Below are 56331 nucleotides of genomic sequence, written 5' to 3' on the forward strand. Positions count from 1 at the left end.
AACGTTGGGACAGTGACGCTCTCATTCATCCATTCATGCGAGCCGCTACTGAAGCGGCAAGGTACTACGCTACCTTAAGAGGGTCATAGTTACCCCCGCCGTTGACGGGTCCTTCGTCCCGTTGTACCGGGTGTTCAGATACCCGCACTGGGCAGGATTCAGTGACCGTACGAGTCCTTGCGGATTTGCGGTCACCTGTGTTGTTATTAGACAGTTGGAGCGTCCGAGTCGCTGCGACCTGCTCCATTCCGGAGCAGGCATCCCTTATTGCGAACGTACGGGACTAACTTGCCGAATTCCCTAACGTCGGTTGTCCCCGACAGGCCTTGGCTTTCGCCGCCACGGACACCTGTGTCGGATCTGGGTACGGACCGCGTGCGCCTTTTCACGGGCCCCAGGTTGGACCGAATTACTCTATCTCACCGTTCACCCGCTTCGTGCCATTACGGCTTCCACGAGCTTTGATGATTCGACCGGGCGAGTGCCCGGCTCGGTCGACCCCGAGGCGTCGGCATGATTGCACGCGGGCACTGGAATATTAACCAGTTTCCCGATTCGTCCTGCTCGAACTGCGGCAGGACTGAGGACCGGCTAACCCTCGGTTGACGAACATTGCCGAGGAACCCTTGTCCGTGTGGCCGTCGGGATTCTAACCCGACTACCGCTGCTACTGTGGCCAGGATTATCGTCACCGCTCGGTCCATACGAGTTCTCACCCGTACTTCCGCCCGAACGGAGCGCCGACCTACTGGATCGCATCATACGATGCGCCGCTAGGTCTCGGTGGTGGACTTGAGCCCCGATCATTTTCGGCGCTCCGAACCTCGGCCGGTAAGCTGTTACGCTATTCTTAGCGGGTAGCTGCTTCTAAGCTCACCTCCCGGCTGTCTATGGCTCGGAACCACCTTCGATCGCACTTAGTCCACACTTGGGGACCTCAACCAAGCTCTGGGTTGTCTCCCTCACGGTGCACAGGCTTACCCCGCACACCGGACTCCCCGCGTCGACGGCGTTCGTAGGTTCGGAGTTCGACAGGAGGGCCGACTCCTCTCGGAGTCGGTCCCTCCAATCGGTCGCTCTACCCCACGAACTACCTCGGCGGAGGTCATGCTTCGACATGTTTCGGTCGGAACCAGCTGTTGCCGGACTCGATGGGCCTTTCACCCCTACACACTGGTCACGGGAGGGTATTGTAGGACACCATCCCTAACAGGCCTCCACGCAGCTTTCGCCACGCTTCACCTTGCCATCGTGTAGATCGTCCGGATTCGGGTCGTGTCCGCTCGACTCCCCGCGCTTGAACACGGCGGCCCTCACATCAGAGATGCTGCGGCCATGTCGGTTTCCCTACGCCTTCCCCGATACTCGGGTTAGACTCGTCAAGCAGACACACTCCCTGGCTCGTTTTTCAAAACGCACGACGGAACACCGGCTCGTCTCGGGTTCTACTGCGGGGTCGCCCCCGGGTCGTTCGCCGAGACGCCTTTCGTGCCCCGTCGCTCGATCGCCAACTGAGTTCAAGCCCTATTGCACCTCCCTTCTTGGGGTGCTTTTCAGCGTTCGCTCACGCTACTTGTTCACTATCGGTCTCGAGATGTGTTTAGTCTTGGCCGTCGATGCCGGCCATATTCACGAGGGATATCCAACCCCCGATACTCTAGAGCTGACGCACACCGTACTGACCTGTGTTACGGGGTTTTCACCCTGTCTCACGCTCCGTTCCAGGAGACTTCACACAGGCGATCCGGTGATGAGAGTCAGTCGAACACCACATTGCTCGTGGGGCAAAGCCCCGTAAGCTTCGGTTTGGACTGTGTCGCGTTCACTCGCCGTTAGTAACGACATCCCGTTCGGTTTCTCTTCCTGCCGGTACTGAGATGTTTCAGTTCCCGGCGTTCCCCATTGCGCGAAGCAATTGCGGTGGGGATTCCCATTCGGAAATCTCAGGTTCTTCGCCTCCGTGCGGCTCCCCTGAGCTTATCGCAGCTTGGCACGTCCTTCATCGGCACTCGAGCCGAGCTATCCACCAGTTGGCATAGTAGCCACGGTCTTCTAATCAGAATCCATGAACCCGCTGAACGGGTCCAGTGGACGCCTGGATCGCACGTACACACAGTCTCACGGACGCGCCCGAGTGTCACGAGGCACGTCTCGACCCTTCCCACCCACGCTTGCACGGGGTGGTGCATCGGTTCGGTCGGACTCGAACATATCCCCGAGACCCACTTAAGGGACTCGGTTCGTCCGAGTCGACGGATGGACCCACTGGGATTCGAACCCAGGGCATCCTCCTTGCAAAGGAGGCACTCTCCCACTGAGCTATGGGCCCGCCTTCCGTTCTCCGCAGACTGACTGCCACGGAAGGCTCGCGTTCATGTCAGCCCTGATAGTTCATCGGTGCCCGGTCGGCACCGCGGGTCACGAGCGCGAACACAGTTACGAATGGGTCGGGCCGTCGGCCCGATCCCGGTCTGTAGGAGGTGATCCAGCCGCAGATTCCCCTACGGCTACCTTGTTACGACTTAATCCCCCTTGCGAAGCCCAGATTCGACCGGCGTTGCGCCGGCCTCATCCGGACCTCACTCGGGTGATTTGACGGGCGGTGTGTGCAAGGAGCAGGGACGTATTCACCGCGCCCTTCTGAGACGCGATTACTACCGAATCCAGCTTCATGCGGGTGGGTTTCAACCCGCAATCCGAACTACGACCGAGGTTAGGAGATTAGCGTCCCCTCTCGGGGTAGCGTCCCACTGTCTCGGCCATTGTAGCCCGCGTGTCGCCCGGCACATTCGGGGCATACTGACCTACCGTTGCCCGTTCCTTCCTCCGTCTTAGCGACGGCAGTCTCCCTAATGTACCCAGCCAGCACAAGGCTGCTGCTGGCAATTAGGGACGCGGGTCTCGCTCGTTGCCTGACTTAACAGGACGCCTCACGGTACGAGCTGACGGCGGCCATGCACCTCCTCTCAGTGGCTCAAGTAAGCCCATCAGACTGACTGTCACTGCACACTGTCGGTGCCGGTGAGATGTCCGGCGTTGAGTCCAATTAAACCGCAGGCTCCTCCGGTTGTAGTGCTCCCCCGCCAATTCCTTTAAGTTTCATCCTTGCGGACGTACTTCCCAGGCGGCTCGCTTCTCGGCTTCCCTACGGCACAGCGCTGGCTCGTAGCCAACGCCACACCTAGCGAGCATCGTTTACGGCTTGGACTACCCGGGTATCTAATCCGGTTCGAGACCCAAGCTTTCGTCCCTCACCGTCGGGTCCGTTCTCCAGAGACGCTTTCGCTACCGGCGGTCCGTCCAGGATTACAGGATTTCACTCCTACCCCGGACGTACCTCTCTGGTCTCCCGGCCCCAAGCCGACTGGTTTCCGCCGGACGTCCACTCGTTGAGCGAGTGGATTTCCCGACGGACCTGTTCGGCCGGCTACGGACGCTTTAGGCCCAATAAAAGTGGCTATCACTCGAGCTGCCGGTATTACCGCGGCGGCTGGCACCGGTCTTGCCCAGCTCTTATTCTGTGACCACCTTACGGTCACGAAAAGCGAGGACTGTATGCCCTCGCACTCGGGGTCCCCTTATCGCACTGGCGTGCAGTGTAAAGGTTTCGCGCCTGCTGCGCCCCGTAGGGCCCGGTATCTTGTCTCAGATACCGTCTCCGGGTTCTTGCTCTCACAACCCGTACCGATTATCGGCATGGTGGGCCGTTACCCCACCATCTACCTAATCGGCCGCAGTCACGTCCTCCGGCGGCGGACCGTTTCCGACTTTCTGTGTTCCAACATGAAAGTAGTATTCGGAATTAACCTCAGTTTCCCGAGGGTATTCCGGTCCAGAGGGTAGTTTGACCACGTGTTACGGAGCTATTTGCTACGGGTCTAAACCCGTACAACTAGCATGGCTGAATCGGACCCCGATAGCAATAGCCTCCGGCAGGATCAACCGGAATGTCCCGAGCACGAGGCTCGGGGGGTTTAGGCGGGAACACAAGGTTGTGTTCACCTATCGGGTTCGCGTTCGTGACACCGCGGACCGAACCGGGTGTCACCGAACTATCAGGGCTAACGTCAGATCCCGTCTTGACGGCGGACCGCAGGGGCGGAATCCTCATCTCCTTCGGACTCCATCGTACACCACTGAAGGGGATAAACCCTTCGAAGCGGCGACCGCGTGAACGAGCCGACCTCGCCCACCGAGAGTCCGGTGCGGGGACCGAGTTGAACGGCCCCCGAGTGTCGCTTTCTTTCTGCATTCCATCCGAACGCCCTGTATCACTTAAGGGCGTCGGATTACCGCTCGGGCGGTCGTTTCCAACCGACCTTCGCATTAGTACCCGAATCGGGTTCGACACATAAACCCGTCGGTATAGACGGCGTATGCGGCCCGTTCACGCCTTTCTCGTGTGTGGCCGTCACGACCGAAGTTCTATCGAGCCGGTAGTGAATGTTGCCGGAACCAAAACGACCAGTTCAAAATATCAGCCCGGCTGCGCGTGGAATTGTCAGAAACGATGCAGACAGTGTCGATCGAAGACGGCTGTTGCGCGGCTGGAGGTCGACCACTCATCCCGCGCGTGTGCGTCAGGTCCGGTCGGATGTCTGGCCGCGCGGTCGATACTCGGCGGGGCGAGCAAAAAGTCGGCCCGGTTCGTCGCCGTGCTACAACTCTTCGAGATGCTCGATGCCCTGTTTCGAGACGTTCGCCTCGGTGATCCGCTCGGGCATCCACTCGGGCTTGTCGTCGGGGGCGTCCTCGCGCCACGCCCAGCCCTCGTAGATGTGAACCTTCTGGGTGCCCTTCTCGCGCAACTCGAGGTCGGCTCGGTCGGCATCACCCTCCGAATCAGCCGGTTCGAGTCGTCTGGCAGCTTTCAGTGCCGCCTGTCGCGGCGTACGCCCCGAGAAGACGCTCGTCTCCCCGTCGTGCTCGCGCAATGCAAAGTTTCGCTTGCCGTCCGTGTCACGTGCCATGGTTTTGGTCGCTCCATGCGAACCCAGCGCAGGCCACATTATAAATATATCCCCGCTGTGACGGCTTCAACACGGTATCGGGACCGAGTACCGGACGAATCGACCACCGATAGCGGGTCGTCGTGGCGTCCGTCGGACCGTAAGGTTAAGTGTACGCTGCGTCGAAGCCCGGTCAAGACTCCGCGATGGTACGGAAAAAGAAGCTCAGTCCCAGCGGGGCAAAGGACGACAGCGGCGAATACCACAACGTCCACGTCAACCTCCACGAGGACGAACTGGCCGTCGCCGGGATGGCCATCGGCGACGAGGTGTTCGTCCGGGTGCGCGAGGACAAGATCATCATCCAGAAGGCCGATCAGGACGAGGTCGAACACGACTTCTGAGCGGCGCACACCCTCGAAAAATGCGACCGTACGACTATCTGAAGCCGATTCTGTTTCGGCTCCCGGCCGAAACCGCCCATAGCGCCATCCACGCACTTCTCGATGCCACCCAACACACTCCAGTCGAGCGCGCGCTCGCCGCCCGCTACGTCGTCAACGACGCCCGCCTCCACACGACGGCGTTCGGCTGTGAGTTCCCGAACCCGGTCGGCGTGGCAGCCGGCTTCGACAAGAACGCCGAGGTCCCGCGCGCGCTCGCGGCGCTCGGCTTCGGTCACGTCGAGATCGGCGGCGTCACGGCCAACCCCCAGAAAGGGAACCCGCGCCCGCGACTCTTCCGTCTCCCCGAAGACGGCGCGCTCGTCAATCGGATGGGGTTCAACAACCACGGCGCCGAGCGCATCGGCGACCGCCTCGCGCGTGCGCGCGTCGATGTTGTCCCTGTAGGCGTCAACCTCGGGAAATCGAAGGCGACACCGCTGGAGGAGGCTCCGGCGGACTATCGTTACTCCTACGAGCACTGTGCGACGGGCGACTACTTCGTGGTGAACGTCTCCAGTCCGAACACACCCGGCCTGCGCGACCTCCAGGGCCGCGACCATCTCGAAGACATCTTCGAGACGCTCCAGGAGGCGGGTGCGGACCCGCTGCTCGTGAAGCTCTCGCCGGACCTCACCGACGACGGGATCGAGGAGGCGCTCGCCGTCGCCGAGAGGATGAATCTCGACGGTGTCATCGCCACGAACACCACTACCGAACGGGCGACATCGCTCCGGGGCGAGCATCGCACCGAGGAGGGTGGTCTCTCGGGAAAGCCGCTCGAAGCGCGCGCGACTCAGAGGGTAAGGTTCGTCGCCGAGCGAACCGAGCTTCCCGTCGTCGGCGTCGGCGGCGTATCGAGCGCCGAGGGGGCCTACCGGAAGATTCGGGCCGGTGCGTCGCTGGTACAGCTCTACACCGGGCTCGTCTATCGGGGGCCGGCCATCGCGCGCGACATCAATCGTGGCCTGCTCGAACTGCTGGAAAAGGATGGCTTCGATTCGGTCGCGGACGCGGTCGGTACGGACCTCGACTGACCGGGTGCTATCGCAGCGCGTCGGCGCGGAACTCGAAGCCGACCACCGGAACCTCCAGTCCGTGTTCGACCAGCACTTTTGGATGGAGTTCGCCGATGACACCGACTGACTGGCCATCGAAGACGACGCTCGCGGCGCGGCCCTCGATGAACGAGGGGTGGTCGGTCGCGGGCGTGTCCAGTTCCACATCGAACGCGCGCGCGAGCGCCTCGACACGACCCTTCGCGTCCTCGTAGGAGGCGTCCGTCCGTGCGAGCACGCCGGCGACACGGCGGTGTTCGGCGACGTTCGTGTTCTCGTCGGTGTCAACATGAGCGGCCAGTCCGACTTCGGCGAGGTCCTGTGGGTAGCGCCGGTGGGTGTTGTTCTCCAAGACCATCAGCAGCGAGGGCAGCGCCCACGTGCGGACGATCTCGTACTCCCGACTGTACGGCTCGGCGATGGTCGCCGGCTCGGAAGCTCCGAGAACCCCCTCGTCCGGCGAGAGATCCATTCGACCGAAGTTCTCGCCTTCGCCGATGAGATGGAAGTTGAGCAGATCCTCGAACCCCAATCCGACGAGCGTCTCCCGAATCGCCCGCTCGTGACGCGAGCGCTCGTGCCGTCCGCCGACGGTACTCACGTCGGGATAGTGCGGTTCCAATTCATTGAACCCGTACGCGCGCCCGACGTCGTCGATGACGTCGACGGGGTGGAGTACGTCGGTCCGATAGGGCGGAATCGAGACGTGGTAGGCGAGTGCGTCGCCCTCCGTGTCGCTTTCGGCGTCGAGACCCGCCCGTTCGAGCAGGTCGATCACCTCGCGCTCGCCGATGTCGATGCCGAGCGCGCGCTCGATGTACTCGTGGGAAACGGTTTTCTCGTCGATGTCGAAGTCGGGACGGTCGAGCGTGCGATCGGGGTATTCGACGGTCACGCGCTCGATCGTCGCCCCGCGCGCGTCGAGCGCGTAGCAGATGATGTTGCACATCCGGTCGATGGTCCACTGGTCGGTGCCCGTGAGTTCGACGAACAACTCTCGACTACCCGTGTCGACCTCGGTTCGGCGACCGTTGATCACTGGCGGAAACGAGAACAGCCCGAGGTCGTCGTAGATGGCGGGATAGCGCTCGTAGCCGTCGAGCAGGGGAGCGTACGTCTCGCCGGTCGGATGCTCGGCGAGCACTTCCTGAGGAGTGAGCTCGGCATCGCTGTCGAGTGGGACGAAACTCTCCCCATCCGGGTCGATACCGCGATAGCGGATGGAGTTTCGGCTGCCATCCATCCGACTCTGGCCCTTCAGCATCGTCAGATCGTGGATGCCGATGGCCCCTTTCGCGCGCCCACGGCCCATCGTCGCGTGGAGCTTCTCCTGCAACTGAATCAGCGAGTCGAGCCCCGCCTCGTCGAGGTCCAGCCCCCGAACCACGGCCCCGGTGACGTACGGGCGCTCGTCGGGCACGCTCTCGTCGACCTCAATGGTCCAGTCGGCGTCGTTGGTCGACGGAACGTAGACACCCTCGTCGTCGCCGTATTGATAGCGCAGCGAGCGCGCGACACCCTCGACCGAGAGTCGGTCGAGCCTGTCGGCCTCGAATTCCAGTTGAAGGAGTCCGTCCTCGGTCTCGCCCTCGAATTCGAGTCCCAACTCGAAGAGATCGTCGAGCAGTTCGTCGTCGCCCTTCTCGTCGTGTCCGGTGAAGCGCCGGAGTTCGTCGGGATCGACGTCGACGACGGGCATCAGTAGACCACCTCCGCGTTCCGCAGGAAGTCGAGATCGACGAGCGTGCCGTGGACGTCTCTGATGTCCTCGAAGCCGTGCGTGAGCATCAACAGCCGTTCGAGCGCGAGCCCCCAGGCCATCACGTCACAGTCGATTCCCAGCGGTTCGAGCATCTCCGGACGGAAGAGTCCCGAATTGCCGATCTCGACGAGTTCGCCGGTGGTGGGATGAGTACCGAAGAGTTCGAAGCTCGGCTCCGTGTAGGGGTTGTAGGTCGGCTTGAACTCCAGATCCGTAATGTCGAACTGTGCGTAGAACTCGGTGAAGGTACCCATCAGGTCCCGCACCGAGAGGTCTTCGGCCATCACCAGCCCCTCGATCTGGAAGAACTCAAGCAGGTGGGTCGCGTCGAGCGTGTCGTTGCGATAGACCTTCTCGACGCTGAACAGCCGCCGTGGCGGCTCCAACTCCCCGACCGCGACCCCCGAGAGATAGCGCGCCGAAAGGGACGTAGTGTGGCCGCGCAGCGAGAGCCGCCGGGCGACGTCCGCCGACCACGGCGAGTGATAGCCGTCGCCGTTCGGGCCGACACCCTCCCGATGGGCGTGTTCGACCCCGGCGACCAGTTCGTCGGGGAGGCCGTCGATTTTCTCGGGCGCGGAGAGCGTGAACTGGTCCCAGTGGGTTCTGGCAGGGTGATCCTGTGGCATGAACAGACAGTCGTTGATCCAGAATTCGGCGTCGGCGTGTGGCCCGTCCATCTCCTCGAACCCCATCCCCACGAGCACGTCCGTCACCCGCTCTGCGGTCCGCCGGAGCGGATGGATTCGACCACCCTGGGCACGCTCGGCGTCGGCTTCGACGTTGTACGCACCGAACTCGACGTCGCGCCACTCGCCGGTGGTGAGCATCTCCGGCGTGAGGTTTCCGACGGTCTCGGTCGCCTCGACACCCTCCATCAGTGCTGTCACGCCCTCGTCGGTAAGGGTGACCTCGCGGACGGTGGTCTCCTCGCGCTCGACGAGGTTGCGGTCGGCAAGCCGGTCGAGTACCGATTCGTCGTCGACGGGGTCGCCGTCGGCGAGCGCCGCAAGCGCCAGCCGCTCGGGGTCGTTTTCAGGGTTCACGTCCGAATTGGCCGAAATCTGCCCGCTCTCGATGGCCCCATAGTTCTTTCTGGAAAAGTTCGAGAGCGCGATGTCGACCGTCGGACCGTCGAGATCCGCTTCCTCGATGATACTACCGAGGTCGCTCTCGCCACCGGCCGCGGCAACGCTCTCGTACAGTTCGACTTCTGGCAGTCCCGCTCGCTCGTATTCGTGGCCCTCCTCGGTGAGCGCAGCGTCGGTTTCGACGCGCTCGGCGATGGCGAGCAGCCCCTCGTCTGCGAGGGCGAAGGCTGCGCCGACCACCGTCGGTTCCGGCAGGTCGGTTCGGGCGGCCAGTCGTTCGATGGACGATGCCTCGTTCGCGCTCGCGGCTTCGAGCACCGCGACCTGTGGTTCGGGGAGTTTCATGCAGGCGTCTACCGCGGTCGCTCAACTAACGGTTCCGACTCGAAGCGCGACCACCGAAGAGCTAACACCGTCGAGCGAATGTGTGAGGAAAATGGCACCGAAACGCATCGCCGAGGCACAGGCCGACGAGGCCGAAATCGAAAACCAGCGGGCCGTCGTCACCGAGCGCGCGGCGATGGACCGCCAGCGCACCGACGAGATCGAGAACGTGCTCGACGCCGACCGCGAGACGCTTCTCGAACGGTGCTCGCTCGACGAGCCACCCGGTGACGTGGTCGAGGACCGCGAGGCGTGGGACGAGGCAATCGACGAACTCGCCGACACAGGAGAGCAGTCGATGGCCGACGCGATGGCCGCGAAAGTCGACACCCTCCGTGAGCGCGTCGAGCGCGGGTATCCGTCGCTGTTGCGCCTGCGCTTTCGGCCCGAGGAGCCGTTCGAGTTCGTGCCGGGTCAGTACGCCCGCATCAGCTACGAGGAGGAAGAACCGCGCGTGTATTCGATCGCGAGTTCGCCCAACCGTGACGAAATCGAACTCTGTGTTCGTCGAGTGCCGGGCGGCGAACTCACGCCCGATCTCTGCGAGAGAGCGAGCGAGGGTGACGACCTCTTTCTCCGCGGACCCTACGGCGACGAGTTCATGCTCCAGGACCCCTCCGAGCGCGACCTCGTCTTCGTCGCCACCGGCACGGGCGCGGCCCCGTTCAAGAGCATGATCGACTACACTTTCGAGGAGGGTCGCGACGAGTTCGAGGGTCGCGAGCGCGACATCTGGCTGATAGTAGGATCCTCATGGAAAGACGACCTGCCCTACCGCGAGGAGTTCCTCGAACTGGCCGACGAGAACCCGAATTTCCATCCCGTGTTCACCTGCAGCCGTGAGGAGTATCTCGGTGACTGGGACGGCGAGACCGAGTACGTCCAGCACACCCTGCTCAAATACCTCGCCCCCGGCTGCGTGGATACCGACAGCCTCCCGCCGGACGTCGCCGAGTTCGTCGGGAGCGAGACGAACACCGACATCGAGGCGCGCATCGACCCGAAAAACGCCGAGGTCTACGTCTGTGGCATCGGCGCGATGTGCGAGAGCGTCCGCGAGGTCGTCGAACCGCTCGGCGTGCCCGATCTCTACTACGAGGAAGAAAGCTACGGGTAAGCGGGCGGATCGACCGAAGTGGGCGGTCAGTCCGCCGATTCGGTTTCAACGTCGAGACCGAGATCGACGTCGAGACCGTCCAAGACCTCCTTTGCCTCCTCGCGTTTCTCCTGATGGTCGGCAAGGAACTCGCGCATTAGCTCGGCGGCCTGTTCCTTACAGCCCCCGCAGAGGCGCTCGCCGTTAGTACACTCCTCGTAGACGCGGATGGCGAACTCGTCGTCGTCCGCCGCGAGCAGGTAGTTGTAGAGTTCGTAGACGGGGCACTCGTCGGCTCGCCCACCGAGTTCGCGCTGCTTTTCGGCCGTCTCGCGCCCGCCCGTGGTCGCGGATTTCACTTTTTCATACCCCTCCTCGGGGTCGTCGAGCAGGCTGATGTGGCTCGCCGGCACCGAGGAACTCATCTTGCCACCCGTCAGGCCGGTCATGAACCGGTGATAGATCGAGGAGGGGGCGACGAACCCGTAGCCACCGTGATCGAGTTCGACCTCGCGCGCGAGCGATTCGGCGTTCTCTCGCGAGAGTTCGAAACTGTCGATGTGGCCCTCGTAGACGCGTTTTTCGCCCTCGATCGCCTCGATGAGTGCTTCGAAGGCTGCGTCGGTCGCAGTGCGATCCAGGAACCGGGTCCGCGGGCGAAGCGGCTCCTTGCCGGCGGCGCGGAGTTTCTCGATCGCGCCCGCGCGCACAGAGCCCGCGTCGTCCGCGTCGGCGAGCCAGTCGGCGGCCTCGACACAGCGGATCGGCTCCCCATCCGTGCTCGCCGAGAGCGCGTCGTACGCCTCGCCGATGAGCGCGCGCTCCGCGCTGTCAGTCTCGAAGCTCGCGTACGCTTCGCTGACCTTGAAATAGCGCATGCTGGCCGCGAGATCGCGCGAGAGCCTGACGTGGGGGTCCTGGTCCGGCCCCACCGGGATCACCGTGGGTTTCGGCTCGTCGATCTGTGGGTAGAGGATGTCCGCCATCTGGGTGATGACGCTCTGCATGTGTGAGACGTTGGTCTCGCCGTCGAAGCCGTAGAGCGCCTGCATCTCCGAGAAGTTGACGTGCGCGCCGAGCTCGAAGGCGAGATCTTGGAGCGGGCGGTTGTCCGATTGGCGATAGATCTCGCCCGCCTTGGGGTCGAACCCGAGCGCGATGAGGCTCAGCAGGTACTCGCGGGTATGGCGGGCGATCTCGTCCCACGAGAGTCCCCGAGCGCTGTGGGCCTCCATGTCGGCGATCAGCGCGTAGGCGTCGCCGCCCTGCCGTTGATGCCAGACGATCTCGTCGATGACGAGTTTGTGGCCGACGTGCGGGTCGCCGGTCGGCATCCAGCCCGAGAGCACGGCGAACTCGTCGTCGTTCGCCATCGCGCGCGCGACGCGATCGTACCCTCGATGGCCGAAGATGACCCCGCGACGCATCAGGTAGTGCGGACTCGGCACGTCGGGCAGCACGTCGTCGAACTCCTCGATGCCGAACTCCTCGAAGAGCTTACGGTAGTCGGCAACGGTCGACGATCCCCACGGGTCGAGCGTCGTCTCGTCGGCTCCAGTCGCTGTGCCACCATCCGTTCGGGGTGGCTGGTCCGGCGCTCGTCGGTCGTCCGCGGGCTGTGGGTCGGTCATGGTGTGATTCGCTCGACGGCGAGCCAGTCGATGTCACCGTTCGTGTCGGTCAGCGCAAAAGCCATTCGCTTGTGGACCCCGCCAGCCAGCCGCACGTCGAGCGAGAGTTCGCGCGGCCCGAAGGCGTACTCCGCAGGCAGGACGTGCACCAGAAACTCCGAATGACCGAGGTTCTCGACCGACTCGACGTCCGCGTACGTCCGGAAGTCCGCGCCGAACTTGAACCCGGTTTTGGGGACGAGTCCCTCGGAGCGGAGCGTCGCGTAGACCGCAAGCCGGCGGTCGAATCGCTCACCCTCGACCGTCCGACCGCGCTCGACGACCGTTTCGGCTCCGCCGTCGAGGGTGAGCACCCCCTCCTGGGCGAGAAATGCCGTCTCGACGAGCGAGAGCTGGAGCGGGCCACCCTCGGCCCCGCGACCGGCGAGGCGCTGACCGTAGAACGCCCGTTCGTAGAGGTCTTCTGGAGGGTTCCAGAGCACTGTTCGGTCCTCCAGCAGGTCGGCGTCGATCCCGGTCGGGTGGTCGTAGTCGGTCCGTCCCACCATTTCGGGGCGTGAGGTGTCGAGATAGGTGATCTCGCTCTCCTCGTCGACGACGGCGAGCACCACGCTCCCGAGATCGGTCGCCGGCACGGCCGCGCGCTCGCCGACGACGCGCACGCGGTAGGCGATTTCGTCGTCCCACGGTCCCTTGCCCTGCGGATAGACCACGAGGTCTGCGCCTGCTCGTGCGTCGTCGGTATCGACCCAACCCTCGCGCGCGGGCGAGAGGTAGAACCCGCGCTCGCGGAAGTCCTTGTAGACGAGAAATCGGACCACGCAGTCGGTTGCGGCGAGAAATTTTGCCAGGCCCATCCCGTCGACCGCGTCGAGATCGTCGCGAAAGAGCAGGTGGGCGGCCTCGACCGGCGCGAGCACGACGCCCGCGCCGTCGGGCCGGCCGTAGCCACTGGAGTCGTAGAACCGCTGGCGCGCGTCGCCGCCGACCCGGACGACGCCGCCGTCGAGCGTGCCTTCCATAGCGACAGCGGGTCGCGCGACGACAAGTCGCCTGCGGTCGATCGCGATCGACGAGACTCGAAACGGATCAGCCGGCGCGCTCGCAGGTCGCATCCAGACAGCGTCTTCCACCGCTCGTGTCGAACGCCGGCAGCCCACACTCACAGTCGCCATCGACGGTTCCGGAGGGGAACGAAAAGGCGGTCTCGCAGTCGGGATAGTTCTCACAGCCGGCGAGCAGCTGGCCGTTGCGGATGACACGGAGATCACCGTCGCAGTCCGGACAGCCCCACTCGCGGTCGGACGCTTCTTTCACTCGATCGTCGAGTGACTCACACTCGCGATCGACGCAGAGCGTGAACGCCCGCCCGCGCTCGGCGATCATCGTCGGCAGCCCGCAGTCGCGGCAGGCCCGATCGAGCACGTCAGCGCCTGCCGGCAGCCCGTAGCGCTCGTCGCAGTCGAGACACGTCACCGCACCCTTCGCGCGGACGAGCGCACCCTCGCAGTCGGGGCAGTCGCCCACGGGAGCGCCGGCGACGGAGGCGGGATAGCGCGCGAGTCCGTGCTCCTCGTTGGCGACCACGTCCAGGGACGACTCGCCGTCGGTGGCGGTCAGCGAGAACGTCCCGCTGCTCGTGCCCTCGTAGCTGAGCGTCTCGGGGCGAGTGAGCCACGCCGCGGGCTGGTAGCCATCGCGGTCGTGAATCAAAACCGTGTCGTCGGGTTTGATCACCACGACGACGTCGCCGCGCTGGTCGCATTCGCCGTCCTCGGTGACGGTGCAGTCGCCGGCGAAAACTCGGATGGCGTCCATGAGGCGGCTGGCCGCGGCTTCGTAGTTGAACCTATGCCCTCCTGTCGACGGAATCAGTCGACCCAGACGGTTCTCGTCTCGGCGATCGGGGCCAGCGGCAGGTCGGGAAAGACGATCTCGATCGAGAACTTGAGCGTGTCGGGATCGCCGCCGAAGACGGGCGCGGGGAGCGTTTCGGTACCCAAAAACGAACTCGTGTGCGTCATCTCGGTGTCGTTGACCGTCACGCGAAGCCCCGCACGCGCGCCGTCGCCGCCGTTCTCGACCGTGACCTCGCACAGTTCGTTCTCGCCGCGCGCGATGCGCTCGGGGAAGTCACCCCAGTCGATGGAGAGGACGGGAAGGTCGCGCGCGCTCTCGACGACCCGCTCGGCGACGCCCTCAGTGAGACCGGCGGCGACGAGTTCCTCGACACCTGCTTCGACCACGGCCGCCGGCGTTGCGATGCCCTCGTCGGCGAGTTTGCTCGCTCGGCCCGGGCCGACGCCGTCGATGGCGGTGAGCGCGACCGACTCCTCGCCGACACCGTTCTCGACGCGCGCGGCCACGCGACACGCGCGATTGGCCTCCCATTCCGAGCCGAAGCGATCCAGGAAGGCTCTGAGCGCCGCGAGCAGGCGCACGGCGTTCTGCCGGATGACCCACGCGTCGCTCCGGAGTTCACTCGGCGTCGCCGCGCGCGTGCTCGACGCGAGAATGGCGAGCACCTTTCGCCTGCCGGGGTCGAGGTCGCCGTGGCCGTCGAGCACGCTCTCGATCGCGTCGCGCTCGGCGCGGCGGGCGTTCACGCTGTCGAACTCGGCACTGCGGGCGACCGTCTCCAAGAGGGCGCTCGTCGTCGGGTCGGTGCCGGCGAGTTCGTGAAAACGGTGGGCGGTCGGCAGTCTGAGATAGTAGGCCGAAGCGAGCGTGCCCACTGGGGTTGCCGACACCGCGAGATCGTCGACGGCGACGAACCCGCGCTCTCTGAGACCCGAGAGCGTTTCGCGCACCCGCTCTTTCAGGTTCTCGACCGCATCGGTCTCGGAACTGTTCCGCGCGCGGACGAACGCGAACGTGGTTTCGAGCCAGTCCATCACGTCCGCGACGTCGTCGATGGTGCCCATCGCGATCTCGGCGTTGAGATGGGTGTCGAGGTCCGCGGCCAGATGCGAGTCGATCTCCGTGCCGTCGCGCAGCAGTCGCCGATATTTCTCGGCGTCGCTGCCGTCACAGACGACGTAGGCGTAGCCCGCGTCGTCGTAGCCCGGTCGGCCCGCCCGCCCGAGCATCTGGAGCACGTCGAGCGGACTCATGTCGACCTCGCCCTCCAGGGGATCGTGGTATTTCGTGTCGCGGATCACGACACACCGTGCGGGCAGGTTGACGCCCCACGCGAGCGTCGAGGTCGAGAAGAGCAGCTGTATCTTCCCCTCGCGGAACCACTGCTCGACGTGGTCCTTGTCCGATTTCGACAGTCCTGCGTGATGGAAGGCGACGCCGTCGAGCGCCGAATTGCGGAGGGTCTGGTTTTCGAGCACCTGCGTCTCGGTATGGAAATCGTAGTCGCCGCGCGCGCCGATGGGGACGTCCCGCGAGGCGAGTTCGTCGCGGGCCTTCTCGGCCGCACGCACGGTGTCCTGCCGGGAGGCGACGAAAACGAGGGCCTGTCCGTCGTCGCGGATGTGTTCTTCAGAGAGGTCGAGCGCGCGATACAGCCGGCGATACTTGTCGGCGAAGGCGTTCTCGCCGTGCGAATAGGTCCGCACGCCGGATTCGAGGTCCACAGGTCGATACTCCTCGCCGAAGTCGAACGTCGTCTCGGGGACGGCATCGAGCCACTCGGCGACCTCGTCGACGTTCGGCATCGTCGCAGACAGCGCGATGACGCGGGGATTCGCGAGCCGCCGGAGTCTCGAAACGGTGACTTCGAGCACGCTACCGCGCTTTTCGGAATCGAGCAGGTGGACCTCGTCGATGACACAGCAGGCCACATCGGTGATGAACCCGTATCGAGGCGAATCGTGCTTTCGCGTGGCCGAATCCACCTTCTCGGGTGTCATCACGAGGATGTCGGCGCGCTCCGCTCGACGGGGATTCAGGTCGCGCTCGCCGGTGACGACGTAGACCGAGTACCCCATGTTCTCGAAGCGCTCCCATTCGCTTTCCTTCTCGTTGGTGAGCGCGCGCAGCGGCGCGATGAACAGCGCAGTGTTTCCGGCTTCGAGACACTTGCAGATGGCGAGTTCGGCGAGCGCGGTCTTGCCCGATGCTGTGGGCGCGCTGGCGACGACGTTTTCGTCGCTACGGAGAATCGCCGGCAGCGCCTCGCGCTGCATCCGGTTGAACTCCTCGAAGGCGAAGGCGTCGGCGAACTCGGGGACCGCCTCGGCGACGTTCATGGAGGTCGCTCCCGGAAACGACTCCCACGAGCACGTCGTGAGCGGAGCGAAGCGACGGAGATCACGTGTGAGGAGGGTGAGGCTGCGGCGGTCAAAGGCGTTTCCGTACCGCATCGCAACGGTGAAGCGTCGAACGAGGCGGCTATCCGTCGAAATCCGCGTCAGCGCCGTCGGCATCCGCGTCGGCACCGTCAGCGTCGGCATCAGCGCCATCGAAATCGGCGTCGGTGCCGTCCGAATCGCTATCGCGGTCGACACCATCGAAATCGCTGTCCGTGTCGCGGGTTTCGGTCGTATCCCGCCGAGGACTGTGCTCGCTCGCGGACGGGTCGCGTTCCGTGAGGTCGTCACCGGCGAGGTAGAGATAGATCGGCGGGAGGAGATAGGCCACGATGGCGACGGCAACGAACCACTGCTCGAAGTACGCGAGCAAGCCGAAGCCCGTGAGCGCCGCCGTCGCCGCCGCGTGAATGCCCGTGCGCCGTTTCGTGTACTGCCGATAGTACTCCCACCCCCGACGAAGCCGTCCCGCGCTCGACGCCGTACTCATGAGTGGACTACCGTCGCCGGCGTAATCAGTGTGTTCGCTGCGAGGTCAGTCGGCGGTGGCGCGCTCGCTCGCACGCCGGAGCATCCCACTCCCCGTCTCGCGGTGATAGTAGAGCCAGAGACCGACGGCGGCGGCGATATTGGAGAGCGTCACGGCCCAGAAGACGGCGACGATACCCACACCCAGCAGAACGCCGGCCCCGGCCGCAATGGGGAGGCGAACGGCCCAGAACTGGAGCAGCGTGGCGACGAAACTCGTCCGAGTGCGCCGCGCGCCGTTGAAGCCTGCCTCGAAGAGATAGGCCGCGCCGATGGCCGGATAGCCGTAGGCGAGGATTCTGAGGTACTCGACCGTGAGATCGAGCGCGCGGTCGGTCAGCGCGGGGGCGAACGCGGTGGCGATAGGTACTGGAGCGAGCCACTGGAGGACGCCGACGACCGCGAGACCACCCGCGGCGATACCGACCCCGAGATACGTCGCCCGGCGAGCGCGGTCCGGCCTTTCGGCCCCGAGGTTCTGGCCGACGACGCTCTGGGCCGCTTGTTGTAACCCGATCGCCGGGACGAACGCGATGGCGGCGATACGCGCGCCGACCGAATAGGCGGCGAGACCGGCCGCCCCGCCGGCGGTGAACGCCACGGAAACGACGAGCACGCGGACGATCTGCCGGACCGCGCCCTGTCCGGCGACCGGCGCGCCCACGTCGAGCAGTTCGCGGAGTTCGTCGAGGTCGACGACCGCAGTCGCGCGCGAGTACATCCAGCCGTTCCGTCCCCGAAGAGCGAGCGCCGCTGCGAGGGCGAACCCGGCACCGAAGCCGGCGACCGTGGCCAGCGCCGCGCCCCGCACCCCGAGCGCCGGCGCGGGCCCCCAGCCGAAGATCAACACCGGGTCGAGCGCGAGGTTCACGCCGACGGTGGCGATTGAAACATAGAGCGGCGCGCGCGAGTCGCCCCACCCGATGAAGGTCGCCTCGATGGCGTCGCTGGCCCCCGCGAGCGGCAGCCCGACCGCCAACACCGCGAGATAGGTCGCCGCGAGGCTCGTGACCGCTCCACCGGTGGCGGGCCGAGCGAGCGTGAGGAGATCGGTCAGCGGGCGCGCGCCGAAGACGAGGAGTGCACCGCCGACGACGGCCAGTCCGACGGCGAGCCAGAGGCCGGTGAAGGCGGCCCGGCGCGCGGCAGAGGTATCATCGCTGCCTACCCGCTGGGAGACGAGAATTTGGGTGCCGACGAACGGCGCGGTGATGACGAGCGCGAACGCGAGCGCGACGACGGGCAGGGCGAGTCCGACGGCGGCGACGGCGGTCGAACTCAACCGACCGAGCCAGAACAGGTCGATCACCTGCTGGACGACCTGTACGAGGTTCTGAACCAACAGCGGGGCCGCGAGCGCGACCAGCGCTCGCGGGAGCGACCCCTCGGTGATGTCCTCCGGCGAGACGTCGAGCATGTGTAGTTATCGCGCGGCTTCGTAGTTAATCGTTCGTGTAGACGGACAGAAAGCGAGGGGCGATTCGAAAAACCGGTCGCGGGATTACTCGTATTCGCCCTTGTCGACGTCGGGTTCGGGCTGGACGGACATCCCGACGCGCTGCTGGGGGACGAAGTGCGCGAGGTCGGTCGTCGTGATGATGCCGACAGGTTTGCCGTCTTCGGTCACGGGCAACTTCTTGACGGTGTTCTTACCCATTCGCTCCCCGGCGTCACCCACGCTGTCGTCCGGACGGATGGTGACGACCGGGTCGGACATCAGTTCGGCGACCGTCGTCTCGGTCGGGTCGAGACCCTCGGCGACGCTGCCGACGACGTCCGTCTCGGTGACGATGCCTTCGATGCGTTCCTCGCCGACGACGAGCGAGCCGATACCCTGCTCGGTGAGCGCGCGGGCGGCCACGGCGACCGTCGTCTCGCCGGCGACCGTTCGGACCGGTGTCGTCATGATCTCGTTCACGGATGTGTCCTTCATTTTCGTGTGATGGCTCTCGCTCGCCGGACTTAACCGTAATGGTCGTTCCGGCAAGATTCGTTCGAACCGACGAACCGCACGCTTTTGCCGGGCGAACCCCGAGGGCGAGTATGAGTCGCGTGCGCAAGCCCGAGTGGCTGAAGACCCGCCCGCCGTCGGGCGAGCAGTTCACCGACATCAAGCACACACTGCGCGAACGCGACCTCCACACCGTCTGCGAGGAAGCCAACTGTCCGAACATGGGCGAATGCTGGTCCGGACGGGACGGACCGGGAACGGCGACGTTCATGCTGATGGGCGAGCGCTGCTCGCGTGGCTGCAACTTCTGTGACGTCGAAACCGGGGGGATGAGCGCGCTCGACCCCGACGAACCCGCGAACGTCGCCGACGCCGTCGCCGAGATCGGTCTCGAATACGTCGTCCTCACCAGCGTGGACCGCGACGACCTCGACGACTACGGGGCCGCCCATTTCGCGCGCACCATCGAGGCCATCAAGGAGCGCGATCCCTCGATTCTCGTGGAAGTCCTGATTCCGGACTTCCAGGGCGAACCCGAGTTAGTCCGAAAGATCATCGACGCCGGTCCCGACGTCATCGCCCACAACATCGAGACCGTCGAACGCCTCCAGTGGCCCGTCCGCGACCGCCGGGCGAACTACGACCAGTCATTATCAGTTCTCGAACAGGTCGAACGGGAATCGGAGATCCACACCAAAACGTCGATCATGCTCGGCGTCGGCGAGTACGACCACGAGGTCTATCAGACCCTCTCGGATCTGCGGGAGGCGGACGTCGACGTCGTGACGCTCGGCCAGTACCTCCAGCCGTCGCGCTCGCATCTCGACGTCTCCTCGTATGTGCATCCCGACAAGTTCACGACGTGGCGGGCGGTCGCCGAGGAGGAACTCGGCTTTCTCTACTGTGCGAGCGGACCGATGGTCCGGTCGTCGTACAAGGCCGGCGAACTGTTCGTCGAGGCCGTCCTACGGGAGGGGCAGTCGGTCGAGGGGGCACGGCGGTCGGCGCGGGCGGCCTCGCAGTCGGCCTGAGAGTCGTGGCTCTCGGCGGGTGGGACTCAGACGCGTGTTTTCAGTTCGATGCGATAGCCGAACGGGTCGACGACGTAGAGCGAGGCTGCCTCCCCGGTCGCCCCGCGCGGTGCGGCGAGTTCGTCGTCGATTTCCACACCCACCTCGTCGAGGCGCGAGCGAACCGTGTCGATCGGTTCCTCGACGACGACGCAGAAGTGATCGAAGTTCGTCGCCGTCGGCGCGTCGAACTCGTCGGTCGGCCAGAGGTGGACGACCGCGGTCGCCGACAGCCGCACGTCGAGAAACGGTTTTTCACCCGTCTCGTGGAGGGTGTCTTCGATACCGAAGCCGAGTTGCTCGCCGTAGAACGTCCTCGCGGCGTCGGCCCCGTCGGCCGGGATGCGGAGGTTGACGTGGTCGAGATGTCGTGCGTTCACACGTCCGAGTCCATCGTCACATCGCAAAAAGGTTGAATGAGTGTGGTCGCCTCGCTCCCCGACACCTCGCACCGATATGGTCGGCGTTCGCGCCGTTCCCTGCCGATAGGACAATTGTGGAACGATCGCGATTCGGGAACGGTAGCGACTGCCATCGCCGGAAGCGGACGGCCACGACGGACTCGTGGCGTCGGCGAACTGTGGATCGACGACAACGACGACCGGTGGCGGCGGGTCGATGTTCCGGTTCCCACGGATGGAAAGCGATAGTTGACGAAATCGGTGTTTTTCGTGTGTGAAACGTATGCACGGACGATTTCGTGCGTGCGAACGGCAAGAATGGCAGCCACAAAAACCCTTTTACAAAAAGAATATAACTGCGGCAATCGATGGTGTGGATATGTCATCGAGGTGGCTCCGCCCGTGAGCACGCTACAGCACGACCCCGGTGAGCGAATCGAGATCCTCGACGAGGACGGAAACGTCCGCGACGGCGCGACGGTGCCCGACGTGAGCGACGAGTTGCTCGTCGAGATGTACCGCGAGATGCGGCTGGTGCGCCACTTCGACCAGCGCGCCGTCTCGCTCCAGCGACAGGGCCGCATCGGCACGTATCCGCCGCTATCGGGTCAGGAGGGGGCACAGGTGGGGAGCGCCCACGCGCTCGCCGATGACGACTGGCTCTTTCCGAGCTATCGCGAGCACGGCGCGTCGCTCATCAAGGGGTTCTCGCTCGAACGAACGTTGCTCTACTGGATGGGTCACGAGGTTGGCTACGGCGAGGACGACGCCAACATCTTCACGCCCGCGGTGCCGATCGCCTCCCAACTCCCCCACGCCGTGGGCGCGTCGTGGGCCTCGAAATTGAAGGGCGAGGAGAAAGCCTTCCTCTGCTATTTCGGCGACGGCGCAACCAGCGAAGGGGACTTCCACGAAGCGATGAACTTTGCCGGGGTGTTCGACACGCCCACCATCTTCTTCTGTAACAACAACCAGTGGGCGATTTCCGTGCCCCGAGAACGCCAGACCGCGAGCGCGACGCTCGCCCAGAAGGCCGACGCCTACGGCTTCGAGGGGATTCAAGTGGACGGGATGGACCCGCTGGCGGTCTATCAGGCCACGACGAAAGCCATCGAGAAAGCCAAAGATCCCGACGAGGACGAGAAGCGGCCGACGATGATCGAGGCCGTCCAGTACCGCTTCGGCGCACACACGACCGCCGACGACCCCTCGGTCTATCGGGAGGACGACGAGGTCGAGGAGTGGAAGCGAAAGGACCCGATTCCACGGCTGGAGGCGTATCTCGAAGGGGAGGGAATCCTCGACGACGAGCGCATCGCGGCCATCGAAGATGACGTCGAAAGCGACGTCGCGGACGCCATCGACGCCGCCGAGGCGCGCGAGCGACCCGACCCGGAGGAGATGTTCGCCGACGTCTACGCGGAGATGCCCAAACGGCTCGACCAGCAGCTACAGTACCTGAAACGACTGCGCGAGGACCACGGCGACGGGGAGCTTCTCGAATGAGCACGACACAACAAGAACGGACCGAAGAGGGGGAGACACAGAGCCTGACGCTCGTCCAGGCGGTGCGCGACGGGCTCCACGGCGAGATGAGTCGGGACGAAGACGTGCTCGTACTGGGTGAGGACGTCGGCAAAAATGGAGGAGTCTTCCGCGCCACGCAGGGTCTCCACGACGAGTTCGGCGACGAGCGGGTCATCGACACGCCGCTGGCCGAATCCGGCATCGTCGGGACATCCATCGGCATGGCCGCTTACGGGATGAAACCCGTCCCCGAGATTCAGTTCCAGGGGTTCATCTATCCGAGTTTCAACCAGATCGTCTCGCACGCAGCACGGCTCAGGAACCGCTCGCGCGGGCGGTTCACCTGCTCGATGGTGATTCGCGCGCCCTACGGCGGCGGCATCCGCGCGCCCGAGCACCACTCCGAGTCAAAGGAGGCGTTCTTCGTCCACGAGGCGGGTCTCAAAGTGGTGATTCCGAGCACGCCCTACGACACCAAGGGACTGCTCGCCGCCTCGATCCGTGACCCCGATCCCGTCCTGTTCCTCGAACCGAAACTCATCTATCGGGCCTTCAGAGAAGAGGTTCCCGACGAGTCCTATACCGTCCCGCTCGGCGAGGCCGCCGTCCGCCGGGAGGGTACTGATGTCTCGGTGTTCACGTGGGGCGCGATGACCCGCCCGACGATGGACGCCGCCGAGAACCTCGCCGAGGAGGGCATCGACTGCGAGGTCGTCGATCTCCGAACCCTCTCGCCGCTCGACGACGAGGCGATCGTCGAGTCGTTCAAGAAGACGGGGCGTGCGGCGGTCGTCCACGAGGCCCCCAAGACCGGCGGACTGGCCGGCGAGATCACCGCCACGATCCAGGAGGAGGCGCTCGTGTATCAGGAGGCACCGATCACGCGCGTCACGGGCTTCGATACCCCGTTCCCGCTGTACGCGCTCGAAGATTACTATCTCCCCGAGGCCGCCCGCATCGAGGACGGTATCCGGGAGGCCGCGGAGTTCTGAATGGTCCGCGAGTTCGAACTCCCCGACGTGGGCGAGGGGGTCGCCGAGGGCGAGATCGTCGAGTGGCTCGTCGAGGAGGGCGACCCGGTCGAGGAAGACCAACCCGTCGCCGAGGTCGAGACCGACAAGGCGGTGGTGGAGGTTCCGTCCCCCGTCAACGGCAGCGTACAGGAAATCCACGCCGACGCGGGCGAGATGGTGCCGGTCGGCACAGTGATCATCACTTTCGCCGAGGAGGGTGACGCCGAGAGCGACGCGGCGACGAGCGCGGAGGAGTCGGCCGAGATGCGGACCGACACCGCGACCGAGGCGGGTCCCAACGAGGAGGGTGAAACGGGGTCGGCCGAGGAGACATCGACCCCGAACGGGCGCGTCTTCGCCGCCCCGAGCGCGCGGCGGTTGGCGCGCGAGCTCGGCGTCGATATCGGTACTGTCGAGGGGTCCGGTCCCGGCGGCCGGGTGAGCGAGCACGACGTGCGTGCGGCGGCCGAAAGCGGAGAAGAGGGAGAGGGCAGCGGGGCGGCCGAATCGTCCGAACCGGCCGCCACGCGCGTCGAGAGCGAGGCGGACTCCGTTGGCAGTGGTGTGGCACAATCGTCATCCGCGAGCGGGTCGATGGCGGGCGAATCGGCGGCCGACCGCGATCGCACCCTCGCCGCACCCGCGACACGGAAGATGGCCGCAGACGTTGGAATTGACATCGACAGCGTGCCGACCGACGAGGAGCGCGACGGCGAGGCGTTCGTCACGCCCGCAGCCGTCGAGTCCTACGCCGAAAGCCAGCAGGCCGCACAGGATGCGGACAGGGCCGCACTCGCGGAATCGAAGGAGGAAGAGCGGATTCCGTACCGTGGGGTTCGTCGGACCATCGGCGAGCAGATGGCGCGCTCGAAGTACACCGCGCCCCACGTGACCCACCACGACGAGGTGGACGTCACCGCGCTCGTCGAGGCGCGGGCCGACCTCAAGGAGGTGGCCGCCGAGCAGGGCATCAGCCTCTCGTACATGCCCTTCGTCATGAAGGCCTGTGTGGCCGCACTGCGCGAGTTCCCGATGGTCAACGCCATGCTCGACGAGGAAAACGAGGAGATCGTCCAGAAGAACGACTACAACATCGGCGTGGCGACCGCGACCGACGCCGGCCTGATGGTGCCCGTAGTGCACGGGGCCGACGAGAAGAACCTGCTCCAGCTCTCCTCGGAGATGAACGAACTGATCGAGAAGGCCCGCGAGCGCTCGATCAGCAGGAGCGAGATGCAGGGCGGCACCTTCACCATCACAAATGTGGGAACTATCGGCGGCGAGTACGCGACGCCCATCCTCAACCACCCCGAGGTGGCGATCCTCGCGCTCGGGGCGATCAAGGAGAAACCCAGAGTCGTGGACGACGAGATCGTTCCCCGCAAGGTGATGACGCTCTCGCTGTCGATCGATCACCGCGTCATCGACGGGGCGATCGCGGCGCAGTTCACCAACCGCGTCGAGGAGTTCCTCGAAAATCCACAGTTGCTGCTGTTGGAAGCGTAATCCGGCCGCGAGACCCACTCAATTTTTCACACCTGCGCGTCTCTCGCCGCTATGGTCGTTGGAGACGTCACGACGGGCACGGAACTGCTTATCATCGGCGCGGGTCCGGGCGGATACGTCGCCGCCATCCGCGCGGGCCAGTTGGATCTTGACGTCACGCTGGTCGAGAAGGAAGCATATGGAGGAACCTGCCTGAATCACGGCTGCATCCCTTCGAAAGCACTCATCTCGGCGACCGACGTCGCCCACGATGCCGGTGAGGCCGAGGCGATGGGCATCTACGCCGACCCCGCGGTGGACCTCGCGGGGATGGTGAGCTGGAAGGACGACATCGTCGACCAACTCACCGGCGGCGTCGAAAAGTTGTGCAAGGCAAACGGCGTGAACCTCGTCGAGGGGCGTGCGGAGTTCGCCGGCGAGAACAAAGTCCGGGTCGCTCACGGCGGCGAAGGCCAGGGTTCCGAGACCATCGAGTTCGAGCACGCTATCGTCGCCACCGGCTCGCGGCCGATGGCAATCCCGAACTTCGAATTCGACGGCGAACACATCATCTCCTCGCGCGAGGCGCTCGCGCTCGATGCAGTACCTGAAAGTCTCGTGGTCGTCGGCGCGGGCTACATCGGGATGGAACTCTCGACTGTCTTCGCCAAACTCGGCACCGACGTGACGGTCGTGGAGATGCTCGATTCGGCGCTGCCAGCCTACGAAAACGATGTCGCGCGCGTCGTCAAGAGCCGCGCCGAGGAGTTAGGTATCGACTTCTACTTCGGCGAAGGGGCGAGCGAGTGGGAGGAATCGGGCGACGGCATCACCGTCAGAACCGAAAACGAAGAAGGGGAGGTCTCGGAGTTCGGCGCGGAGAAGGCGCTCGTCGCGGTCGGGCGCGAACCCGTCACGGACACGCTGAACCTCGATGCCGTGGGTCTCGCGACCGACGAGGGCGGCTTCCTCGACACGGACGACCGCGCACGGACAGATGTGGAAAGCGTCTTCGCCGTCGGCGACGTCGCCGGCGAGCCGATGTTGGCCCACAAGGGGATGAAGGAGGGCGAGGTGGCCGCCGAGGTCGTCGCGGGCGAGCCGTCGGCGCTCGACTATCAGAGCGTGCCCGCGGCGGTGTTCACCGACCCCGAAATCGGGACTGTCGGGATGACCGAGAGCGAGGCCGAGGAGGCGGGCTTTTCGACAGTGGTGGGCGAGATGCCGATGCAGGCCAGCGGGCGCGCGCTCACACTCGGCGAGAGCGACGGATTCGTCCGCGTGGTCGCCGACGACGATGCCGGGTTCGTCCTCGGCGCGCAGATCGTCGCGCCGGAGGCCTCGGAGATGATCGCCGAGTTCGGACTCGCCATCGAGATGGGCGCGACACTCGAAGACATCGCCGCGACCATCCACACCCACCCCACACTCGGCGAGGCGGTCATGGAGGCCGTCGAGAACGCACGGGGCAAGGCGATTCACACGCTGAATCGGTGAGAGAAATTCGCGTGCGTTCGTGACTGTGGATGACGGAGCGTCGACCACGATGTCCGCCGGGTTTTTGTTCGGGTAGTTCTCACTGGGGGTATGAGCGGCTCCGAGGAGGACATCGAAGAACTGCGCGAGAAGAAACTCGAACAGCTGAAAGAACAACAGCAGGGCGGCGGGCAGAACGAGGAGGCCAGACAGGCCCAACAGGAACAGGCCGAAGCGCAGAAATCGGCCGTGCTCCGCCAGAACCTCACCGACGGGGCCAGACAGCGGCTCAACTCGGTGAAGATGAGCAAGCCGGAGTTCGGCGAGCAGGTCGAACAGCAGGTGTTCGCGCTCGCGCGCAGCGGCCGACTAGGCGACAAGATCGACGAAGACCAGATGCGAGAGCTTCTCCAAGAGCTCAAACCCGACCAGCAGAGCTTCGACATCAAACGGCGATAACGACCCGGCACTCGACGACCACCGGCTTCCGTTTTCGTGGCGCATTCCGTAAGGGTGAACACGCCGATACCGCCAACGGACAGTATGTACGACCGCATCAAGGGTTTTCGGGACTTCTATCCCGGCGCGATGAGCGCCCGGCGGGAAGCCATCGACGACATCGAGGAAATCGCCCGGCGCTACGGCTTCCGCGAGATCGGGACACCAGCGCTCGAACGCACGGAGATGTACGCCGACAAGAGCGGCGAGGAGATCGTCGAGGAACTATATAATTTCACCGACCACGGCGGCCGCGAGGTGGCGCTGACGCCCGAACTCACTCCCACTGTGGCGCGGATGGTCGTCGAAAAACAGCAGGAACTCGCCAAACCGATCAAGTGGGTCTCGACGCGCCCGTTCTGGCGCTACGAGGCGGTCCAGCAGGGTCGTTTCCGCGAGTTCTATCAGACGAATGTGGACATTTTCGGCTCGTCGGAACCGATCGCCGACGCCGAGATCCTCGCCTACGCCGCCGACGCGCTCACCGAACTCGGTCTCACCGTCGATGACTTCGAGTTCCGAGTGAGTCATCGCGACATCCTCGGGGGGTTGTTGGAGTCGTTCGACGCCGACATCGACACCGAGGCGGCCATCCGGGCGGTCGACAAGCGCGACAAGCTTGCCGTCGGCGAGTATCGCGCGCTGCTCGGCGACGCGGGCCTCTCGGAGTCGCAGGCCGAGGAGTTCGACGCCCTGCTCGACACCGACGAGGAGAATCTGGACGACCTCGTGGCCGCCGCCGAGACCGAGCGCGTCGAGCGCGCGGTCGGGAACCTCCAGGACGTACTCGACGCGACTGCGGATCTCGGCGCGCGCGAGTACTGCACGCTCTCGCTCGACACCGCACGGGGTCTCGATTACTATACGGGAGTGGTCTTCGAGTGTTTCGACACCACCGGCACGGTGGGCCGGTCGGTGTTCGGCGGCGGGCGCTACGACGACCTCATCGAGGGGTTCGGCGGCCAGCCGACGCCCGCGGTTGGCGTCGCGCTCGGGATGGCGACCCTCTCGCTGCTCTGTGAGCGCGCCGGCGTCTGGCCCGCAGAGACCACGACAACGGATTACTACGTCCTGCAGGTGGGCGACACCCGCGAGACCGCCGCCCGCATCACGCGCGACCTGCGCGAACGCGGTCACGTCGTCGAGACCGACATCGCCGGCCGGAGTTTCGGCGGACAGTTGGAATACGCCGACTCGATCGGTGCCGAAACGACCGTGATCGTCGGTGAGCAGGACCTCGCCGACGGGAACGTGACGGTCAAGCGGATGGATTCGGGCGAGCAGCGACAGGTGCCGGTCGCGGAGTTCCCCGAGGACTGATGCCGTCGGTCAGAAACGGCTCTGAATGGGTCGATTCGGTCGCGTCCCGTTTCGAAAAGTCCGACCGACAGAGACGGTCAGTCCTGAGCGGCCGACGCGGCTGGACCGGCGGAGTCGCCACCGACCGCGACCGTCTCGGAGACCTGCGTGTAGACGAGCACGAACCCGAGGGCGGCGAGCACCGCGCCGAAGGCGAAGGGCGTGACGTAGCCGAATCGCACCAGAAAGCCCGACGTGAGCGGACCGATGGCGGTGCCGAGACCGAACGACATCGTGAGCACCGATAGCTGCGTGCCCGACGCGCCCTTGCTCGCGAGGTCGCCCGCGAGCGCGAGCGCCGGCGCGAACACGAGCGCACCCGCGATGCCCTGCGCCGAGCGCGCGAGGATCATCTCCCACGGCGCGACCACCAGTCCCTGTGCGAGCGTGGCCGGCACGAGCAGCGCCAGTCCGACGAGGATGAACGGCTTGCGACCGTATCTGTCACTCGCGCTGCCGATGGGTGCCTGAAAGAGCACCTGCATCAGGACGAACGCGGCGAACTCGATGCCGAACAACTGTGCGCCCTGCCCGAGGCGGGCGTTGACTTGCGGTTCGATGGCCGACAGCAGCGCGATGCCGACCGCCATGAACAGCGAGGCGACCCCGAGAGTGAAGACGGGGTCGAGCAGTCCCTCCGAATCGTGGTCGAACACCGCTATCGAGGTGTCCTCGTCGTCGACGGAGCGCTCGATGTCGGGGTCGTGGACCAGGAGCGTGACGAGCACGAAACTCACCACCGCCGAGACGGTGGCGATGTAGAAGGCCGCCTCGAAGCCCGTTATCGAAAACCCGAGCAGGGAATACGGACCGCTACCGATGACCGACCCGGCGACGATGGGACCGGTCCCGAACCCCAGCAGACGGAAGGTGTTGAACGTGCCCATATTGCCACCACGGCTCTTGTCGTCGGCGAGTTCGTTGACCAGCGCGATCGTCGCCACGATGGTCAACGATGCGCCGATACCCTGTGCGGCCCGGATCGCGAGCAGCATCCAGTAACTCGACGCCAGCGAGTAGGTGAAGTTCGCAACCGCGAGCAGCGCCAACCCGCCGAGGACGAACGACTTTCGCTTGCCGAGTTTGTCCGACAGGCGGCCGGCGAACGGCTGGAGCGCGCTGTTGAAGAAGCCAAACGCCGAGAGGATCAGCCCCGTGAGCAGCGAGACGCCGAGTCCACCCGCCCCGCCCTCAATGGTGCCACTGGCGATGTAGAGCGGAAGGACGACGATGAGAAAGGAGTTGCCCACCGCGTCGGCCATCCGGGCGATGGCCAGCGCGAGCACCTCGCGGTTGATGCCGAGGTACTCGTTGGCGGTGCTCACTGACTCCCCGCGCGCCTGGACCGCGCCGTTCCGACGGACGACCGTCTTTCGATTCGGTAGATCGGTTCGGAGAACATCTGTCTGACTGACCAGTTAGCGCCGTGTGTGTATGAATCCTTCGGCCGGACTTGCTCCGACGGAGCGAAGGCCACCGGGACGAAACGAGGGACGATGCGCGCGTTCCGACTCGCCTACGACGGCCGCCCGTTCTACGGCTTTCAGCGCCAGCCGACGGTCCCGACGGTCGAGGGCGTCCTCTTCGACGGATTCCGCGAACTGGGCGTGTTCGGTTCGGACGAGCGAAAGCCGCCGGGCTACGCCGCCGCGGGACGAACCGACAGGGGCGTCTCGGCGGTCGCCCAAACCGTCGGCGTCGAGTCACCGGAATGGCTCACGCCGCGGGCGCTCAACGGCGTACTTCCAGGGACGGTCCGTGCGTGGGCACACGCCGACACTGGGGGATTCCACGCCACCCACGACGCCGTCGCGCGCGAATACACCTACCATCTCCACGCCCCGAAAGTAGATGTCGAGCGGGCGCGCGCCGCGCTGAGACGGCTCTCGGGCGGCCACGACTTCCACAACCTCACGCCCGACGAACGAAACACCGTTCGCACGCTCTCGACCGAACTCGAACGCGACGGCGATTTTCTGGTCGTGACCCTCCGTGCGGGCGGCTTCTCGCGCCAACTCGTTCGCCGAGCCGTCACGCTGGTCGGGTCGGTGGCGACCGGCGACGCGTCACTCCCGAAAATCGATCGCGTGCTCTCGACAGAGGAATTATCGGGAGCGGAGGGCATCGCGCCCGCACCGGCCGCACCGCTCGTCCTCACTGGGGTTTCCTATCCGGACCTCGACTTTCACATCGACGAGGAAGCCGCCGCGAGCGCACGGGACGTCTTCGAGGAGACACGCATCGCAGCCGCGACGCGGGCGCGTGTCGCCGGCGACATCGGAACGCGACTCAGGTGACAGGAGTTACTGGAAATCGTGATGGGCGGGTTCATCGGTGTTCACCCGGTCGAGGGTCGTCCCGCACCACTGGCAGAACTCCAACTCCCCTTCGACCGGCCGACCGCAGTCGGGACAGACGGTCATCGCCTCGCCCGCACTCCGGAGCCGGAGGAGGTAGTTGTTGACGACGGCGAGTCGGTAGGCGTCGAGCACGCTGAGCAGCGAGACGGCGAGCAGCGGCGCGGCGTCGAGCCAGGCAAACGGGTGTCCCGAGACGAGCGCGTCAAGCGTCGCGTCCGGCACGAACAGCGTCGAGAGCATCGTGGCCCCGATCCAGCCGAGCGCGCGGAGCCACCGCCGGAGGTAGAGATGGCCGAACGCGGGCGCGATGGCCGACAGCAGCGCCGCGAGCCACGGTCGTTTCCGTGAACGAGTCTGCACCATACCTTGACTGAACAGTTATTCACTATTCAGTCTTTCGCTTACCTCGCCCGCCCCACCGGTTTGAGAAAGTTTACACCGCTCGACCGCCCGGTTTCGTCCATGAGTTCGGTTCCCGAACGCAGCGACATCGACACCGAGTACACGTGGGACCTGTCGAACCTCTACGCCACCGACGAGGACTGGGAGGCGGCCTACGAGGCCGTCGAGGAGGGTATCGCGGACCTCGAAGCCTACGAGGGACGGGCGACCGCGGACGGTGAGACCCTGCTCGAAACGCTCGAAACGCGCGAGGAGCTGTTCAGGAAGCTCTCGAACGTGGTCTCGTACGCGCGGATGCGCCGCGACGAGGACACCACCGACCAGCAGTATCAGGCGCTCACAGCGCGCTCACAGTCGCTGGCGGCCGACGCATCGAGCGCGGCGAGCTTCATCGACCCCGCGCTCCAAGAGTGCACGCGCGAGGAGTTGGACGCGATGACCGAGGAGGAGCCGGCGCTCGAAACCTACGACCACTACTTCGACGACGTGTTACGGATGAAACCGCACACCCGGTCGGCGGAGATCGAGGCGCTGCTCGCCGACCTCGGCGAGGTGACGGGCGCGGCCAGCGAGGTCTACGGGATGCTCACGAACGCCGACATGGAGTTCCCGACCGTCGAGGATCCGGACGGGGAAGCCGTCGAGATCTCGCTGAGCAACTTCACGAAGCTCCAGAAACGGCCCGACCGCGCCTTCCGACGGGAAGTCTACGAACAGTTCTACGACGAGTGGGAGGAGGTACGCAACGCGGTCGGGGCGGCCCACCGCAACAGCGTCAAGGCCGACGTGAAGCTCGCCGACGCTAGAGACTACGACACCGCACGCGAGGCCGGCCTCGACGGCGCGAACATTCCCGTGGAAGTGTACGATACGCTGGTCGACACCGTGCGGGGGAACCTCGACGTCCTCAATCGCCACGCCGACCTCAAGCGCGAGCGCCTCGGCGTGGAGGAGTTGCGGATGTGGGACCTCTACATGCCGATGGTCGATTCCGAGAGTCCCGACGTGTCCTACGAGGATGCCAAAGAGCACGTCACGGCGGCGGTCGCGCCGCTGGGTGAGGAGTACCAAGAACAGCTCGCCGAGGGACTCGATTCACGGTGGGTCGACGTCTACGAGAACCGGGGCAAACAGTCAGGGGCCTATTCGGGCGGAACCTACGACTCGCAGCCGTACATCCTGATGAACTACCAGGACGACATCGCCTCGATGTACACGCTCGCCCACGAACTCGGCCATTCCCTGCATTCGGAGCTGGCGAGCGAGGCCCAGCCCTACGTCTACGGCGACTACGAGATCTTCGTCGCCGAGATCGCTTCGACGGTGAACGAAGCGCTACTGACCCAGCACCTGCTCGACACCGTGGAAGACGAGTCCTTCCGCCGCCACGTCCTGAACGAGTATCTCGAACGGTTCCGCGCGACGCTCGTCCGCCAGACGATGTTCGCCGAGTTCGAGATGGAGACCCACGACCTCGCCGAGGAAGGCGAGGCGCTCACGCCCGACCGCCTCGACGACATCTATGGCGGTCTCAAATCTGATTATTACCGAGATGCGGCGGTCGACGACCGCATCGCCCGCGAGTGGATGCGAATCCCCCACTTCTATCGGCCGTTTTACGTCTATCAGTACGCGACCGGCATCTCGGCGGCGGTCGCACTCGCCGAGCGCATCCGCGCCGAGGGCGAGGACGCCGCGAAGCCCTATCGGGAGTTCCTCGCGTCGGGGTCGCACGGTTATCCAATCGAACTACTCCGCGAGGCGGGCGTCGACATGACCGACGCGGGGCCGATCGAGGCGGCCTTCGGGGCCTACGACGACGCCCTGACCGAGTTCGACGAGCTGGCATAAAGACCCCGAACCCAAAACCACTTTTAACGCAGGGACGTTATGAGGCACAACGAATGTCCCACAGTCCCTCCCTCCCCGACCGCCCACGACTGGACCTCGACCCGGAACTGAGCGACGACGAACGACTGAACGCGCTCGCCGAACACTTCGAGAGCGTCTCGGACGTGCACGACGAACTCGCCGAACGCCTCGACGAGGCCGAGACCGAGCGCGAGGAGCTATCGGACGAAACCGAGAAACTCCAGCGCGAGAACGAGGCGCTCAAGACCTCCTCGTTGTACGTCGCCACCGTCGAGGAACTCACCGACGAGGGGGCCATCGTCAGACAGCACGGCAACAACCAGGAAGTCCTCACGGAGGTTTCGCCGGCGCTCGCGGAGGACCTCGACAGCGGCGACCGCGTCGCGGTCAACGACTCGTTCGGCATCCAGCGCCCGCTCGACAGCGAGACCGACGTGCGCGCACAGGCGATGCAGGTGGAGAACCGCCCGGCGGTGAGTTACGCCGACATCGGCGGCATCGACGACCAGATTCGGGAAGTCAGGGAAGCCGTCGAGATGCCGCTACTCGACCCCGAACGGTTCGACACCGTCGGCATCGAACCGCCAACCGGCGTACTCCTCCACGGACCACCGGGCACGGGGAAGACGATGCTCGCCAAGGCCGTCGCCAACGAGACCGACGCGACGTTCATCAAGATGGCCGGCTCCGAGTTGGTTCGCAAGTTCATCGGCGAGGGCGCACGCCTCGTCCGCGACCTCTTCGAACTGGCCAGCGAGCACGAACCCGCCGTCATCTTCATCGACGAAATCGACGCCGTCGCCTCCGAGCGCACCGACTCGAAGACCTCCGGCGACGCCGAGGTCCAGCGGACGATGATGCAGCTCCTCTCGGAGATGGACGGGTTCGAAGAGCGCGGCGACATCTCGATCATCGCCGCGACGAACCGTTTCGACATGCTCGACCGAGCCATCCTCCGTCCCGGCCGGTTCGACCGGCTCATCGAGGTGCCCAAACCCGGCCCGGAGGGCCGCGAGAGGATCTTCGCCATCCACACGCGCGGGATGAACCTCGCCGAGGACGTCGACTTCGAGACGCTGGCGGAACTGGCCGACGAGTACAGCGGCGCGGAGATCGAGAGTCTCACGACCGAAGCGGGCATGTTCGCCGTCCGCGACGAACGCACCGAAGTCGGGATGAGTGACTTCGAGGACGCCTTCGCGAAGATCACCGAGGACGACACCGCCGCCGACCCGGTCGCCTTCCTCTGAAATCACAACGTTCACCGCCCGGTCGTCCCCGTTTCCACTATGCAGATTCGAATCGTCACTGGCACCGGTACCGGCCCGACGGCGATCGCGGCCTACGACGCCGCGCTCGCCGCCGCCGGCGTCCACAACTACAACATTACCACTGTGTCGTCGGTGATCCCCGACGACAGCACGCTGGAGGTGTGCGACAGCGCCCCGGATCTCGGACCGGTCGGCGAGCGCCTCACCGTCGTCGAGGCGCGCGCCACGAGCGGGGACAGCGAGGACGCGGCCGCCGGTCTCGGCTGGACAGTAACTGAGGAGGATCGTGGACTCTTCTACGAAGCCACGGGAACCGACCCCGAGACCGTCCGCGAGCGCGTGGCGGCGGGACTCGACTCCGGGCGTGCGCTCCGCGAGTGGACGTTTACCGACGAGCGGATCGTGACCTCGGCCGTGGAGGGTGGCGACGAGCCGTTCGCGACGGCGCTCGCGCTCGGCATCTACGGCGACAGCGAGCCGATATAGCGCGACCACTCGCCCGAAGCCGGCGCGCGTGCCGTCGACTGACGCGAACGGGAGGTTTTTCAGTGTGTCGGCCCTATGGCTGCTGTTCTTCTCATGAACGATAGCACACCGATGGGACCGAACGTCGACGCTGGCGACGCCGACATCTCGGTCGAACAGCGCCGGGCACTCCAGACCGGTCTCGACACCGTTGCCGCCCGCACTCGTGAGTACCTCCCCGACGAGTACGTCGTCGGCGCGCAGATAATCGCCGGGACGGACGGCCCGCAGGGCACGATCGCGGTCCAACCACCCGTGGGCGCGGCCGTCAGCGCCGGCTTCACACCGGATTTCGAGGATCTGAGCGAGGGTATCGCCGAAGAAGACAGAACCGAAGTCGCCAGACAGCTCGCCGCCAGCGCTGCGTTGCAGGTGAAGCAGGCAGTCTCGGACGCCATCGTCCCCGTCGCCCGGTAATCGTCGTCAGACGAGTTCAACGAGCACCACACCTTCGATTCGATTCCGTCCATCCGCTGCGGATGGTGATCGACGAAACACCGCTAGCCGGCAGTATCAGACGCAGCCGTTCGGCGGGTCGTAAAAGAGCGCGTAGCCGAGCGTCCCAAGTGCCGGCAGCGTGCCGATGGCGAGCGCCACAGAGACCGAAAGCGCCGAGAGTACGCCCGCCGCCCACCCCGCAAACAGCAGTACGGGAAGGACGATGAGCACGCAGTCGGCCGGCGCGACCGTCGGCCGGCGCTCGTGGACGGTTTCGACGACCGAATCCTCCGGATCGGACTGGCGTGAGCGGTTCATCGTGTCCCGAACGACGGCCGCCGGGTAATTAAATATTATTACTGCGCTGCGCGCGGCGCTATTTGCCCCAGAACGGGTCGCGCTGGCGCTGTTTGTCGAGGTAGACGTACAAGGCTTCGAGTTCGTCGGCCGGGATGTCGTCTTCGAGTTCCTGTTCGAGCACCTTGGCGTGCTTTTCGGGGATCTCCGACCAGAGTTCGTCACCTTCCTCGATCTGTCTCCCGACCGTCGGCCCGTCGATGGCGACGCTGACGCGCTCTCCCGCGCGGGCCTGCTCGACGTCCTCGCTCTGCTCTTGGATGCCCTTGACCTGCCCGCGGCGCTCGGGTTCGTTGCCCTCGAAATCCACGACGGTCGCGTTGCGTTTCAGCGTGCCCGTCATGACCTCGACGCCGACCACCGCGGGGTCGTTCTGGCGGAAGGTGTGGTCGGGCAGCAGGCGAAAGCGGGCCGGTCGGGAGATGTTTTCGAGGATGGTGTCCTGCTGGCTGCGCTCGCGCTCTTCGATGAACTCCTCGTACTCCTCGACCAGCCGATAGATGACGTCGCTCTCGAAGATGCGGACGTCACTCTCGTCGGCCTGTCGCTCGGCGTTGTCGAGCACATCGACTGAAAAGGCCAATACTGTTTCGTGGCGCTCCTCGTCGGCGGTGCTCGCCACCGTGACGTCCCGCGGCGCGACGTCGCCGACCTCGGCGCGGACGACGGGGATTTCGGCCTCTTCGAGCGTGTTCGCGACCGCCTCCAGACTCCCCAGCGTGTCGGCCTTGACCACGACGCCCTCCTCCTCGGTCGTGACGCCGATGGCCGCGAGTTCCTCGCGGACTTCCTGGACGACCTCCTCGCGCGAGCGGTCGCGCACGACGCGGACCGGTGCGCCGGCCATCGCGCTGTCCAGATCGGGCGCGGCGATCTTGAGGCCCGCCGCCGCGCTCACCGCGTCGACCTGCTCGAACCGCTTTTCGGTGCGGATCTCGGCGAGCGGGCGCGGCTGGAGCAGCGCGCGCACGTCGGTCACGATCGGGTCGCCCGTGCTCCCCACGACGACCGTGTCGTCGGCGCGGACGGTTCCATCGTAGAGCACCACGTCGATGGCAGTGCCGAATCCCTTCTGTTCTTTGACTTCGAGGACCGTGCCCGCGCCCGGTCCCTCGCTGTCGATGGCCATCGCGTCCTTGAGATAGCGCTGTGAGAGACCCATGAGCACGGTCAAGACGTCGGGGATCCCCTCGCCGGTCTCGGCGCTCGTGGGGACGACGCCGACGTTGTTGGCGAAGTTCTGGACGCGCCAGTACATATCGGCGGAGAAGTCGTGGTTGGAGAGTTCGCCGATGAGTTCGTACAGTCGTTCGTCGAGCATCTCGCGCGCGCGGTCCGATTGGGCGTCGTAACTCTCCTGAATCGGGGCGTTGTCCTGTGGATTCCAGCCCGGAACGGTGTCGATCTTGTTCGCCGCTACGACGAACGGTGTTTCAGTACGCCGAAGGATATCGATGGCCTCGATGGTCTGGGGTTGGAAGCCGTCGTTCACGTCGACGACGAGCACGGCGATGTCGGCGAGCGCACCTCCACGAGAGCGTAGCGTCGAAAAGGAGTGGTGACCCGGTGTGTCGATGAACAGCAGTCCGGGAAGGTCGAAATCGGTCGGATCGACGAGGCTGCCCGCGAGTTCTGAGACGGTTTCCAAGGGGACGGCGGTCGCGCCGATGTGTTGGGTGATCGCCCCCGCCTCGCCCTCTGTAACTGTGGAGCCGCGAATCCGGTCCAGTAAGGTCGTCTTCCCGTGGTCGACGTGACCGAGCACGGCGACGATGGGTGTCCGAAGCGTTGCTACTGCGTCGCCGTCCGTCTCCGCGTCAGTATGTGTCTCCGACATGGCATTCACCCGAGAAAGTCGTTACTCGTTCGAGTCGGTCACAGCAGTTAAGCGCGTCGTCACGTCCGCGCCGACGGTGCTATCGGGGATTTCGCTCTCGGTCGTCCGCCGGGTGCGAGGCGAGATGGCCGTGTTTTTGCTCGTAGTTTCGCAGTTCGGCCGGGAGTTCGTCGGGACTGAACCACGCGAGGTCAGTGATCTCGCCGTGTCGTTCGATTTCGGATTCGGCGAGTTCATCGCCGCCGACGGGACGGGCGGTGAACCCGACGACCGGAATCGGCAACCGATCGGGAGCGTCGAGCGAGAGTTCCATTAGTTGTGCGAACAGCACGTCCGTGATTTCACACGCGATGCCGGTTTCTTCCTGTGTTTCGCGGCGGGCCGTTTCGGCGGGCGTCTCACCCGCCTCACCAGCGCCGCCGGGCGTCTCCCACTCGTCGCGCGCCGGACTGTAGACACAGAGCAATCGACCCTCGGCGTCGACCACGCTCGCCCCGGCCGCGTAGGGATAGAAACGGTCGTGAAACGCCTCGGCGCTCGGCGGGAACGACCCCTCCTCGAACAGCGGCTCGACGGGAAGCGCATCGAGGCGCGGAACGGTTCCCCACCGCCGTTCGACAGCGGCGAGCACGCACTCTGCGTGCTGGAGGGTCGCTTCTCGCACCGCAGCGCGCTCCGTATCGTTCATGCGGACGGGCCACACGCCAGCACGAAAACGGTACCGCCGGTGCGCCGCGGCGGTATTTTCGTCTCGCGCCCTCCGTGGTGTTTATAATGGGCGGCCACGGTAGGGCGGGTATGCCGGACGTACTCGCACGGAAGCTCATCGACAAGGCCGTCATCGGCTCCGATGGAACTGAACTGGGCACGCTCTCGACGCTGACGATGGATCCCGGAACTGGAGAATTGGGCGACCTGCTCATCACGCCGCGCAGCGAGACCGCCGAACAGGTCGATCTGGAGCGCGACGACGATGGACGGTATGCCGTCGCCATCGGCCGCGTGCAGGCGGTCAAAGACCACATCGTCGTCGACCGCTGATGGAGATCCTCGACGCCTCGGCGTTCATCAACGAGTACGACGCCGGCGACGACGTTGCGACCGTGCCCGCCGTCGGCGACGAACTCGACGGCGAGAGTTCCTATCGCTACGACGCCCTCGAAGGGAGCGGTATGTACATTCACGTACCCGAAGAGGCCGTCGTCGGGCGCATCGAACGCGCCGCGAGCGAGAGCGGCGACAAGGAGGAACTCTCCGAAACCGACATCGAACTGCTCGCGGCGGCCTTCGAACTCGATGCGAGACTGGTGACCGACGACTACGCGATGCAGAACGTCGCCGAACGCCTCGACATTCATGTCGAGTTCATCGCCCGCGAGGGCATCGCCGAACAGCGCGACTGGGACTTCCAGTGTCAGGGTTGTGGCCGGGTCTTCGACGAGAACAAGGAGCGCTGCCCGATCTGTGGCAGCGACCTCACCAGAAAGAATCCCTCGTAGTCACGGCGAGAGAAGTCCCAAACCGCTCGTCTCGACGAGGTACAGTTGAGCGAACAGGACGGCGTTGTACGCGCCGTGGACCAGAATCGGAATCAGAAGGTTATCTGTGTACTCGTAGAGCGCACCGAGGACCAGTCCGAGAACGAACGTCGAGACGACGTAGCCCCAGACGCCACCCACGCCGCTGGCGGCGACGATGGCCGTGACGTGCGCGAGACCGAAGAGCGCGCTCGACCCGACGACCGCGCCCACCGGCGAGAACACCCGCCGGAGCACGCCCTGGACGCCGCCGCGAAACAGCGTCTCCTCGCCCGGGCCGGTGGCGAGAAAGGAGAGCACGACGAGATACAGCGCGAGCGTCGGGTCCGAACGGACGGCATCGACGACACGATTCGTGCCGGGTGTGAGACCGAACTGCTGGAGGGCGAGACCGACCGCCTGCGAGGCGACGAGGAGAACGACGAAGCCACCGACCACCCAGCCGACGTCCCGGAGGGTGCGACGGGGTTGCGACAGCGAGGGCCATCGGATATCGAGTAGCCGGAGATGGTCGCCGTAGCGCATGTAGCCGAGGACGACGAGCACGAACGCGATACCTTGGACGAGCGTCGAGAGCGCGTAGCCGGCGGCGCTTTCGAGCGACAGGTCGGTGGCCGAAAAGAGCACGACGAGCGGGAGCGAGAGCAGGTTCGAGGCGAGAAAGCCGCCGGCGGCGAGACCGAGCGCGACCGAGAGCACGAGCAGATAGTCGCGCCAGTCGCGCCCGCCGGCATCGACGTGTTCGGCTGCCATTGCGTGCAGGCGTTCGTCGCCGGTTCGGCATACGTCCTCCGCTTTTGGCGCATTACTCGACGACGAGACTGGTCTTTGCCGCGACGGATTCGCTCTCCTCGTTGCCCTCGCCGATCAGCCCCCGGGCCGCGCGCTTGCCCCACTCGACGGCGGGCTGGGTGAACGTCTCGATGCCGTACAACTCGCCCGCGAGCACGCAGGCGGTCTCCATCGTGTGGAGCAACTCACCGATACCCTCCTCATCTACTCTGTCGAGTTCGATCCGAACCGAGGGGCGGCCCGCTTCGGCGAGGCTCGCCTCGGTGGCTTCGAACTCGGCGTCCAGCAGTTCGCCGAGTCCCGTGTCGCCAAGATACGCGAGGTTTGCGTGGTCGGTCTCGGGAACTCGACGGTCAGCGCGCTCGCGCGGGCGGACGAGCGTGACGAGCGTGTTTCGCGGCCCGGCACGGTAGCGCTGGAGCTGTGAGTGCTGGTCGGTCGCGCCGAGCGCTCTGGTTGGGAGCTGTCCCAGCCCGTCCTTACCGAGGCTCTCGGACCACAACTGTGCGAACCACTCGGCGAACGATTCGAGCGATTCGGCGTAGGGCATCATCGCGTTGACCGCCGCCCCGCGCACGTCAAGCGCGTACGCCACGGTTCCATAGGCGTAGGCCGGCGTCTCGAACAGCGACGGCGAGAGGTCCGCCGCACGCTTTCCACCGTCCAAGATCGCCCCGATGTCGTGGCCGCGGATGGCAGCCGGGGCGAGACCCACGACGGAGAGCGCGGAAAATCGGCCTGGAACACCATCAGGAACCGAGAGCGCGGGCAGGTCGTGGCGGTCGGCCAACTCGCGCAGCGGGCCGGAGTCACCCGTTATCGTCACCGTGCGGTCGGTCCAGTCGACGCCCGCCTCGGTGAACGCCTCACGAACCACCAGGAAGTTCGCCAGCGTCTCCGCGGTGGTGCCCGACCGCGAGACGACCGTCACGGCGGTCTCCGCGAGCGGGAGCAAGGAGAGCACTTCCGAGACGTGCTCGGGATCGACGTTGTCGAGCGTCAAAATCCGGGAATCGCCGAGCGCCTCGGCGATGGTGGCCGCACCGAGCGCGCTCCCGCCGATGCCGACGACGAGAACGTATGCCGCGTCGTTCAGGGGGGCGATCGTGTCGGTGATCTCGTCGGGGTCGGTCGTTTCGGGGAGGCTCAGCGCGGCGTAGCCGAATTCGTCGCTCCGTCGTCCGTCCTCGATGCGCTCGTGGGCGCGCGCCACTCGCTCGTCGAGGCGGTCGAGGGCGTCGCGCGAGACACCCGGGGACGCCTCGGCGGCGAGCGCGTTGCCGATGTCGATTCGCATACCACCCCTGACGGGGCCGCCCCCAAATCGTTGCCGACCGCGGCGTTTAATCGCCCACCGCCCCCAGAACCGGTATGGCCGAGGCGAGCGTCGAGGAATCGGGTGGGGCGAGCGAAAAGGACGGGGAAGCCTATTCGGGGCTGTTCGGCGCGATCCCGTACGCGTTCGGGTCGAGCCGGTCGTGGCTGTTCAAAGCGTACGTCGTCGTCGGAGGACTCGCGGCGCTGCTCGTGGCGATTCTGATTGCGCTCTCGCTCGTCACGCTCGTCTCCCGGACGGCGAGTGCCGGTGGCGGGTCGCTGACGCTCTCGCGGGCGTTTTTCGTACTCGTCGGGCTGTTCGTCGTCGGGCCGCTGCTCGCGCCGGTCCTGTTCGTCGCGCGCCGTCACCGGCGCGTCGGCGACGAGAAGGGATACGACACGGGTCTCGCGCTCGCGGGCTATCTGTTCTTCGCCGCGCTCTACGTGGGACTGGTGATCACCATTCCGACGGGCCAACAGGAGTCGGTCGGTGGCGCGCTCGCGGGCGTGGTCGAGTTCCTCTATTCGCTCCCCCAAATCTGGGGACTGGTCCCTCCGGCGCTCGCCGCCGTCGGTATCTACCTGACTCACCGATTGCTGCGCTGAGCGGCTCCGAACTGAAAGAGCCAATCGTGCCGCGCTCGAAGAGTGGATATGGAAAAGCAGAGCACGTTTCTGGTCACCCACGCCGACGACGAATCGGCGGTCCTGCACGACACGGCCGACGAACAGGTCCACACGCTCGCCGAAAACTCCGGTCTCGACGCGGGCGACGCCGTGGAGGGAACGATCGCGCCCGCCGGACCGATGGAGCTCGCGTGGGAGCTGGTCGAAACGAATGCACAGCGCTCGCTCTCGGCAGCATACAGCGAGGAGCCGCCGACGAGTCAGGAGCGAGAGCTGGCGCAATCGCAGGAGGACGGTGAGTTGACGACCCGCGAACGCGCTGGCATCGGTGAAATTCACGTGCTCACGGTACCCGAAGAGCGCGTCGCGGAGGCCGTCGAGGACGTGCTCGACGACGAGGCGACGCTGGTGCGTGCGGCCCGGCTCGGGGTGAACCGGGTCGAGGTCCGGTCGGACCCGGAGGGGGGAATCGTGGCGGTTCGGTATCTGCCGTGAGCCGGTGAGTGTGCCACAACAGAAAACTTATTCCACGATGCACGGAACCCGGAGAGAGATGAATTGGCGACTCGTCGTGTCGTGGCTGCTCGTCGTGGCGGTCTGTCTGGTCGCAGTGGGCGCACTTTCTGCGACGGCCGCAGCGCAGTACGACCCGGTCAACGAGACCGAACCAAACGATGACCGGGAGGGAGCGATGAAGATAGAAAAACGACAGTTCATCGAAGGAAGTACGAACCAGTCGGACGACGACTGGTTCGCGTTCGATGCACGAGCTGACCACGCCATCAGGGTGACTGGCGGCATGGGGATAACATCCGCGAATCTCGCGCTGTACGGCCCGAACGGCGAGCAGCTCGGCAGCGGCAGCACCGGCGGAACAGAGGACACCGCCACCATCGGCGTCACAGCACCCACCGACGGAACGTACTACGTCCGGGCCAGCGGAGGCCAAGAGTACGAAACGCTATACAACTTCGCGGTCGCAACCACGGCTCCGGACGGATTCGAGCCGAACGACGACCGGAAGCAGGCGACGTCCCTCGAATCGGATACAACGGTCCCGGGGACGATCAGCAACACAACCAACACCCGTGACGAGGACTGGTTCGCGGTTGATGCAGATGCGGGCGAGAACATCTTTGCGACAGTCGGTTTGGACGATACTGGCGCTGAGTTCGGGCAGAACGTCCGTGTGGGCATCTACGATTCCAGCGGAAATCGGGTCGGCGAATTCGGCAGCTCCTCCACCACGATAGACGGTATCGACGTGCGAGGAAATACGACCGAGCAGTTCTCGTCATCGGCCGGCGCTGGCGACCGATACGCAGTTACTGAACCCGGAACGTACTACGTCCGTGTCTCCTCCGACGGAACCCGGCTCACCGGCTTCACCGGGTACAACCTCACGGTCAACGTGGGCGAAGGTCGGTTAGGGAGAGCACCGATTCCCTCGGAGAACGAACTCCAGCAAGCGGCCGAGGAGCTTGCTCCGAACGCACAACAGGGGCGCGAACCGAACGGTGAAGTGGCGGACGCAACACGGATCGCCCGTCCCACCGTCAGGAGCGTGGCCACCCTGAACGACACCGATTACTTCACACTCGACGTCGAAGAGGGAGAAAGGATTTCGCTTGAAGCGACCCTCGCAGACGGAGAGAGCTACGGTGCGCTGTCGGTGGACCTGCGCACGCCCGACGGAGACACGATAATCAGCGGAAGCACAGTCGATCCCGGCACGTCCGCCACTATCTTCGACGGAACTGCCGAGCAGAGCGGGAACTATCTGGTCACGGTGCGCCCGACCCGGGGGGTCGGTCCCTACGGATTGGCACGGCCCAACGCATACGCGCTGAACGTCGAGCCGATTCCCGAGCGTACGCCGAACGATGCCAGCAGCCTTGTCATCGTCGGCGGCAGCCCCGAAAACAAGGTCACCTACCGGGTCGCCTATGAGGGCAGCATCGAGCGCAGCGGCGAGAGCCACGGCGCGCCGATCGAGGATCGTCACGTGACCGTCGATAGGGACGTCGACGAGATCGGCGACGGCAGGATCGACGGCCGGCTCGGCGGTGGCGGCGACGCCTACCTCGTCGATGGCGAAATCACCGGTCTCGAACTCGACGGCGACGCCGAAATCTATCTAAACGGCGAGAAGGTCGATCCTGCCTCGCTCGGCAGCGTTTCGGATCAAGCAACGTCATCACCAGCGCCGACCGCCACGTCAACGCCGACAGCGACACCGTCACCGACGCCAACCGCAACACCGACCTCCACGCCATCGCCAACGACCACAACCGCTACGCCCACCGATGGGTCAAGCACCGCACCCTTGCCGACGGGAACACAAACAGTGACCCGAACCGTGACGCCGACGGCAGCGGAGCCGACGACCGGAACTGGAACCGACGCGACGACGCCGACGGACCGTGACGGGCGGATCGTCGGCGGAGCGACGACCGAGGGCGAGACAACCTCGTCGAGCGGTCCGGGCTTCGGCCTCGTGAGCGGACTCGTTGTGATCGTCGCTGTCGCCGTCTTCGCCGTGCGTCGGCGGTAATCGGACCAAGGCGTCGCCGACGAATGCACCAGAAAGCCTATCACACGCTGCGATGAACGACTCCGAAATCATGGGACGGATCACGAACGCGAAGCGGTTCGCGGTCCTCGTGGCGGGGCTCGTGGTCGTGTCGAGTCTGCTCGCTCCAGCGGTAATGGCACAGTCCGGGGTTCAGGATGAGCGTGAACCGAACGACACGCGGGAGAGCGCGACACCGATCGAGAAGGGCCAGTTCGTCGAAGGCACGGTGAACGCCACCGACGAGGACTGGCTCGCCTTCGACGCCGAGGCCGGCCACGCCATCCGAGTGACGGGTGGCGTCGGGGCGGAGTATCCGGCACTCACGCTGTACGGGCCGGACGGCGATGAGCTCGGCAGCGGGACGGCCGGCGGGACGGCGAATATGGTCGAGGTCGGCACGACGGCCCCCGAGACGGGAACGTACTACCTCCAGATCAGCTACGAGGACGAGTACGAGGCACGATACGGCGTCGCGGTTGCGACCGGAACGGCAGACAGGTTCGAGGCGAACGATGACCGCGGGAACGCGGTAGCGATCGAACCCGGTAGCTCACACGATGCGACGCTCCTTGCGGGCGAAGACGACTGGTTCGCGGTCGAGGCGGACGTGGGCGAGAACGTCACCGCCAGCGCCGAACTGACGAACACCGGTGGTGAAGTCTCCCAGAACATTCGGACGGAACTCTACAGTCCGGATGGCGACCGAGTCGGCGAGGTCGGGGCGAACGTGGGTATGGAAAGCGGTCCATCGAACCGGACCTATGGACCAGAGATCGGATACAAGCCGATTGCGAGCCAACATCACGTCGCCAGTGAGTCCGGCACGTACTACGTCCGCGTCAGCCCAGCCGAATCCGGGAGCGTCGCCGGCTTCGTCGGCTACCAACTGTCCGTCGGGACGGCCGGTGGCTCCGACGACGAATCATCGAACGACGCCAGATCGCTCGTCATCATCGGCGGCAGTCCTGAGAACAAGGTTTCCTACGAAGTCGGCTTCGAGGGGAGCGCCGAGCGCAGCGGCGAGAGCCACGGCGCGCCGATCGAGGATCGTCACGTGACCGTCGATAGGGACGTCGACGAGATCGGCGACGGCAGGATCGACGGCCGGCTCGGCGGTGGCGGCGACGCCTACCTCGTCGATGGCGAAATCACCGGTCTCGAACTCGACGGCGACGCCGAAATCTATCTAAACGGCGAGCGAGTCGCCCCGGCGCGGTTCGGGAGCGTCGCCGACGAAGAAACGGCGACACCAACGCCGACGGCGACCGTGACGCCGACAGCGACCGCCACACCGACGCCAACCCCGACCGAAACGGCGACACCTACCCCCACGCCAACACCGACGGCGACCGTGACGCCAACCGCTACCGCGACACCCACACCGACCGAAACCGCGACGCCGACTGCAACGGCAGCCTCGACTGCAACGCCGACCGCCACCGCAGCGGCGACGTCGGCCACGACCGAAGTGGAAACGACGAACACGTCGGGAGAGGGACGGATACTCGGCGGAACCGACACTGCCACCGAAACGTCGAGTTCGAGCGGCCCCGGATTCGGCGTCACGGTCGCGGTGGGCGCGCTGCTGGCGGTCATGCTGGTGGCAGCGCGGCGGCGTTGAGCGAGGGCGACATACAAACGTTTATTCAACGGCTGTCCGGACCGCACGGCATGGCCGCGCTCGACGTACCGGCAGTCGATTACACCGACTACACCGACCGTCAACTCGCCGCGATCCCGCTGGCGGTGCTCGTCCTCGCGCTCGCCGTGCTCGGCGGCTGGTTTCTCGTGACCGGCGCGCCGGTGACGCCCGGCATCGAGTTCACCGGCGGCACCGAACTCCAACTCACCGCACAGGTTCCTCAAGGGGAGGTCGGCGACGCCTTCGCCACCGAACCCGAATCGATCACGCCGACCAGCGGGGAGAACACCTACATCGTCACGTTCCAGTCGACGGACACCGACGCGCTCGCCGCCGACGCGCGGGCGGCCGGCTACAACGTCCAATCCGTGCAGTCAACGTCCGCGAGCTTCGGGTCTGATACCCAGCAGCTCGGGCTAGTGGGACTGCTCGCGGCGTTCGTCGGGATGGCGCTGCTCGTGTTCGTGCTCTTTCGCACGTTCGTTCCCTCGATCGCGGTCATCCTATCGGCGTTTTCGGACATCGTGGTGCCGCTCGCGCTGATGAATCTGTTCGGGATCGAACTCTCCTTGGGCACCGTCGCAGCCCTCCTGATGCTCATCGGCTACAGCGTCGACTCCGACATCCTGCTCAACAACCACGTGCTCAAGCGCCGTGGCGACTTCTACGAGAGTACCTATCGCGCGCGGCGCACGGGGGTGACGATGACGCTCACCTCGATGTCGGCGATGGCGGTAATGGCGATCGTCGCCTCGAAGTACGTCTTCAACATCCCCCTCCTCTCGCAGGTCGGGGTCGTGCTCGTGATGGGGCTAGCGGTCGATCTGATGAACACCTACCTGCTGAACGTGAGCCTGCTTCGCTGGTACAAGTTCGAGGGGGTCGCGCGATGATACGGGACAACTGGCGCATCATTCTCTTGGTGGTGTTCGTCCTCGCGGCCGGAATCGCACTGTTCGCGCCCGGTCTCGGTGGCGGCGCGGCGGCGAACGCCACGGGCGCGAACGCCACGAGCGGCCCGACGAATCTTCAATATGGATTGGATCTCTCGGGCGGGACGCAGATCCGCGCGCCGCTGTCGGGACTCACCGCCGAGAACGTCGACGTCGGTCCCCGGGCGGAGGGGAACCTCACCCGACAGGTGGCGAGCGAACTGAACGTCTCGGCGACCGACGTCCAGGTGCGAACCGGCAACGGCAGCGCCACCGTCGAGGTGTACTCGGAGAACGTCTCGCGGGGTGCGTTCGCTGGCGCGCTCCAGTCGTCAGGCTACGACGTCCAGCAGAGCGACGTCCGCGACGGCCTGACCGACCAGACCTACGACACCGCCGTCGAGGTGTTGAGCAACAAGATCAGCGAATCCGGCCTCTCCGGCGGCACCGTCCAGACCGTCTCGGCGGGCGGGGACCGCTACGTACAGATCGAGATCCCCAATCAGAACCGCTCGGAGGTCAGGGAGCTCGTCGCGGACCAAGGCCGAGTGAAGACGGTCGCGTACTTCTCGGTCGCGGGGAATCGGACACCGGGCTACTGCGAGGGACCGGTCGGGGCGAACGGGAGCGCCAACGCGAGCGGGGACGGCCCGAGCACCTGTAACGTGACCGTGCTGCCGAGCCAGCAGTCGTTTCAGGACGTTCGACCGGTCCAGCAGGACCAACGGACCGGTCAGCCGATCGTTCCGGTGACGCTCACCGAGGCGGCCGCCGGACCGTTCACGCAGAAGATGCAGCGCTTCGGCTTCGACGACCCGGCGAACTCGACGTGTGGCTACGGGCAGGGCGGTGGCGGTCACTGTCTGCTGACCGTGCGTGACGGCGAGGTGGTCTACTCGGCGAGCGTCCAGCCCGGTCTCGCCCGGCAGTTCGCCAGCGGCGAGTTCACCGACGACCCCGCCTACCAGACATCGGCACAGAACGTCTCCGAGGCTCAGAGTCTACAGGTCGACCTGCAGGCCGGTGCGCTGCCCGCGCCGCTCGACCTCCAGGAGGGAACGAGCCAGTACATCCTGCCGAGTGTTGCTCAGCGGTTCAAGAGTCTCTCGCTGGTCACGGGACTCGTGGCGGTGCTCGCTGTCAGCGTGTCGATCTTCGTCAGGTATCGTGAGCCACGGGTGGCGGTGCCGATGCTGTTGACGGGACTCGCCGAGGTGTTCATCCTGCTCGGCTTCGCGTCCACCATCGGGCTGGCGCTCGATCTCTCGCACATCGCGGGGTTCATCGCCGTCATCGGGACGGGAGTCGACGACCTGGTGATCATCGCCGACGAGATCCTCCAGAGCGACGTGAGTACCGGCAAAGTGTTCCAGAGTCGGTTCCGGCGGGCGTTCTGGGTCATCGGCGCGGCCGCCGCGACCACCATCATCGCGATGAGCCCGCTCGCGCTGCTCTCGCTTGGCGATCTCCGCGGGTTCGCCATCATCACCATCGTCGGCGTGCTCATTGGCGTGCTGATCACACGCCCGGCCTACGGCAACGTGCTCCGACGGCTGCTTACCGACAACTGAGACGGCGCGGGATCGAATCGGCCATTGACGACGCCAGCGAGCGGGAGCCTTTTGCGCCGGCCGCCTCAAACAGGATTATGGCTCAAGCATCCGAACAGTACGGCGAGTGGCCGCTCAAGCGGCTGATGACCGAGGTCGTCGGCTCGGGACACAAATCCGCCGACGACATGACGCGCGCGCAGGCGACCGAAGCCTTCGAGCGCATCCTGGATGGCGAACCCGATCATACGACGCTGGGGGCGTTCTGGCTCGCCAATCGCTGGAAGCGCAACACGCCCGAGGAACTGGCGGCGTACATCGACGTGATGGCCGACCAATCGGTGAAATTCGCCACGCCCGACTGCGACCCCGTCGACTGCGGGGCGAACTACGACGGGAAAGGTCGCTCGGCGATACTCGGCGTCGGAGCCGGCATCGTCGCCGCGGCGGCCGGCACTCCTGTCGTGACCCACTCCGGCGATCGCGTCCCCACCCAGAAGCAGGACGCCTACAAACACGTCCTCGACGAGTTGGATATCGAAACCGACCTCGCACCCGCCGAGAGCGCCGACATGATCGACGAGACCGGCTTTGGCTTTTACTACCAGCCGAACTTCAATCCCGGCGTCGCCGATCTCGAAGCACGCCGGGACATGATGGGCGTGCGGACGTTCGTCAACACCATCGAGACGCTCGCCAACCCCGCCGACGCCGAGGTCCACCTGGGAAGTTTCTACCATCTGCCCTATGCGAAGCGCATCATCGACACGTTCGCGGCGAGCGAGCGCTACGACATCCCCCGCGTGGTGATGTTCCAGGGGATGGAGGGCTACGACGACATCCGGCCCGGTTCGACGACGGTCGCCGTGGGTGAAGGCGGCGAACTCGACGATTTCGAGATCAGGACCGACGAGTACGGCATGAACTTCGCCGAGGAGGACCTGGAAGTCGACGACGTGGCGACGGAGTCGGCGGCGATCACTGAAGCCGTGCTCGCGGGCGATCGAGAAGACCGCTTCGCCGACGCCATCGCGCTCAACGGCGCGTTCCGCATCTACGCCCGCGAGGACTGCGACTCGCTCGACGAGGGGATCGCGATGGCGCGCGAGGCCATCGCCGACGGTAGCGCCGAAGCGGTCCTGGACGGCCTTCGTGCGTTCTGAGCCGGCAGGGTTTTCCATCGGGCCGCCGACGTGCGGGTATGACAGACGCGACGCTGCACACCAACCGCGGCGACATCGAGGTCGAACTGTACGACGAGCGCGCGCCGCGGACAGTTGAAAACTTCGTCGGGCTGGCGACCGGCGAGCAGGAGTGGGAGGACGGCGGTGAGACGGTCGAAAAACCGCTCTACGACGACGTAGCCTTCCACCGCATCATCGAGGGGTTCATGATCCAGGGCGGCGACCCCGACGAGAGCGGTCGCGGCGGCCCGGGCTACACCTTCGACGACGAGTTCCACGACGACCTGCGCCACGACTCCAAAGGTACTCTCTCGATGGCCAATTCGGGCCCCGACACGAACGGCTCGCAGTTCTTCATCACGCTCGACGCCCAGCCCCATCTCGACGGTCGCCACGCGGTGTTCGGCGACGTCACGGACGGGATGGATGTCGTCGAGGAGATCGGCTCCGTACCGACCGACGGAAACGACCAGCCCCAAGAGGAGGTCGTTCTGGAGTCGGTCGAGATCCACGAGTAGAACCGACAGACGAAACCGCGGGGGGATTCTCGTACGACTATGCCCGACGACCCCGTCGATCCGAGCACCATCGGCGAGCGCGACGCCCCACCCATATCGGAGAAACCCTACAAGATCGTCTTCGAGGCGAACAAGTGTATCGCGGCGGGCAAATGCGCCGAGGTCTCCGCAAACTGGTCGATGAGCATCACCTCGGGGATCGCCCAACCTGCATCGTATTTCATCACCGAAGAGGAACTCGACGACAACGTCCGGGCGGCCGAAGTCTGCCCGGCGAAGAAGGACCGGGGCGTGATCCACGTCGTCGACCGCCGGACGAACGAGGAGATCGCCCCCGATCCCGCGGGCGACGGCACGCTCTCGGTCGACTGGTGAATCGAAACGGGTTTTCGCGCGCGGGCGAACGCTGAACTGCGCGAGGGTGGCCGAGTCTGGCCAAAGGCGGCGGGCTTAAGACCCGCTCTCTCAGGAGTTCGTGCGTTCAAATCGCATCCCTCGCACTCTCTGCCCTTTCCATGTCCATCGCCCGCACCGGCGACGGGTTTATCATGGTTCCGCATGAGCACTCACGTGATGGACTCGGATCTGCTCGTCGACGGTATCGCCGACCAGCTCGTGACGGCTGCCCGGACCGCGACCGGCGACCGCCTCCGGTCGGTGACCTACTTCACCCGGACCGACTACGACCAGCTCTACCTCCGCGGCGACCTCGAACGGGATGCGGACGTGATGGACTTCATCGGCCACGAGTGGCACGACTTCAAGAACACCAGAGATGCCTACCGAAGCTCGGAACTCGGCGGCTATCGCCACACCATTCGCGTCTTCGAGAACGGCCATCTCCTGCGCATCACGACCGACCGCGACGGCGTGTTCGTCACCACCGACGGACTGACGATGAGTGACTTCGAGGCCGTGACCAGCGCCGTCCTCTCGGTTCTCGACGAGCGCTGACGACGCGCTTTTGCCCGCGAGCGCCCGAACGCAGCCATGACCGACGACGCGTTCGCGACTCACGACGCCTACGAATCGAGTGAGGGAGAGTACGCGCTCACGACCACGCCGTTCGACGGCCGCGTCGCCGTCGATGGCGACGAGTATCGAGTGACGGTGACGATGCCGACGCTCGACGCCGCCGCCGAGGAGCCGGTCGAGGACGTCCTCGAGAATGGGTGGTTCGAGACGCTCTCGCTCCGCCTCGAAGACGCCGAGGGCGCGACGCGCGGGGATATCGATGTTCCCGACCCGACCGTCAAGCAGGTGGGCGAGGAGGTGCGCGTCGAGTGGGTGCTCGTACGGGCTGACGGGACGCGGGCAGCCGAGGCGGCGAAGGCGCTCATCGAGTATGCCGAGGGAACGTACGTCGAGGGCATCGTTCCGGGCTATTCGTACCACTCGCCCGTCGCCGACCTCATCGCGAGTGCTCGGACGGAGGGCGACGGCGAGGGCGAGCGCGGCCCGATGCCCCTTTAGATGGTGCCGACGACGATGCGCCGCACGTCGCCGAGCACGTCGAAATCCGCGAGCGCGACCAGTCGGTCGCCGCGTTCGAGCGAATCGTCCTCGCGTGGCAGGTCGACCGCCTCGCCCTCCTTACCGAAGGCGAGTAGCTGTGCGCCGCCGGGCAGTTCGAGTTCGCTCAGGCTGTAGCCACGCATCGGCGAGGACTCGGTGACGGTGAACTCGACGAGTTGGAGGTGCTGGGCGATATCGGCGATGGCGCGGGTCGAGCCGCCGACGAGGGCGTTCTTCGCGCCGATCGCGCCGAGGCGTTCTGGATAGACCACCTCGTCGACCTCGGTGGCGTACTTCCGGTAGATCTCCTGATAGTAGTCGTCGTCGGCGCGCATCACGGTGCGACAGTCGTGTGCCTTGGCGACCATGCAGGCGACGAAGTTCGTCGTGAGGTCGCCGGTGAGCGCGCCGAGGGCGTCCGCCTCGGCGACGCCCGCCTCCAACAGGTCCTCCTCCCGACTGCCGTCGCCCTCAATGACGTCGACGATTTCGAGGCGCTCGCTCCAGAGCCGTTCCAACTGCGCGGGGTCGCTGTCGACGACGGTCGCCTCGTGGCCCTCCTCGGCGAGCACGCGCGCGGTCCGCAGTCCGACCCGACCGGCACCGACGATAACGAATCGCATACCCCCTCTACACCGGCGGCCACAATAACGTTACTCACGGCGACCGGGCGGTGAACGCTGTGACGACGCCATCCGTGCGGTTTCGACACCCGGAAGGTCGTTCGGGAAGTAGACGGGGTATGGTCTCGGTCGCCGACATCGTGGGGTTGCTCGTCGTCGTCGGCGTCAACGCCGCCGTCGCCGCGCTCCTCACCCGACTTCTCCGCGTGCAGCTCACCACCCGCTGGGGTGTCGTCGTCTACGTGCTCGTGCTCGTCCCCATCGTGCAGGTGCTCGTCACCCTTCTGTTCACCGGGCCGCTCGGTCTCGGTCCCGACCTCGGGGGTGGGCTCACCGTCGTCGGCGTCGCAGTCGCGCTCCCGTTCGCGCTCGGGGTCGCCTTCGATTACTTCTGGATGCCAACGCCCGACGAGGTCGAACTGCCCGACACGCTGCGGGAGACCTAATCCAACAATCGGTCGAGGGCCGTCTCGACCGCCGCGAGCACGTCTTCGGGGGGCTGGCTCGCGTCGACCCTGACGAACCGCTCGGGTTCGTACTCGACGAGTTGTTCGTAGTTCGACCGGACGGCGGCGAGATAGCCGGCCTGCTCGAACTTGTTCGTCGCGCCGCTTCGCGCCGCACCGGTCTCGGGGTCGACGTCGAGATAGATGGTCGCATCGGGAGGGATGGTCCACGGCTGATGCACCCCACGAATGTACTCCATCGGTCGCGTTATCTCGCCGTCGAGCGCCGCGCCCTGATAGGCGTAGCGCGAATCGGAGTAGCGGTCCGAGACCACCAGTTCGCCGTCGGCGAGCGCGGGGCGCACAGTATTGGCGAGGTGGGCGGCGTGGTCGGCGGTGTAGAGGAAGAGTTCGGCGAGCGGGTCCGCTTCCGAATCGCGAATCGAGCGCGCGACCGCCTCGCCGTACCACGAGTCGGTCGGCTCGCGGGTGAACACGCCGTCGTAGGAGTTGCGGAGCGCCTCCCAGACGGTGGTCTTGCCGCTGCCGTCGATGCCCTCTATCGTGACGAGCATGCGTGTCGTTCGCCCGCCGACGGGTAAGTCTCGCCTTCCGGTGACGGTAGTTTTAGGTCGTCAGCGCGGCTAGTCGGGGTATGGATGTCCTCGTGACCGGTGGCGACGGCTTCGTCGGACGCTACCTCTGTGACGAACTGGCCGAGCGCGGCCATAGCGTGACGGCACTCTCCCGTGACCCCGACCCCTCGGTGTTCGATGGGGACGTCACGACCGCCGTCGGCGACGTGACGGCCTACGACTCCATTGTGGACACGTTCGCGGGTCACGATGCGGTCGTCAATCTCGTCGCGCTCTCGCCGCTCTTTCAACCGCCGAGCGGAACGAGCCACCGTGAAGTCCACCTTCATGGGACGGAAAACGCCGTGCGGGCCGCCGAGGAACATAGTATAAAACGGTTCGTCCAGATGAGCGCGCTCGGCGCGGATTCCGATGGTGAAACGGCGTACATCCGCACGAAGGGCCGTGCCGAGGGAGTGGTCAAAGATTCGGACCTCGACTGGACGATCTTCCGGCCCTCCGTCGTCTTCGGCGACGGCGGCGAGTTCGTCTCCTTCACGAAGAAAGTCACGCCGCCGTATCTCGCCCCCCTCCCCCGTGGCGGGCGCACGCGCTTTCAGCCCATCTGGGTCGGCGACCTCGCGCCGATGCTCGCCGATGGACTCGACGACGAGCACACCGGTGAGACGTACGAACTCGGCGGTCCAGCAGTATTGACGCTCGCCGACGTCGCCAAACTCGCCTATCGCGCGGAGGGCAAGCCCGTCTCCGTGCTGCCGGTGCCGATGGGGTTGACCAAACTCGGGATGAGCGCCGTCGGTCCCCTCCCGGTGATTCCCTTCGGCCCGGACCAGGCGCGCTCGCTCGAAATGGACAACGTGGTGCAGCAAAACGACATCGGTGCGTTCGGGCGGGGCGAGTCGGACCTGACGACGCTCGCCTCCTATCTCGACGTCCGCTGACCACGCCCGTCTTCGGCCACCGTCAGCCACACGTCAGACGCGCGGCTGACGGGCGTTTTCGCCCGGCGGCGCGGCCGTGACACAACGTTTATATCGTCGTCGATGTTCGATTGAACAACCCCTGACACGGGACAGCACGCCGATGACCGACTCGCCCCTCCTCCCCGTTCTCGCCGTCCTGCTAGTGGCTCTTCCGCTCGTCGCCACGCCCGCCGGAGCCGTCTCGGCGACGGCCAACGGCACGCCAGATGGCGCGCGCGTGGGCGAGAACGTCTCGGCGACCTTTGTGCTCGACGACCTCTACACGGAAGCCCCGACCGCGTGGCGACTCCACGCCGACACCGAACTCCGTAACGGCACGTGGACGGTCACGGCGGCGGGTCTCGACGGCAGCACGCTCGCCACGCGCTCGTTTCGAGGTCGGTCGTTCGACACGCCCGTGCGTGCTGCACAGAACGTGAGTAAACTGACGGTTCGGGTGACGGGCACCGCGCCGCCGGTCGAGAATTTCACCTACCGACCGCGCGAGAAGTTCGCGCTCGCCGCACTCGCTCGCGGGCAGAACGGCTCCCGGGTCACCATCGACGACTGGTCGGCCGCCCACTACACGCCGGAGAGTCGCTCGGCGCGGCGGACGCTCAACGCGACGCAGACGGCCGTCGACGAGGACGGTAGCGACGACCTCGAAGAGCGCTTTGGGTTCGCCGTCATGGCCTACCGAAACGAGAGTTTCGGGCTGTCGAACGCCATCGCGAGCGACGTCAAGAGCACCGCCGAACGACCGGACTACCCCGTCGCCTTCCTCTCCGGACTCTTCCTCGGGGCCATCGCGGTCGCGCTCGGCGCTGCCGGTCTCCGCTCGTATCGGGAACGAGCACACGACGGCGACCAGTGGTCCGACCGCTGAGGGTTTGTCCGTCGAAGCGTAGATGCGGTATGCGCGTCGTCGTGCCCTTCGCGGCCGAACAGCCGAAAACCCGTCTCGGGGACCTGCTGACACCCACCGAGCGCCGCGAGTTCGCCCGCGCGATGCTCGCCGACGTGCTCTCCGCCCTCCGCGCAAGCGGTCACGACCCCGAACTCCTCGCGACGGTGCCGGTCGACATCGACGCCCCCACGACCGTCGACGAGCGCCCGCTGACGGCGGCCGTGAACGCGGTTCTCGAAACGACCTCACCCGTCGCAGTCGTGATGGCCGACCTCCCGCTCGCGTCGCCCGCCGCGCTCTCGAAACTATTTGACAGTCGAGAAGACGTGGTGCTCGCACCCGGTCGCGGCGGCGGGACGAACGCGCTCGTCGCTCGCCATCCCGATTTCCGCGCCGACTACCACGGTACCTCCTATCTGGACCATCTCGACCGTGCCCACCGCATCGGCGCGAGCGTCGAAACCGTCGATTCGTTTCGGCTTGGGACCGACATCGACGAGCGCGCCGACCTCGCCGAGGTGCTCGTCCACGGCGACGGGCGGGCGCGCGCGTGGCTCGACCGGGCCGGGGTTCGACTCACTCGTGAGGATGGCCGCGTGGGCGTCACGCGCTCCGGAGACCGGTGAATCGGGTCGAAGTTGGGACAACCGTTTTGTCGGGCGACCGCCGAGTTCCGTTCGCGCGAGCCGGGTCGCGCGCAGTCGGTCGGTGTCGTCCCCTCCCGACACCGGCTTCCGGACAGTCTTTTGCCCGCCGCCCACGAGACGTTCCCATGACCGGTCTCGCCGCCCTCGACACTGCCGACGAACGCGACTCTCTCTGCTCGGTGGGTCCCGGAGACGTCGACCCCGCGCCGGAACTCTCCTTCGCGCGCAACGTGTTCGTCCCGCTGACGACGGCCTGCCGGTACACCTGTTCGTATTGTACGTACTTCGACCCACCCGGCGAGGCCTCGCTGATGAGCCGCGAACAGGTCCGCGACATGCTCGAAACCGGTGCGGACGCCGGCTGTACGGAAGCCCTGTTCACGTTCGGCGACACGCCCGACGCGCGCTACACCGAAATCCACGACCAACTCGCCGCGTGGGGCTACGACTCGATCCACGACTACCTGTACGCGATGTGCGACCTCGCCTTGGAGGTGGGACTGCTCCCCCACAGCAACCCCGGCGACCTCAGTAGGGGTAAAATGGCCCGCCTCGCGGAGGTGAATGCCTCGATGGGCGTCATGCTCGAAACCACCGCCGACGTCGACGCTCATTCGGGACCGCGGAAGAAGACGCCCGAACAGCGCCTCGAAACCATCCGCGCGGCCGGCGAGGTCGGGATTCCGTTTACTACTGGCATCCTCGTGGGTATCGGCGAGGACTGGACCGACCGCGCCGAGTCGCTGCTCGCCATCCGTGCACTGCACGAAGAGTACGGCCACATCCAAGAGATCATCGTCCAGCCGGTGGCCGAAAACGAGCGCTGGCGCGGTCACACACCCACAGTTGAGGTGCTGCGCCGGGCGGTTGCGATGGCCCGCTACGCGCTCCCCGATGAGATTTCCGTACAGGTCCCG

At 65.6% G+C, this 56331-nt stretch carries 53 protein-coding genes, 2 tRNA genes and 2 rRNA genes (2 of these 57 only partly in view); 34 read left to right on the forward strand and 23 right to left on the reverse strand.

Going from position 1 to position 56331, the window contains the following annotated elements:
* The 4 genes from ACP97_RS10555 to ACP97_RS10570 form a co-directional block, all read right to left on the reverse strand.
* Positions 1–2051 (reverse strand): 23S ribosomal RNA (locus ACP97_RS10555); it reaches 882 nt to the left of the window's first position.
* Between the two features lie 206 nt (positions 2052–2257).
* A tRNA-Ala gene (locus ACP97_RS10560) sits at positions 2258–2329 on the reverse strand.
* A gap of 146 nt (positions 2330–2475) precedes the next feature.
* A 16S ribosomal RNA gene (locus ACP97_RS10565) occupies positions 2476–3949 on the reverse strand.
* Together the 16S and 23S rRNA genes with 1 tRNA gene alongside form the textbook arrangement of a ribosomal RNA operon.
* Positions 3950–4658: 709 nt before the next feature.
* Positions 4659–4970: a non-histone chromosomal MC1 family protein gene (locus ACP97_RS10570; RefSeq protein ID WP_049998482.1), complete on the reverse strand. Its 312-nt coding sequence runs from the start codon at positions 4968–4970 to the stop codon at positions 4659–4661.
* 185 nt (positions 4971–5155) lie between these two features.
* On the opposite strand from ACP97_RS10570, the gene ACP97_RS10575 reads away from it, so the two are divergent.
* Positions 5156–5353 (forward strand): hypothetical protein, encoded by a 198-nt coding sequence (locus ACP97_RS10575; RefSeq protein ID WP_049997782.1) that lies wholly within the window; start codon positions 5156–5158, stop codon positions 5351–5353.
* 20 nt (positions 5354–5373) lie between these two features.
* Positions 5374–6429, forward strand: a complete 1056-nt coding sequence (locus ACP97_RS10580) for a quinone-dependent dihydroorotate dehydrogenase (RefSeq protein ID WP_049997783.1) — start codon at positions 5374–5376, stop codon at positions 6427–6429.
* Between the two features lie 7 nt (positions 6430–6436).
* Here the strand turns inward: ACP97_RS10580 and pheT are convergent, their stop codons facing one another.
* Positions 6437–8149 (reverse strand): phenylalanine--tRNA ligase subunit beta, encoded by a 1713-nt coding sequence (pheT, locus tag ACP97_RS10585; RefSeq protein ID WP_049997784.1) that lies wholly within the window; start codon positions 8147–8149, stop codon positions 6437–6439.
* Positions 8149–9648 (reverse strand): phenylalanine--tRNA ligase subunit alpha, encoded by a 1500-nt coding sequence (gene pheS, locus ACP97_RS10590; RefSeq protein ID WP_049997785.1) that lies wholly within the window; start codon positions 9646–9648, stop codon positions 8149–8151. The genes pheT and pheS overlap by 1 nt, the downstream gene beginning before the upstream one ends.
* Positions 9649–9739: 91 nt before the next feature.
* Here pheS and ACP97_RS10595 point away from each other — a divergent pair, with 91 nt between their 5' ends.
* Complete coding sequence (locus ACP97_RS10595; RefSeq protein WP_049998483.1) at positions 9740–10804, forward strand: ferredoxin--NADP reductase; 1065 nt, start codon at positions 9740–9742, stop codon at positions 10802–10804.
* Between the two features lie 26 nt (positions 10805–10830).
* On the opposite strand, the gene ACP97_RS10600 is transcribed toward ACP97_RS10595, so the two are convergent.
* From ACP97_RS10600 to ACP97_RS10630, 7 genes are all read right to left on the reverse strand, one after another.
* Positions 10831–12414: a tryptophan--tRNA ligase gene (locus ACP97_RS10600; protein WP_049997786.1), complete on the reverse strand. Its 1584-nt coding sequence runs from the start codon at positions 12412–12414 to the stop codon at positions 10831–10833.
* A complete protein-coding gene (gene endA, locus ACP97_RS10605) occupies positions 12411–13436 on the reverse strand; it encodes a tRNA-intron lyase (protein WP_049998484.1) in 1026 nt (341 codons plus the stop codon). Before endA ends, ACP97_RS10600 begins: the two co-directional genes overlap by 4 nt.
* 67 nt (positions 13437–13503) lie before the next feature.
* Complete coding sequence (locus ACP97_RS10610; protein ID WP_049997787.1) at positions 13504–14232, reverse strand: endonuclease NucS domain-containing protein; 729 nt, start codon at positions 14230–14232, stop codon at positions 13504–13506.
* Positions 14233–14285: 53 nt separating this feature from the next.
* Positions 14286–16613: a DEAD/DEAH box helicase gene (locus tag ACP97_RS10615; RefSeq protein WP_049998485.1), complete on the reverse strand. Its 2328-nt coding sequence runs from the start codon at positions 16611–16613 to the stop codon at positions 14286–14288.
* A gap of 142 nt (positions 16614–16755) precedes the next feature.
* Positions 16756–17163, reverse strand: a complete 408-nt coding sequence (locus tag ACP97_RS10620) for a hypothetical protein (protein ID WP_049997788.1) — start codon at positions 17161–17163, stop codon at positions 16756–16758.
* A gap of 45 nt (positions 17164–17208) precedes the next feature.
* Positions 17209–18618: an MATE family efflux transporter gene (locus ACP97_RS10625; protein ID WP_049997789.1), complete on the reverse strand. Its 1410-nt coding sequence runs from the start codon at positions 18616–18618 to the stop codon at positions 17209–17211.
* Positions 18619–18702: 84 nt separating this feature from the next.
* Positions 18703–19134, reverse strand: a complete 432-nt coding sequence (locus ACP97_RS10630) for a CBS domain-containing protein (RefSeq protein ID WP_049997790.1) — start codon at positions 19132–19134, stop codon at positions 18703–18705.
* Between the two features lie 38 nt (positions 19135–19172).
* On the opposite strand from ACP97_RS10630, the gene lipA reads away from it, so the two are divergent.
* On the forward strand, positions 19173–20183 hold the full coding sequence (lipA, locus tag ACP97_RS10635) for a lipoyl synthase (RefSeq protein ID WP_272913449.1): 1011 nt from the start codon (positions 19173–19175) through the stop codon (positions 20181–20183).
* Positions 20184–20209: 26 nt separating this feature from the next.
* Here lipA and ACP97_RS10640 read toward each other — a convergent pair whose 3' ends face one another.
* Complete coding sequence (locus ACP97_RS10640; protein ID WP_049997792.1) at positions 20210–20602, reverse strand: VOC family protein; 393 nt, start codon at positions 20600–20602, stop codon at positions 20210–20212.
* A gap of 423 nt (positions 20603–21025) precedes the next feature.
* Between ACP97_RS10640 and pdhA the strand changes: the two genes are divergently transcribed.
* From pdhA to hisS, 6 genes are all read left to right on the forward strand, one after another.
* Complete coding sequence (pdhA, locus tag ACP97_RS10645) at positions 21026–22129, forward strand: pyruvate dehydrogenase (acetyl-transferring) E1 component subunit alpha (protein ID WP_049997793.1); 1104 nt, start codon at positions 21026–21028, stop codon at positions 22127–22129.
* The gene (locus tag ACP97_RS10650) at positions 22126–23142 is read left to right on the forward strand and encodes an alpha-ketoacid dehydrogenase subunit beta (protein WP_049997794.1); all 1017 of its coding nucleotides are present in this window, start codon (positions 22126–22128) and stop codon (positions 23140–23142) included. Before pdhA ends, ACP97_RS10650 begins: the two co-directional genes overlap by 4 nt.
* Positions 23143–24669: a dihydrolipoamide acetyltransferase family protein gene (locus ACP97_RS10655; protein WP_049997795.1), complete on the forward strand. Its 1527-nt coding sequence runs from the start codon at positions 23143–23145 to the stop codon at positions 24667–24669.
* A gap of 51 nt (positions 24670–24720) precedes the next feature.
* Complete coding sequence (gene lpdA / locus ACP97_RS10660) at positions 24721–26145, forward strand: dihydrolipoyl dehydrogenase (RefSeq protein ID WP_049997796.1); 1425 nt, start codon at positions 24721–24723, stop codon at positions 26143–26145.
* A gap of 90 nt (positions 26146–26235) precedes the next feature.
* Positions 26236–26583, forward strand: a complete 348-nt coding sequence (locus ACP97_RS10665) for a DNA-binding protein (protein ID WP_049997797.1) — start codon at positions 26236–26238, stop codon at positions 26581–26583.
* Between the two features lie 84 nt (positions 26584–26667).
* Positions 26668–27942, forward strand: coding sequence for a histidine--tRNA ligase (gene hisS, locus ACP97_RS10670; protein ID WP_049997798.1), 1275 nt, complete (start codon positions 26668–26670; stop codon positions 27940–27942).
* A 77-nt stretch (positions 27943–28019) separates the two neighbouring features.
* Here hisS and ACP97_RS10675 read toward each other — a convergent pair whose 3' ends face one another.
* Positions 28020–29306, reverse strand: a complete 1287-nt coding sequence (locus ACP97_RS10675) for an MFS transporter (protein ID WP_049997799.1) — start codon at positions 29304–29306, stop codon at positions 28020–28022.
* A 171-nt stretch (positions 29307–29477) separates the two neighbouring features.
* On the opposite strand from ACP97_RS10675, the gene truA reads away from it, so the two are divergent.
* Complete coding sequence (gene truA, locus ACP97_RS10680; RefSeq protein ID WP_049997800.1) at positions 29478–30278, forward strand: tRNA pseudouridine(38-40) synthase TruA; 801 nt, start codon at positions 29478–29480, stop codon at positions 30276–30278.
* A 6-nt stretch (positions 30279–30284) separates the two neighbouring features.
* On the opposite strand, the gene ACP97_RS10685 is transcribed toward truA, so the two are convergent.
* Positions 30285–30704, reverse strand: a complete 420-nt coding sequence (locus ACP97_RS10685; protein ID WP_049997801.1) for a DUF7575 domain-containing protein — start codon at positions 30702–30704, stop codon at positions 30285–30287.
* A gap of 99 nt (positions 30705–30803) precedes the next feature.
* Here ACP97_RS10685 and pepF point away from each other — a divergent pair, with 99 nt between their 5' ends.
* The 4 genes from pepF (at position 30804) to ACP97_RS10705 (ending at position 34828) form a co-directional block, all read left to right on the forward strand.
* Positions 30804–32594, forward strand: coding sequence for an oligoendopeptidase F (pepF, locus tag ACP97_RS10690; protein ID WP_049997802.1), 1791 nt, complete (start codon positions 30804–30806; stop codon positions 32592–32594).
* A gap of 53 nt (positions 32595–32647) precedes the next feature.
* The gene (gene pan2 / locus ACP97_RS10695) at positions 32648–33865 is read left to right on the forward strand and encodes a proteasome-activating nucleotidase Pan2 (protein ID WP_049997803.1); all 1218 of its coding nucleotides are present in this window, start codon (positions 32648–32650) and stop codon (positions 33863–33865) included.
* Positions 33866–33904: 39 nt separating this feature from the next.
* Positions 33905–34372 (forward strand): pyruvoyl-dependent arginine decarboxylase, encoded by a 468-nt coding sequence (locus ACP97_RS10700; RefSeq protein ID WP_049997804.1) that lies wholly within the window; start codon positions 33905–33907, stop codon positions 34370–34372.
* Positions 34373–34465: 93 nt separating this feature from the next.
* Positions 34466–34828 carry a DUF5811 family protein gene (locus tag ACP97_RS10705; protein ID WP_394297704.1) on the forward strand — a complete coding sequence of 121 codons (363 nt, stop codon included), beginning with the start codon at positions 34466–34468 and terminating at the stop codon, positions 34826–34828.
* Positions 34829–34924: 96 nt separating this feature from the next.
* On the opposite strand, the gene ACP97_RS10710 is transcribed toward ACP97_RS10705, so the two are convergent.
* From ACP97_RS10710 to ACP97_RS10720, 3 genes are all read right to left on the reverse strand, one after another.
* Positions 34925–35167, reverse strand: coding sequence for a hypothetical protein (locus ACP97_RS10710; RefSeq protein WP_049997805.1), 243 nt, complete (start codon positions 35165–35167; stop codon positions 34925–34927).
* Positions 35168–35225: 58 nt separating this feature from the next.
* Positions 35226–37043, reverse strand: coding sequence for a translation initiation factor IF-2 (infB, locus tag ACP97_RS10715; RefSeq protein WP_049997806.1), 1818 nt, complete (start codon positions 37041–37043; stop codon positions 35226–35228).
* A gap of 79 nt (positions 37044–37122) precedes the next feature.
* Positions 37123–37731, reverse strand: coding sequence for an NUDIX hydrolase (locus ACP97_RS10720; protein ID WP_049997807.1), 609 nt, complete (start codon positions 37729–37731; stop codon positions 37123–37125).
* Positions 37732–37841: 110 nt separating this feature from the next.
* On the opposite strand from ACP97_RS10720, the gene ACP97_RS10725 reads away from it, so the two are divergent.
* Complete coding sequence (locus ACP97_RS10725) at positions 37842–38084, forward strand: PRC-barrel domain-containing protein (RefSeq protein WP_049997808.1); 243 nt, start codon at positions 37842–37844, stop codon at positions 38082–38084.
* Positions 38084–38542 (forward strand): NOB1 family endonuclease, encoded by a 459-nt coding sequence (locus tag ACP97_RS10730; protein WP_049997809.1) that lies wholly within the window; start codon positions 38084–38086, stop codon positions 38540–38542. The genes ACP97_RS10725 and ACP97_RS10730 overlap by 1 nt, the downstream gene beginning before the upstream one ends.
* Here the strand turns inward: ACP97_RS10730 and ACP97_RS10735 are convergent, their stop codons facing one another.
* Both ACP97_RS10735 and ACP97_RS10740 read right to left on the reverse strand, forming a co-directional pair.
* Complete coding sequence (locus ACP97_RS10735; protein ID WP_049997810.1) at positions 38543–39334, reverse strand: type II CAAX endopeptidase family protein; 792 nt, start codon at positions 39332–39334, stop codon at positions 38543–38545.
* Positions 39335–39386: 52 nt separating this feature from the next.
* Complete coding sequence (locus ACP97_RS10740; protein WP_049997811.1) at positions 39387–40670, reverse strand: hypothetical protein; 1284 nt, start codon at positions 40668–40670, stop codon at positions 39387–39389.
* Positions 40671–40744: 74 nt separating this feature from the next.
* Here ACP97_RS10740 and ACP97_RS10745 point away from each other — a divergent pair, with 74 nt between their 5' ends.
* The 12 genes from ACP97_RS10745 (at position 40745) to ACP97_RS10800 (ending at position 51191) form a co-directional block, all read left to right on the forward strand.
* On the forward strand, positions 40745–41296 hold the full coding sequence (locus ACP97_RS10745; protein WP_049997812.1) for a hypothetical protein: 552 nt from the start codon (positions 40745–40747) through the stop codon (positions 41294–41296).
* Positions 41297–41338: 42 nt separating this feature from the next.
* The gene (locus tag ACP97_RS10750) at positions 41339–41812 is read left to right on the forward strand and encodes a DUF5812 family protein (RefSeq protein ID WP_154019995.1); all 474 of its coding nucleotides are present in this window, start codon (positions 41339–41341) and stop codon (positions 41810–41812) included.
* Positions 41813–41870: 58 nt separating this feature from the next.
* Positions 41871–43871: a PPC domain-containing protein gene (locus ACP97_RS10755; protein ID WP_049997814.1), complete on the forward strand. Its 2001-nt coding sequence runs from the start codon at positions 41871–41873 to the stop codon at positions 43869–43871.
* Positions 43872–43941: 70 nt separating this feature from the next.
* Positions 43942–45513, forward strand: a complete 1572-nt coding sequence (locus tag ACP97_RS10760) for a PGF-CTERM sorting domain-containing protein (protein ID WP_237561149.1) — start codon at positions 43942–43944, stop codon at positions 45511–45513.
* Between the two features lie 50 nt (positions 45514–45563).
* The gene (gene secF, locus ACP97_RS10765) at positions 45564–46427 is read left to right on the forward strand and encodes a protein translocase subunit SecF (RefSeq protein WP_049997816.1); all 864 of its coding nucleotides are present in this window, start codon (positions 45564–45566) and stop codon (positions 46425–46427) included.
* Positions 46424–48037, forward strand: a complete 1614-nt coding sequence (locus ACP97_RS10770; RefSeq protein WP_049997817.1) for a preprotein translocase subunit SecD — start codon at positions 46424–46426, stop codon at positions 48035–48037. Before secF ends, ACP97_RS10770 begins: the two co-directional genes overlap by 4 nt.
* Positions 48038–48114: 77 nt before the next feature.
* Positions 48115–49179: an anthranilate phosphoribosyltransferase gene (locus ACP97_RS10775; protein ID WP_049997818.1), complete on the forward strand. Its 1065-nt coding sequence runs from the start codon at positions 48115–48117 to the stop codon at positions 49177–49179.
* Positions 49180–49217: 38 nt separating this feature from the next.
* On the forward strand, positions 49218–49718 hold the full coding sequence (locus ACP97_RS10780; RefSeq protein ID WP_049997819.1) for a peptidylprolyl isomerase: 501 nt from the start codon (positions 49218–49220) through the stop codon (positions 49716–49718).
* A gap of 39 nt (positions 49719–49757) precedes the next feature.
* Positions 49758–50093 (forward strand): ferredoxin, encoded by a 336-nt coding sequence (locus ACP97_RS10785; protein ID WP_049997820.1) that lies wholly within the window; start codon positions 49758–49760, stop codon positions 50091–50093.
* A gap of 40 nt (positions 50094–50133) precedes the next feature.
* A tRNA-Leu gene (locus tag ACP97_RS10790) sits at positions 50134–50218 on the forward strand.
* Between the two features lie 73 nt (positions 50219–50291).
* A complete protein-coding gene (locus ACP97_RS10795) occupies positions 50292–50672 on the forward strand; it encodes a DUF7522 family protein (protein ID WP_202593597.1) in 381 nt (126 codons plus the stop codon).
* A gap of 36 nt (positions 50673–50708) precedes the next feature.
* On the forward strand, positions 50709–51191 hold the full coding sequence (locus ACP97_RS10800; protein ID WP_049997822.1) for a DUF5813 family protein: 483 nt from the start codon (positions 50709–50711) through the stop codon (positions 51189–51191).
* On the opposite strand, the gene ACP97_RS10805 is transcribed toward ACP97_RS10800, so the two are convergent.
* Positions 51188–51856 (reverse strand): potassium channel family protein, encoded by a 669-nt coding sequence (locus ACP97_RS10805; protein ID WP_049997823.1) that lies wholly within the window; start codon positions 51854–51856, stop codon positions 51188–51190. The genes ACP97_RS10800 and ACP97_RS10805 overlap by 4 nt on opposite strands.
* A gap of 119 nt (positions 51857–51975) precedes the next feature.
* Between ACP97_RS10805 and ACP97_RS10810 the strand changes: the two genes are divergently transcribed.
* Positions 51976–52302: a hypothetical protein gene (locus ACP97_RS10810; RefSeq protein ID WP_049997824.1), complete on the forward strand. Its 327-nt coding sequence runs from the start codon at positions 51976–51978 to the stop codon at positions 52300–52302.
* Here ACP97_RS10810 and tmk read toward each other — a convergent pair.
* Positions 52299–52877: a dTMP kinase gene (gene tmk / locus ACP97_RS10815; RefSeq protein ID WP_049997825.1), complete on the reverse strand. Its 579-nt coding sequence runs from the start codon at positions 52875–52877 to the stop codon at positions 52299–52301. The genes ACP97_RS10810 and tmk overlap by 4 nt on opposite strands.
* Before the next feature lie 80 nt (positions 52878–52957).
* On the opposite strand from tmk, the gene ACP97_RS10820 reads away from it, so the two are divergent.
* The 4 genes from ACP97_RS10820 to cofG form a co-directional block, all read left to right on the forward strand.
* Complete coding sequence (locus ACP97_RS10820) at positions 52958–53839, forward strand: complex I NDUFA9 subunit family protein (protein WP_049997826.1); 882 nt, start codon at positions 52958–52960, stop codon at positions 53837–53839.
* Between the two features lie 142 nt (positions 53840–53981).
* Positions 53982–54746, forward strand: a complete 765-nt coding sequence (locus tag ACP97_RS10825; protein WP_049997827.1) for a hypothetical protein — start codon at positions 53982–53984, stop codon at positions 54744–54746.
* A gap of 29 nt (positions 54747–54775) precedes the next feature.
* Complete coding sequence (gene cofC, locus ACP97_RS10830; protein ID WP_049997828.1) at positions 54776–55393, forward strand: 2-phospho-L-lactate guanylyltransferase; 618 nt, start codon at positions 54776–54778, stop codon at positions 55391–55393.
* A 146-nt stretch (positions 55394–55539) separates the two neighbouring features.
* On the forward strand, positions 55540–56331 hold the 5' portion of the coding sequence (cofG, locus tag ACP97_RS10835) for a 7,8-didemethyl-8-hydroxy-5-deazariboflavin synthase subunit CofG (RefSeq protein ID WP_049997829.1). 285 nt of this gene lie beyond the right edge of the window; only the first 792 of its 1077 coding nucleotides appear in the window; the start codon lies at positions 55540–55542; the stop codon falls past the right edge of the window.

The organism is Halococcus sediminicola (genome assembly GCF_000755245.1).
Lineage (GTDB): Archaea > Halobacteriota > Halobacteria > Halobacteriales > Halococcaceae > Halococcus > Halococcus sediminicola.

Coding starts and splice junctions, on each gene's coding strand:
- ACP97_RS10810 (WP_049997824.1), top strand. CDS start 51,976: ATGGTCTCGGTCGCCGACATCGTGGGGTTGCTCGTCGTCGTCGGCGTC.
- ACP97_RS10630 (WP_049997790.1), bottom strand. CDS start 19,134: ATGAAGGACACATCCGTGAACGAGATCATGACGACACCGGTCCGAACG.
- ACP97_RS10625 (WP_049997789.1), bottom strand. CDS start 18,618: ATGCTCGACGTCTCGCCGGAGGACATCACCGAGGGGTCGCTCCCGCGA.
- ACP97_RS10655 (WP_049997795.1), top strand. CDS start 23,143: ATGGTCCGCGAGTTCGAACTCCCCGACGTGGGCGAGGGGGTCGCCGAG.
- tmk (WP_049997825.1), bottom strand. CDS start 52,877: ATGCTCGTCACGATAGAGGGCATCGACGGCAGCGGCAAGACCACCGTC.
- ACP97_RS10595 (WP_049998483.1), top strand. CDS start 9,740: ATGGCACCGAAACGCATCGCCGAGGCACAGGCCGACGAGGCCGAAATC.
- ACP97_RS10730 (WP_049997809.1), top strand. CDS start 38,084: ATGGAGATCCTCGACGCCTCGGCGTTCATCAACGAGTACGACGCCGGC.
- ACP97_RS10575 (WP_049997782.1), top strand. CDS start 5,156: ATGGTACGGAAAAAGAAGCTCAGTCCCAGCGGGGCAAAGGACGACAGC.
- ACP97_RS10770 (WP_049997817.1), top strand. CDS start 46,424: ATGATACGGGACAACTGGCGCATCATTCTCTTGGTGGTGTTCGTCCTC.
- ACP97_RS10745 (WP_049997812.1), top strand. CDS start 40,745: ATGGCCGAGGCGAGCGTCGAGGAATCGGGTGGGGCGAGCGAAAAGGAC.
- ACP97_RS10700 (WP_049997804.1), top strand. CDS start 33,905: ATGCAGATTCGAATCGTCACTGGCACCGGTACCGGCCCGACGGCGATC.
- endA (WP_049998484.1), bottom strand. CDS start 13,436: ATGGAAGGCACGCTCGACGGCGGCGTCGTCCGGGTCGGCGGCGACGCG.
- ACP97_RS10825 (WP_049997827.1), top strand. CDS start 53,982: ATGACCGACTCGCCCCTCCTCCCCGTTCTCGCCGTCCTGCTAGTGGCT.
- truA (WP_049997800.1), top strand. CDS start 29,478: ATGCGCGCGTTCCGACTCGCCTACGACGGCCGCCCGTTCTACGGCTTT.
- ACP97_RS10735 (WP_049997810.1), bottom strand. CDS start 39,334: ATGGCAGCCGAACACGTCGATGCCGGCGGGCGCGACTGGCGCGACTAT.
- ACP97_RS10760 (WP_237561149.1), top strand. CDS start 43,942: ATGGGACGGATCACGAACGCGAAGCGGTTCGCGGTCCTCGTGGCGGGG.
- lipA (WP_272913449.1), top strand. CDS start 19,173: ATGGTCGTTCCGGCAAGATTCGTTCGAACCGACGAACCGCACGCTTTT.
- ACP97_RS10600 (WP_049997786.1), bottom strand. CDS start 12,414: ATGACCGACCCACAGCCCGCGGACGACCGACGAGCGCCGGACCAGCCA.
- ACP97_RS10620 (WP_049997788.1), bottom strand. CDS start 17,163: ATGAGTACGGCGTCGAGCGCGGGACGGCTTCGTCGGGGGTGGGAGTAC.
- ACP97_RS10775 (WP_049997818.1), top strand. CDS start 48,115: ATGGCTCAAGCATCCGAACAGTACGGCGAGTGGCCGCTCAAGCGGCTG.
- pheS (WP_049997785.1), bottom strand. CDS start 9,648: ATGAAACTCCCCGAACCACAGGTCGCGGTGCTCGAAGCCGCGAGCGCG.
- hisS (WP_049997798.1), top strand. CDS start 26,668: ATGTACGACCGCATCAAGGGTTTTCGGGACTTCTATCCCGGCGCGATG.
- ACP97_RS10685 (WP_049997801.1), bottom strand. CDS start 30,704: ATGGTGCAGACTCGTTCACGGAAACGACCGTGGCTCGCGGCGCTGCTG.
- ACP97_RS10820 (WP_049997826.1), top strand. CDS start 52,958: ATGGATGTCCTCGTGACCGGTGGCGACGGCTTCGTCGGACGCTACCTC.
- pan2 (WP_049997803.1), top strand. CDS start 32,648: ATGTCCCACAGTCCCTCCCTCCCCGACCGCCCACGACTGGACCTCGAC.
- ACP97_RS10580 (WP_049997783.1), top strand. CDS start 5,374: ATGCGACCGTACGACTATCTGAAGCCGATTCTGTTTCGGCTCCCGGCC.
- infB (WP_049997806.1), bottom strand. CDS start 37,043: ATGTCGGAGACACATACTGACGCGGAGACGGACGGCGACGCAGTAGCA.
- ACP97_RS10720 (WP_049997807.1), bottom strand. CDS start 37,731: ATGAACGATACGGAGCGCGCTGCGGTGCGAGAAGCGACCCTCCAGCAC.
- lpdA (WP_049997796.1), top strand. CDS start 24,721: ATGGTCGTTGGAGACGTCACGACGGGCACGGAACTGCTTATCATCGGC.
- secF (WP_049997816.1), top strand. CDS start 45,564: ATGGCCGCGCTCGACGTACCGGCAGTCGATTACACCGACTACACCGAC.
- ACP97_RS10710 (WP_049997805.1), bottom strand. CDS start 35,167: ATGAACCGCTCACGCCAGTCCGATCCGGAGGATTCGGTCGTCGAAACC.
- ACP97_RS10665 (WP_049997797.1), top strand. CDS start 26,236: ATGAGCGGCTCCGAGGAGGACATCGAAGAACTGCGCGAGAAGAAACTC.
- ACP97_RS10615 (WP_049998485.1), bottom strand. CDS start 16,613: ATGAACGTCGCCGAGGCGGTCCCCGAGTTCGCCGACGCCTTCGCCTTC.
- ACP97_RS10705 (WP_394297704.1), top strand. CDS start 34,466: ATGAACGATAGCACACCGATGGGACCGAACGTCGACGCTGGCGACGCC.
- ACP97_RS10650 (WP_049997794.1), top strand. CDS start 22,126: ATGAGCACGACACAACAAGAACGGACCGAAGAGGGGGAGACACAGAGC.
- ACP97_RS10755 (WP_049997814.1), top strand. CDS start 41,871: ATGAATTGGCGACTCGTCGTGTCGTGGCTGCTCGTCGTGGCGGTCTGT.
- ACP97_RS10740 (WP_049997811.1), bottom strand. CDS start 40,670: ATGCGAATCGACATCGGCAACGCGCTCGCCGCCGAGGCGTCCCCGGGT.
- pepF (WP_049997802.1), top strand. CDS start 30,804: ATGAGTTCGGTTCCCGAACGCAGCGACATCGACACCGAGTACACGTGG.
- ACP97_RS10785 (WP_049997820.1), top strand. CDS start 49,758: ATGCCCGACGACCCCGTCGATCCGAGCACCATCGGCGAGCGCGACGCC.
- cofC (WP_049997828.1), top strand. CDS start 54,776: ATGCGCGTCGTCGTGCCCTTCGCGGCCGAACAGCCGAAAACCCGTCTC.
- pheT (WP_049997784.1), bottom strand. CDS start 8,149: ATGCCCGTCGTCGACGTCGATCCCGACGAACTCCGGCGCTTCACCGGA.
- ACP97_RS10780 (WP_049997819.1), top strand. CDS start 49,218: ATGACAGACGCGACGCTGCACACCAACCGCGGCGACATCGAGGTCGAA.
- ACP97_RS10570 (WP_049998482.1), bottom strand. CDS start 4,970: ATGGCACGTGACACGGACGGCAAGCGAAACTTTGCATTGCGCGAGCAC.
- ACP97_RS10800 (WP_049997822.1), top strand. CDS start 50,709: ATGACCGACGACGCGTTCGCGACTCACGACGCCTACGAATCGAGTGAG.
- ACP97_RS10610 (WP_049997787.1), bottom strand. CDS start 14,232: ATGGACGCCATCCGAGTTTTCGCCGGCGACTGCACCGTCACCGAGGAC.
- ACP97_RS10725 (WP_049997808.1), top strand. CDS start 37,842: ATGCCGGACGTACTCGCACGGAAGCTCATCGACAAGGCCGTCATCGGC.
- ACP97_RS10795 (WP_202593597.1), top strand. CDS start 50,292: ATGGACTCGGATCTGCTCGTCGACGGTATCGCCGACCAGCTCGTGACG.
- ACP97_RS10805 (WP_049997823.1), bottom strand. CDS start 51,856: ATGCGATTCGTTATCGTCGGTGCCGGTCGGGTCGGACTGCGGACCGCG.